Annotated in this window: 46 protein-coding genes and 3 tRNA genes (1 of these 49 running past the window's edge); 31 read left to right on the forward strand and 18 right to left on the reverse strand. The window is 56.6% G+C overall.

Annotated features, from left to right (window positions below; all coding sequences use genetic code 11):
- Nucleotides 1-162: 162 nt before the first annotated feature.
- Nucleotides 163-462, reverse strand: a complete 300-nt coding sequence (locus tag AAAX31_RS06065) for a transposase (RefSeq protein WP_229026336.1) — start codon at nucleotides 460-462, stop codon at nucleotides 163-165.
- Nucleotides 463-565: 103 nt separating this feature from the next.
- On the opposite strand from AAAX31_RS06065, the gene AAAX31_RS06070 reads away from it, so the two are divergent.
- Both AAAX31_RS06070 and AAAX31_RS06075 read left to right on the forward strand, forming a co-directional pair.
- Nucleotides 566-1,063, forward strand: coding sequence for a helix-turn-helix domain-containing protein (locus tag AAAX31_RS06070; protein WP_271743999.1), 498 nt, complete (start codon nucleotides 566-568; stop codon nucleotides 1,061-1,063).
- Between the two features lie 20 nt (nucleotides 1,064-1,083).
- Entirely contained in the window at nucleotides 1,084-1,935 is an 852-nt protein-coding gene (locus tag AAAX31_RS06075; RefSeq protein WP_349076543.1) for an IS3 family transposase, read from the forward strand.
- A 73-nt stretch (nucleotides 1,936-2,008) separates the two neighbouring features.
- Here AAAX31_RS06075 and AAAX31_RS06080 read toward each other — a convergent pair whose 3' ends face one another.
- Nucleotides 2,009-2,494: a CarD family transcriptional regulator gene (locus AAAX31_RS06080; RefSeq protein ID WP_006235480.1), complete on the reverse strand. Its 486-nt coding sequence runs from the start codon at nucleotides 2,492-2,494 to the stop codon at nucleotides 2,009-2,011.
- A 342-nt stretch (nucleotides 2,495-2,836) separates the two neighbouring features.
- Here AAAX31_RS06080 and argS point away from each other — a divergent pair, with 342 nt between their 5' ends.
- The 4 genes from argS to AAAX31_RS06100 all read left to right on the forward strand — a co-directional run bounded on the left by argS (nucleotide 2,837) and on the right by AAAX31_RS06100 (nucleotide 9,960).
- A complete protein-coding gene (gene argS, locus AAAX31_RS06085) occupies nucleotides 2,837-4,690 on the forward strand; it encodes an arginine--tRNA ligase (RefSeq protein ID WP_055286535.1) in 1,854 nt (617 codons plus the stop codon).
- A gap of 527 nt (nucleotides 4,691-5,217) precedes the next feature.
- Nucleotides 5,218-7,791, forward strand: coding sequence for a transcription termination factor Rho (gene rho, locus AAAX31_RS06090; RefSeq protein ID WP_349076546.1), 2,574 nt, complete (start codon nucleotides 5,218-5,220; stop codon nucleotides 7,789-7,791).
- A gap of 311 nt (nucleotides 7,792-8,102) precedes the next feature.
- A complete protein-coding gene (locus AAAX31_RS06095) occupies nucleotides 8,103-9,503 on the forward strand; it encodes a hypothetical protein (protein ID WP_349076547.1) in 1,401 nt (466 codons plus the stop codon).
- 7 nt (nucleotides 9,504-9,510) lie between these two features.
- Nucleotides 9,511-9,960 carry a VanZ family protein gene (locus AAAX31_RS06100; RefSeq protein WP_006235485.1) on the forward strand — a complete coding sequence of 150 codons (450 nt, stop codon included), beginning with the start codon at nucleotides 9,511-9,513 and terminating at the stop codon, nucleotides 9,958-9,960.
- 114 nt (nucleotides 9,961-10,074) lie between these two features.
- Here the strand turns inward: AAAX31_RS06100 and AAAX31_RS06105 are convergent, their stop codons facing one another.
- Nucleotides 10,075-10,965 carry an ROK family protein gene (locus tag AAAX31_RS06105; RefSeq protein WP_117746673.1) on the reverse strand — a complete coding sequence of 297 codons (891 nt, stop codon included), beginning with the start codon at nucleotides 10,963-10,965 and terminating at the stop codon, nucleotides 10,075-10,077.
- Nucleotides 10,966-11,105: 140 nt separating this feature from the next.
- Entirely contained in the window at nucleotides 11,106-12,287 is a 1,182-nt protein-coding gene (locus AAAX31_RS06110) for an aminotransferase class I/II-fold pyridoxal phosphate-dependent enzyme (RefSeq protein ID WP_349076550.1), read from the reverse strand.
- Nucleotides 12,288-12,453: 166 nt separating this feature from the next.
- Here AAAX31_RS06110 and AAAX31_RS06115 point away from each other — a divergent pair.
- The 3 genes from AAAX31_RS06115 (at nucleotide 12,454) to AAAX31_RS06125 (ending at nucleotide 12,747) form a co-directional block, all read left to right on the forward strand.
- Nucleotides 12,454-12,530 (forward strand) — tRNA-His (locus AAAX31_RS06115).
- Nucleotides 12,531-12,552: 22 nt separating this feature from the next.
- Nucleotides 12,553-12,628: transfer RNA gene (locus tag AAAX31_RS06120), tRNA-Lys, on the forward strand.
- A 43-nt stretch (nucleotides 12,629-12,671) separates the two neighbouring features.
- A tRNA-Lys gene (locus tag AAAX31_RS06125) sits at nucleotides 12,672-12,747 on the forward strand.
- A 262-nt stretch (nucleotides 12,748-13,009) separates the two neighbouring features.
- Here AAAX31_RS06125 and dinD read toward each other — a convergent pair.
- The 4 genes from dinD to AAAX31_RS06145 all read right to left on the reverse strand — a co-directional run bounded on the left by dinD (nucleotide 13,010) and on the right by AAAX31_RS06145 (nucleotide 17,571).
- Nucleotides 13,010-13,870, reverse strand: a complete 861-nt coding sequence (dinD, locus tag AAAX31_RS06130; protein WP_117806391.1) for a DNA damage-inducible protein D — start codon at nucleotides 13,868-13,870, stop codon at nucleotides 13,010-13,012.
- Nucleotides 13,871-14,030: 160 nt separating this feature from the next.
- Nucleotides 14,031-15,557, reverse strand: a complete 1,527-nt coding sequence (locus AAAX31_RS06135) for an FAD-binding protein (protein ID WP_349076551.1) — start codon at nucleotides 15,555-15,557, stop codon at nucleotides 14,031-14,033.
- Between the two features lie 256 nt (nucleotides 15,558-15,813).
- Complete coding sequence (locus AAAX31_RS06140) at nucleotides 15,814-16,818, reverse strand: GGGtGRT protein (protein ID WP_117790827.1); 1,005 nt, start codon at nucleotides 16,816-16,818, stop codon at nucleotides 15,814-15,816.
- Between the two features lie 18 nt (nucleotides 16,819-16,836).
- Nucleotides 16,837-17,571, reverse strand: coding sequence for a nitrogen-fixing protein NifU (locus AAAX31_RS06145; protein WP_006235554.1), 735 nt, complete (start codon nucleotides 17,569-17,571; stop codon nucleotides 16,837-16,839).
- Between the two features lie 403 nt (nucleotides 17,572-17,974).
- Here AAAX31_RS06145 and AAAX31_RS06150 point away from each other — a divergent pair, with 403 nt between their 5' ends.
- Nucleotides 17,975-18,784, forward strand: a complete 810-nt coding sequence (locus AAAX31_RS06150) for a transposase (RefSeq protein WP_349076553.1) — start codon at nucleotides 17,975-17,977, stop codon at nucleotides 18,782-18,784.
- Between the two features lie 66 nt (nucleotides 18,785-18,850).
- Here AAAX31_RS06150 and sufU read toward each other — a convergent pair whose 3' ends face one another.
- The 5 genes from sufU to sufC are packed head-to-tail and all read right to left on the reverse strand — an operon-like array spanning nucleotide 18,851 to nucleotide 24,096.
- Entirely contained in the window at nucleotides 18,851-19,285 is a 435-nt protein-coding gene (sufU, locus tag AAAX31_RS06155; RefSeq protein ID WP_138340649.1) for a Fe-S cluster assembly sulfur transfer protein SufU, read from the reverse strand.
- Nucleotides 19,278-20,603, reverse strand: a complete 1,326-nt coding sequence (locus AAAX31_RS06160; RefSeq protein WP_215673611.1) for a SufS family cysteine desulfurase — start codon at nucleotides 20,601-20,603, stop codon at nucleotides 19,278-19,280. The genes sufU and AAAX31_RS06160 overlap by 8 nt, the downstream gene beginning before the upstream one ends.
- Nucleotides 20,600-21,871 carry a SufD family Fe-S cluster assembly protein gene (locus AAAX31_RS06165; protein ID WP_217107916.1) on the reverse strand — a complete coding sequence of 424 codons (1,272 nt, stop codon included), beginning with the start codon at nucleotides 21,869-21,871 and terminating at the stop codon, nucleotides 20,600-20,602. The genes AAAX31_RS06160 and AAAX31_RS06165 overlap by 4 nt, the downstream gene beginning before the upstream one ends.
- The gene (sufB, locus tag AAAX31_RS06170) at nucleotides 21,871-23,283 is read right to left on the reverse strand and encodes a Fe-S cluster assembly protein SufB (RefSeq protein WP_349076554.1); all 1,413 of its coding nucleotides are present in this window, start codon (nucleotides 23,281-23,283) and stop codon (nucleotides 21,871-21,873) included. Before sufB ends, AAAX31_RS06165 begins: the two co-directional genes overlap by 1 nt.
- A 12-nt stretch (nucleotides 23,284-23,295) precedes the next feature.
- Entirely contained in the window at nucleotides 23,296-24,096 is an 801-nt protein-coding gene (gene sufC, locus AAAX31_RS06175) for a Fe-S cluster assembly ATPase SufC (RefSeq protein WP_006235561.1), read from the reverse strand.
- Nucleotides 24,097-24,320: 224 nt separating this feature from the next.
- Between sufC and AAAX31_RS06180 the strand changes: the two genes are divergently transcribed.
- The 3 genes from AAAX31_RS06180 to AAAX31_RS06190 all read left to right on the forward strand — a co-directional run bounded on the left by AAAX31_RS06180 (nucleotide 24,321) and on the right by AAAX31_RS06190 (nucleotide 28,709).
- Nucleotides 24,321-24,752, forward strand: a complete 432-nt coding sequence (locus AAAX31_RS06180) for an Rrf2 family transcriptional regulator (RefSeq protein ID WP_117772965.1) — start codon at nucleotides 24,321-24,323, stop codon at nucleotides 24,750-24,752.
- 139 nt (nucleotides 24,753-24,891) lie between these two features.
- Nucleotides 24,892-26,706 (forward strand): hypothetical protein, encoded by a 1,815-nt coding sequence (locus AAAX31_RS06185; RefSeq protein WP_156058761.1) that lies wholly within the window; start codon nucleotides 24,892-24,894, stop codon nucleotides 26,704-26,706.
- Between the two features lie 215 nt (nucleotides 26,707-26,921).
- Nucleotides 26,922-28,709 (forward strand): AAA family ATPase, encoded by a 1,788-nt coding sequence (locus tag AAAX31_RS06190; RefSeq protein WP_349076595.1) that lies wholly within the window; start codon nucleotides 26,922-26,924, stop codon nucleotides 28,707-28,709.
- A 20-nt stretch (nucleotides 28,710-28,729) separates the two neighbouring features.
- Here the strand turns inward: AAAX31_RS06190 and AAAX31_RS06195 are convergent, their stop codons facing one another.
- A complete protein-coding gene (locus AAAX31_RS06195) occupies nucleotides 28,730-29,749 on the reverse strand; it encodes a glycosyltransferase (protein ID WP_117655869.1) in 1,020 nt (339 codons plus the stop codon).
- Nucleotides 29,750-29,934: 185 nt separating this feature from the next.
- Nucleotides 29,935-31,050 (reverse strand): acyltransferase, encoded by a 1,116-nt coding sequence (locus tag AAAX31_RS06200; RefSeq protein ID WP_349076557.1) that lies wholly within the window; start codon nucleotides 31,048-31,050, stop codon nucleotides 29,935-29,937.
- 112 nt (nucleotides 31,051-31,162) lie between these two features.
- Between AAAX31_RS06200 and AAAX31_RS06205 the strand changes: the two genes are divergently transcribed.
- The 6 genes from AAAX31_RS06205 (at nucleotide 31,163) to AAAX31_RS06230 (ending at nucleotide 39,388) form a co-directional block, all read left to right on the forward strand.
- On the forward strand, nucleotides 31,163-32,266 hold the full coding sequence (locus tag AAAX31_RS06205; protein WP_117716834.1) for a glycosyltransferase: 1,104 nt from the start codon (nucleotides 31,163-31,165) through the stop codon (nucleotides 32,264-32,266).
- A gap of 6 nt (nucleotides 32,267-32,272) precedes the next feature.
- Entirely contained in the window at nucleotides 32,273-33,313 is a 1,041-nt protein-coding gene (locus AAAX31_RS06210; protein WP_349076559.1) for a glycosyltransferase, read from the forward strand.
- Nucleotides 33,314-33,387: 74 nt separating this feature from the next.
- Nucleotides 33,388-34,506, forward strand: coding sequence for a glycosyltransferase family 2 protein (locus AAAX31_RS06215; protein WP_349076561.1), 1,119 nt, complete (start codon nucleotides 33,388-33,390; stop codon nucleotides 34,504-34,506).
- Between the two features lie 12 nt (nucleotides 34,507-34,518).
- Entirely contained in the window at nucleotides 34,519-35,586 is a 1,068-nt protein-coding gene (locus tag AAAX31_RS06220) for a glycosyltransferase (RefSeq protein ID WP_349076564.1), read from the forward strand.
- Nucleotides 35,587-38,073 (forward strand): glycosyltransferase family 2 protein, encoded by a 2,487-nt coding sequence (locus AAAX31_RS06225; RefSeq protein WP_349076566.1) that lies wholly within the window; start codon nucleotides 35,587-35,589, stop codon nucleotides 38,071-38,073. It begins immediately after the preceding gene.
- 211 nt (nucleotides 38,074-38,284) lie between these two features.
- Nucleotides 38,285-39,388 (forward strand): ATP-binding protein, encoded by a 1,104-nt coding sequence (locus AAAX31_RS06230; protein ID WP_349076568.1) that lies wholly within the window; start codon nucleotides 38,285-38,287, stop codon nucleotides 39,386-39,388.
- Nucleotides 39,389-39,805: 417 nt separating this feature from the next.
- Here AAAX31_RS06230 and AAAX31_RS06235 read toward each other — a convergent pair whose 3' ends face one another.
- The gene (locus AAAX31_RS06235; RefSeq protein ID WP_349076570.1) at nucleotides 39,806-39,988 is read right to left on the reverse strand and encodes a hypothetical protein; all 183 of its coding nucleotides are present in this window, start codon (nucleotides 39,986-39,988) and stop codon (nucleotides 39,806-39,808) included.
- 577 nt (nucleotides 39,989-40,565) lie between these two features.
- Between AAAX31_RS06235 and AAAX31_RS06240 the strand changes: the two genes are divergently transcribed.
- A complete protein-coding gene (locus tag AAAX31_RS06240) occupies nucleotides 40,566-40,865 on the forward strand; it encodes a hypothetical protein (RefSeq protein WP_349076571.1) in 300 nt (99 codons plus the stop codon).
- 367 nt (nucleotides 40,866-41,232) lie between these two features.
- Here the strand turns inward: AAAX31_RS06240 and AAAX31_RS06245 are convergent, their stop codons facing one another.
- Together AAAX31_RS06245 and AAAX31_RS06250 are read right to left on the reverse strand one after the other, a co-directional pair.
- A complete protein-coding gene (locus AAAX31_RS06245; RefSeq protein WP_349076572.1) occupies nucleotides 41,233-41,430 on the reverse strand; it encodes a type II toxin-antitoxin system RelB/DinJ family antitoxin in 198 nt (65 codons plus the stop codon).
- Between the two features lie 46 nt (nucleotides 41,431-41,476).
- Nucleotides 41,477-42,496, reverse strand: a complete 1,020-nt coding sequence (locus tag AAAX31_RS06250) for a hypothetical protein (protein ID WP_349076573.1) — start codon at nucleotides 42,494-42,496, stop codon at nucleotides 41,477-41,479.
- 700 nt (nucleotides 42,497-43,196) lie between these two features.
- On the opposite strand from AAAX31_RS06250, the gene AAAX31_RS06255 reads away from it, so the two are divergent.
- From AAAX31_RS06255 to AAAX31_RS06305, 11 genes are all read left to right on the forward strand, one after another.
- Nucleotides 43,197-43,505: a S24 family peptidase gene (locus tag AAAX31_RS06255; protein ID WP_349076575.1), complete on the forward strand. Its 309-nt coding sequence runs from the start codon at nucleotides 43,197-43,199 to the stop codon at nucleotides 43,503-43,505.
- 5 nt (nucleotides 43,506-43,510) lie between these two features.
- Entirely contained in the window at nucleotides 43,511-45,142 is a 1,632-nt protein-coding gene (locus AAAX31_RS06260) for an AAA family ATPase (protein ID WP_349076576.1), read from the forward strand.
- Nucleotides 45,143-45,174: 32 nt separating this feature from the next.
- On the forward strand, nucleotides 45,175-46,017 hold the full coding sequence (locus tag AAAX31_RS06265; protein ID WP_349076578.1) for a DNA adenine methylase: 843 nt from the start codon (nucleotides 45,175-45,177) through the stop codon (nucleotides 46,015-46,017).
- A 1,535-nt stretch (nucleotides 46,018-47,552) separates the two neighbouring features.
- Nucleotides 47,553-48,683 carry an RES family NAD+ phosphorylase gene (locus AAAX31_RS06270; protein WP_349076580.1) on the forward strand — a complete coding sequence of 377 codons (1,131 nt, stop codon included), beginning with the start codon at nucleotides 47,553-47,555 and terminating at the stop codon, nucleotides 48,681-48,683.
- Between the two features lie 453 nt (nucleotides 48,684-49,136).
- On the forward strand, nucleotides 49,137-50,684 hold the full coding sequence (locus AAAX31_RS06275; RefSeq protein WP_349076581.1) for an RICIN domain-containing protein: 1,548 nt from the start codon (nucleotides 49,137-49,139) through the stop codon (nucleotides 50,682-50,684).
- A 130-nt stretch (nucleotides 50,685-50,814) separates the two neighbouring features.
- Complete coding sequence (locus AAAX31_RS06280) at nucleotides 50,815-53,838, forward strand: sugar phosphate nucleotidyltransferase (RefSeq protein WP_349076583.1); 3,024 nt, start codon at nucleotides 50,815-50,817, stop codon at nucleotides 53,836-53,838.
- 21 nt (nucleotides 53,839-53,859) lie between these two features.
- On the forward strand, nucleotides 53,860-54,561 hold the full coding sequence (locus AAAX31_RS06285; RefSeq protein ID WP_118289474.1) for a glycosyltransferase family 2 protein: 702 nt from the start codon (nucleotides 53,860-53,862) through the stop codon (nucleotides 54,559-54,561).
- 8 nt (nucleotides 54,562-54,569) lie between these two features.
- Nucleotides 54,570-54,932 carry a DUF2304 domain-containing protein gene (locus AAAX31_RS06290; protein WP_118328667.1) on the forward strand — a complete coding sequence of 121 codons (363 nt, stop codon included), beginning with the start codon at nucleotides 54,570-54,572 and terminating at the stop codon, nucleotides 54,930-54,932.
- The gene (locus tag AAAX31_RS06295; RefSeq protein ID WP_349076585.1) at nucleotides 54,916-55,995 is read left to right on the forward strand and encodes a glycosyltransferase family 1 protein; all 1,080 of its coding nucleotides are present in this window, start codon (nucleotides 54,916-54,918) and stop codon (nucleotides 55,993-55,995) included. Before AAAX31_RS06290 ends, AAAX31_RS06295 begins: the two co-directional genes overlap by 17 nt.
- Nucleotides 55,996-56,100: 105 nt before the next feature.
- The gene (locus AAAX31_RS06300; RefSeq protein ID WP_349076586.1) at nucleotides 56,101-57,261 is read left to right on the forward strand and encodes a hypothetical protein; all 1,161 of its coding nucleotides are present in this window, start codon (nucleotides 56,101-56,103) and stop codon (nucleotides 57,259-57,261) included.
- On the forward strand, nucleotides 57,251-57,671 hold the 5' portion of the coding sequence (locus tag AAAX31_RS06305; protein WP_349076588.1) for a DapH/DapD/GlmU-related protein. The gene runs 170 nt beyond the window's last position; the window shows 421 of its 591 coding nt (coding positions 1-421); it begins with the start codon at nucleotides 57,251-57,253; its stop codon lies off the right edge, out of view. Before AAAX31_RS06300 ends, AAAX31_RS06305 begins: the two co-directional genes overlap by 11 nt.

Consider the following 57,671-nt stretch of genomic DNA (forward strand, 5'->3'; position numbering starts at 1 on the left):
AGGCCTCGACGACGAAACCTTCGATCGCCTCCCGCTCTATCTGGGCGTCGGACTTCTTCCGGCCGAGATACTCGTAGAAACCGGATTTCGAGACTTTCATCAGCCCGCATGCCTTCTTGATGGGGCCAATCTCGCCCCTATGCTCTTTGAGGAACTCGAACCTCACGCATGGTCTTGACTCAAGAAGGCCCGGAAATTTTTTAGTATCTCGTTCTCGCGCTCGAGCTCCTCGACCTTCTTCTTGAGCTTCACGATCTCGTAGTCCTTGTTGATCTTCGGGGAGCCGTTTCCGGGGAACGCGCCGTCTCCCATCTCCTCGTATTCGCGGGCCCATCTTCTCAGCGTCGAATCCTTTATGCCGAGTTCCTCCGATAGGCCTTTGACCGTCATTTCCCCGGACAGGACCACCTTTGCCGCCGAGACCTTGAACTGCCTGTCGTATCGCTTTCTTCTTTGGGTCATCTTGAACACCTTTCGCTCTTAACTAGGTGTCCAATTCATCATACCCACTCCACCTTTCGCTCTTAACTAGGTGTCCAATTCATCATACCCACTCCAGTTTTCCATGAGTATAGACCTCAGGGTGAAGCACGACCTGGAGTCCAGGAGGCGGGCCGTCGAGCTCTTCGACGCCGGCGTCGGCTGCAAGCCGGCGGCCGAAGCCCTGTCCGTCCCCCGCGAGACCGTGAGAGAATGGCAGTGGGTATACCGGGCGTTCGGAAGCGAGGCGCTGCTGTCCATGGACGGGAAACAATCCAGTTACACATTCGAGCAGAGGGTCGCCGCGGCGTCGGCCGTGGTCGACGGCGGGATGGCGAAGGCCGACGCCATGGCCGAGTTCGGGATCAGGTCGAAGTCCCCGCTGGAGCGCTGGTGCAGGCTCTACCGCGAGGGCGGCGCCGAGGCGCTGCGGCCCCGCCCGAAGGGCAGGCCGAGGGGGTCGAGGTCGAAGCCCCGGGCCCGCACCCGCGAGCAGGAGCTCGAGGAGCGCTGCCGCAGGCTCGAGGCCGAGGTCGCCTACCTAAAAAAATTGCGCGCCCTGGTCGAGCGGGACGGGCTCTGACCAGGGCGGCGGCCGAGGCGGTGAGGGCGCTGCGTGCGGAGGGGCACTCCCTGCGCCACCTGCTGGAGTGCTCGGGGCTCAGGAGGTCGACCTACTACTACGCGCTGGCGCACCCGCGGAGGCCGACCAGGCCCGAGCTGCGCGACGCCGCGGCCGAGATATTCTCGCGCACCGCCAACGGCTGCGGGCACCGGCAGATAGCCATGTGCCTGCGCGCCGAGCTGGGCGCGGTCGTGGCCGACAAGACCGTGCTCAAGATGATGCGCGAGATGGGCATCCGGTGCGGGATACGCCGCCGGGGCTCCCGCCGCCGGTACAGCTCCTACAGGGGGCTCGTGGGGAGCACGTTCGAGAACGTCATCGCGAGGGACTTCGGCGCCGAGGGGCCGTGGCAGAAGCTCGGCACCGACGTCACCGAGTTCAAGGTGGCCGGCGCCAAGGCCTACTGGGCCCCGGTGCTCGACTTCTGCACGAAGGAGATCGTGGCGAGCGACATATCGACCTCGCCGGACCTCGCCCAGCAGCACAGGATGCTCGACCGGCTCCTCGAGGCCCTGCCCGACGGGGCGGCGCCGACCATGCACTCGGACATGGGCTGGCAGTACCAGCACGAGTCCTACGCCTCCAGGCTGGAGGGGGCGGGCATCACCCAGAGCATGTCGCGCAAGGGGAACTGCATCGACAACGCCGCCACCGAGCAGCTCTTCGGCCACGTGAAGGACGAGTTCTACCGCGGCAGGGAGTGGGGCAGCTTCGGGGACTTCAAGCGCGACCTGGAGGAGTACATAGCCCATTGGAACACGCGGCGCAGGCAGGTAAGATTGAAGGGCCTGACACCGGAGGAGTTCCGGGACCAGGCCCTTGCGGCGTAGTCGCTATTTATTCAGTCCAAGTTTCGGGGCGCAGTTCACTGTCCCCTTTGTGGTGGTTTTTGGCGCGGATGGGTTAGTTGAGGGCGGCTTGGGCTAGGCGGGCTTCGGCGGCCTCCTCGGTGACGCCCAAGGCCACGGCGAACTCCTCGATGGAGCGGCGCTTGGCCTCCTTGAGTACGCGCATGTAGTAGGAGCTGGGTTTTTTATCAGCTTCCTCGGCCTGGCGAATGCGGTGCATCATGGTCTTTGCCACGCGAACCGTCTCGGGCGCGCCCAGCTTGAGCTGCTGCTTAAAGTGTGTCTCCTCAAGCGAGCTGTTGCGCTCGGTAAAGGTGTCGCACTCCAGCTCGTCATAGTGGCTCAGCAGGTGCTCGGCATCTTGCTGAGAGATGGCGGCGTGCAGACGGTCGGCCTGCGCCACGGGGTACATGAGGATCGTCTGCGCATGTCCCTGCTTGGTCTCGAGCAGCAGCATGGGCTGCGGTGTGTCGTCCCTAAAACCGACGACGGTGCAGACTCCCTGGCCCGGATGAATGACGTGTTGACCGATTGAGAACATGCTACCTCCAACTTATACGAATTTACGTATGTCTAGAATAACACGCTGACGTGCGCAAACCCTTACTTTATGCAGGAAAAGCACACAACTCTGATAGGTAAGAGTATTCGATAACAGACGCAGCTCATTCACACCTTTATGCATTTTCAACGCCTGCATAATCTGCAGGCAGACCGGCATCTTTGAGTGACTCCATACAAGCTGTAGTCATTTTTGTGCATATGCAATATCTATTAGCTTTACCCTGCGACAGTGCCCGTCGCTTGTGATAGAGTGCTACAAACTCTGGCTTTTGCCCTACGAGTGATCAAGAGCTCGGGGGCTTTAACACAAGGAGGATCTATGCCCGAGAAGATTGAAGAGCTGGTACGCGCTGCGCTTGCTGCGGCCCAGGAGGCCGGCGACCTTTCCGCATTTGAACTTGACGATTGCGCTATCGAGCGACCGGCTGACACTTCTCATGGCGAGTGGACCTCTACCATGGCCCTGAAGTCCGCCAAGCTGGCCCACTGCGCCCCGCGCAAGATCGCCGAGGCCATCGTTGCCCATATGCCCGAGGACCCCGCGATCGAGAAGGTCGAGATCGCAGGCCCCGGCTTCATCAACTTCTATCTCTCCGTTGCCGTCAAGAATGCCATCTTTGGCGAGGCTCGCGAGAAAGGTATGGACTTCGCTAAGTCCAACGTCGGTGGTGGCCTGAAGACCCAGGTCGAGTTCGTTTCCGCTAACCCCGTCGGACCCATGCACATCGGCCACGGCCGCTGGGCCGCGCTGGGCGACTCGCTCTGCCGTGTTATGGACCACGCCGGTTACGACATCCAGCGTGAGTTCTACATCAACGACCACGGCTCTCAGATGAACACCTTCGGCAACTCCATCAGCACGCGCTATATGCAGCTTGCCGACATCATCGCCAAGCAGGGCGTGGATATCGACGAGGCTCACAAGCTGCTGATCGCCGACCGCGACGCCTTTGTTGCCGACGAGAACGACGAGCACCCCGAGACCCATCCGTATCAGGACAACTTTGCCGAGACTCTGGGCAAGGACTCCTACGGCGGCGACTACATCATCGACGAGGCCGCCGAGTTCTGGCGCACCGACGGCGATAAGTGGGTCAACGCCGATCCGCAGGAGCGCATGGAGAGCTTCCGCGAGCGCGGCTATGTAAAGATGGTCGACAACATGCGCGACCTCTGCCACGCCGTCAATTGCGACTTCGATCGTTGGTTCTCCGAGCGCTCGCTGTATGTGAAGGACACCGAGGGTGAGACCGCCGGCACCTCCGCCGTCGACCGCGCTTTTGAGAAGCTCGACAAGATGGGCTATCTCTACACCAAGGACGGCGCCCTGTGGTTCCGCTCCACCGACCTGGGCGATGACAAGGACCGCGTTCTGATCAAGTCCGACGGCGAGTACACCTACTTCGCCTCCGACGTTGCCTATCACTGGGATAAGTTCCAGCGCGTCGACCACGTCATCGACATCTGGGGCGCCGACCACCACGGCTACATCGAGCGCGTCCGCTGCGTCTGTGATGCCTTGGGTTACCCCGGCAAGTTTGAGGTTCTGCTGGGCCAGCTCGTCAACCTGCTGCGCAACGGCAAGCCCGTCCGTATGTCCAAGCGTAAGGGCACCATGGTGACCCTGCAGGAGCTCGTCGACGAGGTCGGCTCCGACGCTGCCCGTTACACCCTCATCTCCAAGAGCTCCAACCAGATGGTCGACTTCGATATTGAGGCCGTCAAGAAGCGCGACAACTCCAACCCGGTGTACTACGTGCAGTACGCTCACGCCCGCGTGTGCTCCATCCTGCGCCGTGCCGCTGACGTTACGCCCGAGCAGGCTGACGAGATGGGCATGAAGGCCGTCGCCGCCAAGGCCATCGGTGAGAACGTCGATTACTCGCTGCTGACCGACCCGACCGAGCTCGCCCTTTCGCGCAAGCTCAACGAGCTCACCGACCTCATCGCCAGCTGCGCTCGCGACCGCGCCCCGTTCCGTCTGACGCACTTTGCTGAGGAACTCGCCGGCGACTTCCACAGCTTCTACGCTGCCTGTCAGGTGCTGCCGAGCGAGGGCCGTCCCGTCGACCCCGAGCTTTCGCGTGCCCGTCTGGCCGCTTGCGATGCCGTCCGTGTGACGCTCGCCCTGGTGCTCACCCTCGTTGGCGTTTCCGCGCCCGAGCAGATGTAAGCTACGGGTCATTTGACCGTACAGACTTGGTTTAACTAAGCCTTGAAAGCCCGATCTCCCACGGAGGTCGGGCTTTTTGCAAACGCCGACGTATTGACGAATTTGGAACTGCTGGAAATACGAAACTATGCCGGTCTACTACGATGAAATGAGAAATTCCAACTACGCCGGCTTTTCGCAAAAAAGTGCAAGGCATCTACCTGCGGTTTTAGTTCAACAAGTTTCGGAGTGATCGCGGTTGAGCGATTCATCGTAGTAAACCGCCACAGTTTTGGCGGAGGCAGTCAGATTTGTGGGTGTTAAACCAAAGATTGTCCCTTTTGACTAGTCGTTTAAGAACGTCCTCAATGACTAAGTTGCAGGTGGTTGCGGTTGTGTTACACTAACGCTGCGTATATGACGCAAATATCTCGATACAGATCAATGATGTCCGTCGGTATTTGACGGAGCAGACTGTTTAGCCGCCCTGAAGGTTTATGCAGGGAGCATGTGATCACAGGGCTTGAAAAGAAAGTTGAGCAAACACTGTGTCTGATCAACAGCAAGAAAACGAAATAACGACGACGCAAGCCGCTCCCGCTGCACCGGTTGCGTTGGACCAGGTCGCGGCGCCCGCGCAAGCCTCGGCTCCTGAGACGCCTAAGGCTGCTTCGACGCCTACGCCTTCAGCGGCTGAGAAGGCCGTGCCTGCAACTGGTGAGGAGGCTGCTCCGGCAAAGCCCAAGCGTACGCGCCGCACGGCCAAGCCTGCTGCTGACGGCGAGGAGGTCACCAAGCCCAAGCGCCGTACCACGCGCACGACGCGCGTCAAGCGCACCGTTGCAGCTGACTCCTCGGCGCCGATTTCCGATGAGGTCGCGCAGGCACGTGCGTTGGCGCAGATTAGCGAGGCTCAGGTGGTGCGCGCCCGCCGTCGTGCTGCCGAGCGCGAGGCCGCGGCTCTGACCGAGCTTGCAGCTCCGTCTGTGCCCGAGACGCCTGCCGCCACCGAGACCCCTGTCGCCGACCAGCCGACCGAGAAGCCGGTACCGCGCACACGCCGTCGCACGGCTGCTAAGGCCGAGCAGGTTGCCGATCAGGTAACCCCCGAGCTCACTGAGGCTTCGGTCCGTTCCGCGGCAGGGGAGGGCACATCGCCTGTTGAGCCCGCTGCGCCTGTCGAGGCCAGCGAAGTTCCCGTTGTCGATCCGGCTTTGTGCCCGCACCGTCGCGGTCGCAAGCCCAAGGCCTTCGTCGAGGCAGAGAAGGCCGCAGCCGCAGCCGCAGCCGCTCGGGATGCTGCGGCGACCGCCGAGTCTGCAACCGCCGCCGACGCGCCCGTCCAGGATGCTACGACTTCCGAGGCCGCTCCCGCCGATGTCGAGCCCGCCGACGTCCGTCCTGGTCGCAGCCATCGTACTGCTGCTAAGCGCACGTCCAAGGCCAAGGCTGCCAAGAAGGGTGCGTCCGAGGATTCCGCCGAGACGACCGCCGATGCATCGATTGATGCCGCTGAGCCCCAGGACGTCGAACAGCCTGCGTCCGAAAAGCCCAAGCGTGGTCGTAAGAAGTCCGCTAAGGCCAAGGCGTCCGAGCAGCGGGCTGATGTCGAAGCGCAGGTCGATTCCGGCGCCGAGGCCAATGACGCCGCTGCGGCCAATGCCGACGCCGCCGCAACTGATGGTGCCGCGCCCGCCGAGGCCGAAGACGGCGCTCGCCCCAACCGTCGCCAGCACAAGCGTAACGACGAGCGCAACGACCGCAAGGACGAGCGCAACAACGACCGTCGCAACCGCCAGCGCGATCGCAAACAGCGCAACAAGGAGCGCAACGCCGCCCCCACCGAGCCCACGCTTTCGCGCGAGGAACTCGCGGCCATGAAGGTCGCCGAGCTGCGCGAGAAGGCCAAGGAGTTCGAGATCGAGACGACCGGCAAGAAGAAGGCCGAGCTCGTCGAGGAGATCTACACCACTGCCGCGAAGGCCGAGGGCTTCCGCGACATCAAGGGCATTCTGCAGATTCGCCCGGACAGCTCCGGCATCATCCACGCCCATGGCTACATGAAGTCCAACGACGACGCCTTCGTGCCCGCCTACCTCATCCGCTCCGCGCGTCTGCGCACGGGCGACGTCATCGAGGGCTCGCTGCGTCCTTCGCGCGGCGGCGACAAGCGCGCCGGCCTCGCCAAAATCACGACCGTCAACGGTCTGGACCCCGAGCAGATTCGCAACCGTCCTAAGTTCGGCGACCTCACCCCGGTCTATCCCAACGAGCCGCTGCGCATGGAGCACGGCAAGGACTCCATTACCGGTCGCGCCATCGACATCGTGTCGCCGATCGGCAAGGGTCAGCGTGGCCTGATCGTGTCCCCGCCCAAGGCCGGCAAGACCACGATCCTCAAGAAGATCTGCCAGTCTATCTCGATTAACAACCCCGAGGTGCACCTCATCTGCCTGCTCGTCGACGAGCGCCCCGAAGAGGTCACCGATATGCAGCGTTCCATCAAGGGCGAGGTTGTGGCGTCGACCTTCGATATGCCCGCCGACAACCACACTCGCGTGGCAGAGCTCGTCATCGAGCGCGCAAAACGCATCGTGGAGCTGGGCGGCGATGTTGTGGTGGTGCTCGACTCCATCACGCGTCTTGCCCGCGCCTACAACTTGGCGGCGCCCGCCTCAGGCCGCATCCTTTCGGGCGGCGTCGATTCGGCGGCACTGTATCCGCCCAAGCGCTTCCTGGGCGCAGCCCGCAATATCGAGAACGGCGGCTCGCTCACCATCCTGGCCTCTGCCCTCATCGACACCGGTTCCAAGATGGACGAGGTCATCTTTGAGGAGTTCAAGGGCACCGGCAACATGGAGCTCAAGCTCGACCGCGACCTGGCCGACCGCCGCATCTTCCCGGCTATCGACCCCGTTGCCTCCGGTACGCGTAACGAGGACCTGTTGGTTGACGAGCAGATGCGTCCGTTTGTCTTTGGCTTGCGTCGCATTCTTGCCGGCATGAACAACACCGAGCGCGCGGCCGCATCGTTTATCAAGGGTCTTAAGGGCACCAACACCAACCAGGAGTTCCTGGTGCGTTCGGCCAAAAAACACAGCGACTACGAGCAGACGTTCTAGGTTGTCATCTACACGCAGCGATAGTCATCAATGCAATAAAGGGTCGGGGCTTTGAGCCTCGGCCCTTTTCTATATCGCCGCTCCGCGCTTTTTTGACCATAAGACTGGCAAGCAGCAGGTTTCCCGTTTCAATCCGACATCGTCGCTTGCAATCGACAGGGCGGTTTCGCATAATAGCTTTTAAGCTTCGCGACGGAAAACGCAGATGAATCGAACCATATACCGTTGCTTTGGGGCATAGCCCCGCTTCATCTTCTCTCGCGCAGCCAACTGAATGATGCGATTTGGGTGCTGGAAGATGGGGAGAGCTCATGGCTTCTTCTGATGCAACACAACGAGCAGTCCTTGCCGGACTTTCGTGCGGGATCGGCCTTGCCGCTCCCGTGGTTATGTATGCCGCGACGCTGCCGTTTTCGTCGGTGAACGAGACGGTCGCGGCGGGTGCGGTTCCCTTCGCCGTGGGCGCGGTGGCGGGCGTGGGCATCTATGCCGCCTCGCTGGGTATCTCCGAGTATCGTGCGCAGCGTGAAGAGCGTCTGTTCCAGCCCGATGCCATGGGCGGTGCCGCCAATCTCAATCAGCATCAAAGCGAGTTCAAGACCGCCTCGATTCCAGCTCAGCAGCAGGATGCGACTCCTTACGCTGCGGCTTCTGCTTCTCAGGCTCAGGCGGAGCAGTCTACCTCGGCATTCCTTTCCGGCCTGACTGGTGCGTTCCAGCGCCGTCATGCCGATGATGGTGTCCCTACCATCGCTCGAGCCGCAGATGCTATGGACGAGGACGAGGCTTGGTCCATGATCGACAGTATGCTCGACGACGATTCGCCAGTGAGCTGCGACCCTGCACACTCGCGCGACGTCTATCAAGTCGCCATCGACGAGCTCACCAATGGCGGGCAGACCGGCTCCTTCAATCGCGACGACATCGCCGCCGCGGCACGCGCCGTGTCTGGCTCCCAGGCCGCCCCTGCGGGCAGCACGGCGGCTTTCGTGGCACTCGTCGCCAACGCGGCAGCCAATAACGCCTACAGCGCTACCTCGGCGGACGCGAACGCTTCTGCCGACAATTCGTACGTTGATGAAGCCATGGCCGCGGACGAGGAGGCCGTTGCCGCCCGCCGTGCCGCCGAAAGCTCGCTGTGGGGCGCTCCTGCCCAGCAGCAGGCGGCTGAGGCTGCGCCGTACAATGTAAACCTCGCCAGCATGCCTATCATCTCCGGTGCCGCGGATATCGATCTCGATGACCTCGATGAGCCTGCAGCCATCACCGCATCGATTGATGCCCAAGATCGCATCGACACCGGCGACCTTCCGGATGCCTCGCTCGAGGTTGATGTTCCCATGGCCGATTACTCGGGCCACGAGGACATGTGGGCCGCCGCCACCGCGATTCTGGATGAGATTGACGAGCCTGCTCCTGTTACGGCCCCCGCTCCCGTCGCTGCCCCTCAGCCTGCTGCCCCCGCCTATGTCGGCCGTCACAGTGCTGTGTTCCCCGAGGATACTGCCCGTATCTCGCGCGAGAGCATCGAGCGAGCCGAGGCTATTGCCGCCGGCATTATGGAAAATCGTCGTCACGAGCGCGTCAATCAGATCCTCGAGGAAGAGATCGAGCGCCTGCAGTCCTCTACCGCCAAGCGTACGGGCCGTGCCTATCTGAGCGTTATCGAGGGCGGTACCGCCAGCTTTGCGCCGCTCCGCGCGGAGGCATAACTTCTGCATGGTTAAGATCAATCGAAAATGGGCGGTCGTGACCTGCCTGATGGCGCTCTTGATCTGGGGCAATTCGCTGGTTCCCGGCTCGGGGTCGGGCTCACTGAGTCTAACGGTCATGGAAGCTATCCGCGGTTTCCTGCACGGCGTGGGACTTCCATATGAATGGGTGACCAACTTTGTTGTTCGCAAGTGCGCGCATTTTACCGAGTATATGGTGCTCGGCATCCTGGCAACGCACGCCTTTGATTTTGAGGGCCGGCGCACCTTTGACGTGCTGCTGCCCACGGCGGTGTTCCTGCTGCTGATTCCTTCGATCGACGAGACGATTCAGCTCTTTGTGCCGGGACGCGCTGGAATGATCACCGATGTGATGATCGACTGCTGTGGAGCGGCAACGGGCGTTGTGCTCCGATATCTCTTACGGTCGCTGATGTGCGCCAAAAAGGCCGCCTAGGACGTATTGTTTGGTCCTAGGCGGCCTTTTTTATTTGAGGGCCTATATGAGGCGTGGTGGCGTCGTTCCGTAGGTCGGATTTGCCGGGCGTGCCACGCCCCGTGGGTGCGTCTGCTACTGAAGCGCCTGTGCGCCCAGGGCCAGGCAGCCCATGATGCCCTGCTTGCCCTCGAGGCTGTTGTTGACGATGTAGTTATCGATGTCGTTGACCTCGGGCGTGACGATATAGCCGTTGAGCATCTCGGCGCACTTCTTGCGCGCGAGCGGCACGATGGGGGTGTGGTCGGCCACGCCGCCGCCGATGATGATCTTTTGCGGCGCGTAGCACAGCGTGTAGGTCATGAGCGCCTGTGCCAGATAGCCGGCGAGCAGGTCCATGGCCTCCGGGTCATCGGCCATGTCTCCGGCGCTCTTGCCATCCCAGCGCTTTTTAACGCCGGGGCCGGCGATGAGGCCCTCGAGGCAGTTGTCGTGGAAGGGGCAGGCGCTATGCTCGCCGATGGTGTCGCGCGGGTCGCGCGTGACCAGGATGTGGCCGGCCTCGGGATGCATCATGCCGTGCACGAGCTTACCGCCCGAGAGCACGCCGGCGCCCACGCCGGTGCCGATGGTCAGGTAGACCACATCGGTAAGGCCCTTGGCGCAACCAAACGTGACCTCGCCTAGGCAGGCGACGTTGACGTCGGTATCGTAGCCGCAGGGGATATTGAGCTCGTTTTGGATAGTGCCCAGCAGGTCAAAGTAGCGCCATGCCGTTTTGGGCGTCTCCAGGATCTTGCCGTATTGGGGCGAGGCGGGGTTGACTGCGGTAGGGCCAAAGGCGCCAATGCCCAGCGCGGCGATGCCCTTGTCGGCAAACCACGCGTTGACGGCCTCGACGGTCTCCTGCGGGGTCGTGGTCGCAATCTGCTCACGCTCCAGGACCGTGCCGTCTGCATAGCCCGTGGCGCAGACCATCTTGGTGCCGCCGGCCTCGAGCGCTCCGATAAGCTGCTGCTCTGCCATAATATTCCTCTCTCTGGGACGAGTTGCTCCGTGACTAAAGTATAGAGTTCAAACCATTTAAGAAAGCGCTATAGAAAGAAGCCTCGCAACGCGGCGGGCGGTGCGAGGCTTCTTTGGTTGCTTTAGTTGCCGGGCCGTCCTTACCCGCGCGGCTTGATTTTATCACGTAGCGACTTGAGGTTCTCCAGTGCCGCGTTAAGCGTCTCGTCTCGCTTGGCAAAGTGGAAACGAATCAGATGGTTGACGGGCTCGCGGAAGAAGCTCGAGCCGGGCACTGCGCCCACGCCCACTTTAGACGCGAGGTCCTCACAGAATTCGAGGTCGCTGTCATAGCCAAACTCTGAGATGTCCATCATGACGTAGTAGGCGCCCTGCGGCACGTTATGCTCAAGACCGATACTGTCGAGTCCCTGGCAGAACAGGTCGCGTTTGGCGGTATAGAGGTCAAGGACCTCATCGTAATAGCTGTCGTCGAAGTTGAGGGCGGTGACGACAGCTTCCTGCAGGGGAGCGGCGGCGCCCACGGTGAGGAAGTCGTGGACCTTCTTGATGCGCTCGGTGATCTCGGCAGGGGCGATGGTGTAGCCCAGGCGCCAGCCGGTGATGGAGTAGGTCTTGGACAGCGAGCTGCAGCTGATGGTTCGCTCAAACATGCCGGGCAGCGTGGCCATATAGACGTGCTCGTGGGGCGCGTAGACGATGTGCTCGTAGACCTCGTCGGTGATGCAGTAGGTGTCGTACTTTTTGCAGAGGTCAGCGATAAAGGTGAGCTCCTCGCGCGTGAAGACCTTGCCGCAGGGGTTGGAAGGGTTGCACAGGACGATTGCCTTGGGGTCGTTGTCGCGGAAGGCCGCCTCGAGTGTCTCGCGGTCAAAGTCGAATGTGGGCGGGTTGAGCGGCACATAGATGGGCTCGGCACCCGAAAGGATCGTGTCGGCGCCGTAGTTCTCGTAGAACGGCGAGAAGATGACGACCTTGTCGCCGGGGTTCGTGACCGTCATCATGGCGGCCATCATGGCCTCGGTGGAGCCGCAGGTGACCACGATATTCTGGTTGGGGTCGACCGGCATGCCCATAAAGTGCTCCTGTTTGGCGGCGAGTGCCTCGCGCATGGCCTGGGAGCCCCAGGTTATGGAGTACTGGTGATAGAGCGGCTTGGGATCGGCGGCGATGGCGCTGAGGCTATCGAGCAGCTGCGCCGGGGGATCGAAGTCGGGGAAGCCCTGCGACAGGTTGACGGCGCCGTACTTATTGGAGATGCGCGTCATGCGGCGGATGACGGAATCGGTAAATGTTGCCGTGCGGTTGGAGAGTTCTTTCATGCCGGTCCTTTCGAGCATTTGCAGTGGGGCAAGTTTACTCCTATGAAACCGGTGGGAAATGCTCAAAACGGGCTCGAAAAACTCTTTTCAAAATTCTTGAAAATTGGGGCTTGCATCGTGTGGCGTTCCTTGCAATAATAGTCGAGCGCGAAGCGCACAGGACACGGTGGGTGTAGCTCAGTTGGCTAGAGCGACGGGTTGTGGTCCCGTAGGTCGAGGGTTCGAGTCCCTTTACCCACCCCAGTTCTTGCTTCGTGTTGATATCGGGTCGTTAGCTCAGTTGGTAGAGCAGGGGACTCTTAATCCCAAGGTCCAGGGTTCGACCCCCTGACGGCCCACCACACGATATCTCCTCTAAAGTCCGCCACAACGGACTTTAGCTTTGGGTCGTTAGCTCAGTTGGTAGAGCAGGGGACTCTTAATCCCAAGGTCCAGGGTTCGACCCCCTGACGGCCCACCAAAGCAAGTTAAGACGGTCAACTTCGGTTGGCCGTCTTTTTTTGTTGACCTTTCATGGGGTCGAACCCGAAAGGGCGCGGAGCTGAGGAAATGCGTAAGCATTTACCAGCGCAGCGCGCAAGGCGCCTTGGCGCCGCAGCGGCCGCCTGCGCAGCAGGCTGACCCCCTGACGGCCCACCCAAAGATCGTTAAAGCGACTGGCTCAGGCTGGTCGCTTTTTTGTTGACCTCGCATGGGGTCGAACCCGTAAGGGCACAGACGCTTTACAAGTCGAGCCTGCCCTGGGGGTCGGTGAATCCGTCTGTACCCTCCTTGAGCTTTTTCTCGTCTGCTTTCACGCGACGTTCGAGCTTCTTTGTATCTTCGGCAGGCGGTAGGTTCTCGGGTACAATTCCGCGGTCGATGAGGCTGCCACGCACGCTTGTGTTGTTCTCGACGTGCTCTTGCTTGATCTGGTCCAGACCGTACAGGTCGTGTTCCTCGGCGTTGAAGGCCGTCATCGAGTTCGTAAGGTCCTTTGCTTTGATGAGAACATCGGCTAGCCTGTCCGCCAATGCCGAGCTCTTGGATACGCCGAGCTGTTGCTTCATTTCCGCCGTGCTTCTGCCGCCGAATAACGCTTCATCGCCCTTCGACTTGATGATCGCGAATCCTTTGGAGTCCACGCCGCGTTTGAACGCAATACCCGAGAGCTGTTTCTCTGAATCAGATAGCGAGTGGCGCGCCTGCAAGCGCTGAATCTCTGCGAAGCGCTGCTCTATGAGCTCTTGGCGGCGCGTCTGCACGGCGAAGTACGCCTGTGCGAGCGCGATTTCTTGCTTGTTTGAATCTCCGTTCTGGGCGATTAAATAGCATGCATAGCGCGTAAGTTTGTAGTCTTTAACCGCGCGAGCGGCGACACCGGCAGTTACCATTTTCGTGGTGTCACGAAAATGGGAATCAACTGGAGTTTTGTTTGTTTCGCACGAGACTTTTGCCCTCTTAACAACTTCGGCAAAGTTCTCCCATCGAGTGTACCCCATAGGTTCCATTAAATCGCGTGCGAGCCAATACTCAACGCCGTCTTCCACATTGGCGTAGCTATCAAGTTTGACACGCCACTTCTCGATATCTCTACTGTCCATATCTCCTCCTCGCTGGCCTATTGTCTATGCGGGCTTTGCCCGCTCTGTATTCAGAATTAGGATACGCTGCCGTGCGGACACGAATGGGCCCCGTGCTCTTCGAGTTCACGGGGCCCATAGATATCGATTAGTTGTGTTTTGCTTTAGATAGGTGTCCAGTTTAATTCGCTCGATAGTGCGATCCGAGGCTTTCGGTTCGCTTGCGCATGGCTTTGACCATTTTCTGTGCTAGCTGAATCTGCGACTGTATGCGGGCGAGCGCAGCGATTTCGCTGTCGTTGGCATGCGGCTTATTTAGAGCTGTGACATCATCTTGAATGTTTTCAAGCTCTTGCAGCGCCTTGGAAAGGCCAACTTCGGTCCTGTTGATCATGCAATAGGTGCTCATCGTGTGCTTAAGGCTGTGTGTCAGGCGTTCGGCATCTGTTGTGGCAATGCCGTACTGGGGGAGGGCGATATCCGCCTTCAGGGCTGCCTCAGGTGCATTCTGTGCTGCCTGGGCTGCCGATGCGCCCGCGATGCGCCCGAATACGATGCCGTTGGCACTCGACAAGCCGCCAATGCGGTCGGCGCCGTGCATGCCGCCTGTTGCCTCGCCACAGGCGTAGAGGCCCTCAACGCCCGTATATGCGGTCTTGTCGATCTTGATACCGCCGTTAGCGGCGTGGGCATACATCGCCACGCGCATCTTGTCGGTCGGCGCGATGCCGTGCTCGTCTTGCAGCCAGGTGGCAAAGGTCTGCACAAACTCTGGGACATTCTCGCGGGGGAAGTCGTAGTGGAGCGCCAGGCCTTCGGCGCCTGCTTGATCGATGGCAAGATCGATAGCGCGGGAGGCCAAGCGTGACGTGAAAGGACCATATCCAGAGCGCTGCTCGAGCAGATCGTCCAGCTTGTCGTCGGCAATATCTGCCGGCTGGTCTACATGTACGTAGCGCCAGGTTTTTTCGTTGAAGACTAGGTTGCGCTTGGGCTCGATGAAGCCGGGCATCATCTGCATGAACTCTATATTAGTAAGCGATGCGCCGTGCGCCAGCGCGATGGCCTGCGAGGAGCTGAGCACATCAGCCGACGTAAGGCTGCGCTCGAACAGGCCGCCTGTGCCACCGGCTGCGATGATCGTGGCCTTGGCAGCAAAGGGCACGATTCGATTTTCGGTAAGGTCGTAGAGCACGGTTCCGGTTATTCTGCCGTTCGTGTCTTCAACAAGGTCGATAAGCTCATGGTGGGGGAGCAGGCGAATACCGAGCGACTCGATCCGGGTCGTCAGAGCGTCCTCAAGGGGCTTGCGGGTGAGGCCGCGCCACATGCGCGTCTTGTGGTCAAAGCAGGGGATAAACTGCTTTTGTTGAGCGCTCTCGGCACTTTGCGGACGCTGGAGCTCAACACCTAGATCCTGCTCGAGCCATTGGATGGCTTGAGGAATACCGTGGACGAACGTCTGGACGAGCTCGGGGTCGGCGACACCGCCGCCGACGGTCTGGATGGTGTCGATGAGGTCTTGTTCGTCGTCTTCGTTAACGGGTCCGATAAGCCCTAAGCCCCAGGTTCCGGGGAAGAAGCTCGATCCACTCATAATCTTGCCGGCGCTTGCCACAGTGACGGTTGCACCCGTGCGTGCCGCTTCGATGGCGGCGCAAAGGCCCGCAATGCCAGATCCAATTACCAGTACATCAGTCGATTCCATCGGATTCCTTTCTCGTCCGGCGCATTGTCGCACGGGTGATCGGCAATGGGGCCGCAAAGACTCGGCAAATCGGTAAAGGGCAATTATGGCAGGTGGGCGTCATGGGCATTCTGGCGTTCCATCTCATCACATCTCGTATTTCGCCCCAACTGATATATCGGCATTAGCTACCCTGCGGCAGCGCAAACAAAAAGAGCCGCCACCTCGAAAGGTGGCGGCTCTAAAGCTCAACTATATGAGCATCGCGCGGGCGCGATTAGGCCTTGAGGGCCTCCTCGACGGCGACAGCGCAGGCGACGGTGGCACCGACCATGGGGTTGTTGCCCATGCCGATGAGACCCATCATGTCGACGTGCGCAGGCACGGAGGAAGAACCGGCGAACTGGGCGTCGGAGTGCATGCGGCCCATGGTGTCGGTCATGCCGTAAGAGGCAGGGCCGGCGCCCATGTTGTCCGGGTGCAGGGTACGGCCAGTGCCGCCACCAGAAGCGACGGAGAAGTACTTCTTGCCAGCCTCGATGCGCTCCTTCTTGTAGGTGCCAGCGACGGGGTGCTGGAAGCGCGTGGGGTTGGTGGAGTTACCGGTGATCGAGATGTCGACGTTCTCGTGCCACATGATGGCAACGCCCTCGCGGACGTCGTCGGAGCCGTAGCAGTTAACGGCAGCGCGGGGACCATCGGAGTAGGGGATGGTCTCGACGACCTTGAGCTCGCCCGTGTAGTAGTCGAACTGGGTCTTCACATAGGTGAAGCCGTTGATGCGGGCGATGATCTGGGCGGCGTCCTTGCCCAGACCGTTGAGGATAACGCGCAGCGGCTTCTTACGAGCCTTGTTGGCGTTCAGAGCCAGGCCGATGGCGCCCTCAGCGGCAGCAAAGGACTCGTGGCCAGCCAGGAAGGCGAAGCACTCGGTGTCGTCGGAGAGCAGCATAGCGCCCAGGTTGCCGTGGCCCAGACCGACCTTGCGGTCCTCGGCGACGGAGCCGGGAACGGTGAAGGCCTGGATGCCCTCGCCGATGATGGCGGCAGCCTCAGAAGCGGTCTTGGCGCCACGCTTGACAGCGAGAGCGCAACCGAGGGTGTAGGCCCACTCGGCGTTCTGGAAGGCGATGGACTGGGTGTTGTTGACGATCTCACGCGGGTTGAAGCCCTTGTCGGTGCAGATCTGCAGAGCTTCCTCGAGGGAGGCGATGCCGTTGTCGGCGAGGCACTTGTTGATCTTGTCAGCGCGGCGCTCGTAACCTTCGAACGTAACAGTCATAGTTATTTCCCTCCCTTTCTACTCGTGAACCGGGAACACGCTGGCGACGGAGTGAGTCTCCTCGTCGGTGCGCGGGTCGATGTACTTGGCAGCGTTCTCCCACTGACCATAGTGGCCCATAGCGCCAGCGATGGCCTCCTCGGGGGTCTTGCCGGCCTTGACGGCGTCGGTGAACTTGCCGAGGTTCAGGAACTCGAATGCGATGATCTCGTTCTTGTCGTTGAGAGCCATGCGGGTGACGTAGCCCTGAGCGAGCTCGAGGTAACGAGCGCCCTTGGCCTTGGTGCCGAACATGGTGCCGACCTGAGAGCGAAGGCCCTTGCCGAGGTCGTCGAGGGAGGCGCCCACGGGCAGGCCGCCCTCGGAGAACGCGGTCTGGCTGCGGCCGTAAACGATCTGCAGGAAGATCTCGCGCATAGCAACGTTGATGGCGTCGCAGACGAGGTCGGTGTTGAGGGCCTCGAGGATGGTCTTACCGGGAAGGATCTCGGAAGCCATGGCGGCAGAGTGGGTCATGCCCGAGCAGCCGATGGTCTCAACGAGGGCCTCCTCGATGATGCCGTCCTTGACGTTCAGCGTGAGCTTGCAGGCGCCCTGCTGAGGTGCGCACCAACCCACACCGTGCGTAAGACCGGAGATGTCGGAAATCTCCTTAGCCTGGACCCACTTGCCCTCCTCGGGGATGGGTGCGGGGCCGTGGTATGCACCCTTGGCAACGGGGCACATGTTCTCCACTTCCTGTGAGTACTGCATGCCTCTCCTCTCTATCGTGTTGGCGTCCCGTCTGGGGGTCGTGGCTGGCGATTGCCGGGCGACCCTTCGAAAGGGACATGACATGCAGCCCCTATAATACCGCGAAATGCACGGAATATTCGGCGAACGGCTCAGTTTTCGTAGCGAGAAGTCCGGAAGTTTAAATTGAAACGGTTTAACTCTATGTTCTGTGGTCGCGAACTTCCGTAGAGGGGGTTCGTCTTGGGCAAGCTTTTGGTCAGCTCTTGTAAGCGTTGCAGGGGCTGACCTGTTGCAACGGTGCCGTTCGCCGCCTATTTACTGCCTTTGGCCGCGCGAGTCTATTGTTTTGCGTGGATGTTTTGATGGCACGCTTCAATCGTGCTGTATTGGATGGCAAGCAGATCCCGGCGAAGGGAGCGCCATGCAGCGCGTTTGGAGAACGGTTACCGGCTTTTACCATGTCTGTGCCCGCGGTACGGGCAAGCAGCTCATCTTTGAGGGCGATGAAGACCGGTGGGAGTTTTTGGAGTTGATGCGCGACTGCTGCCGGGAGGCAGGCGTCACGGTTATCGCTTGGTGTCTTATGGGCAATCACGTGCATCTGGTGCTGGCAGATTACGAGGACGCGATGAGCGCGGCGATGCACCGGCTGCTTTTGACGTACGCGCGGCGGTTCAATAAACGCACGGGGCGCACAGGTCATCTGTTCCAGAACCGTTTTGACCGGCGCTCGCTCGATACCGACTGGCAGGTGATGGAGGCTATTCGCTCCGTACACGCCGATCCACAGGAGGCGGGCGTTGGCCTAATCGAGCGTTATCCCTGGAGCAGCTTTGCGGAGCATTTGCGCGCTTACGACGGTGACGCGGCTGATGTCGCGAGGGGATTTTCTGATCCTTCTTGCGTGCTTGAGCTCTTTGGTTCTGCCGAGGGCTTTATTGCCTATTCACTTTCGACGCCCGACGGCGGCGAGCCAGCGCTGGGCGATATGAAAGAGACGGAGTGGGAACGCCACGCCTTTGCCGGCAAGATGGCTAAGGAACTCGGGGTTCCGCTTCGCGGGGTTAAAGCCGCACCGCCGGCGCAGCGCGATACCGTTATTTTTGGATTGCACGATGCCGGTTTCACGGTGCGCCAGATTGAGCGCTATACCGGGATTGGCAAAAGTACCGTCTCTCGTATTGTGCGCGCTTATGCGCGGGTGAAGGCACAGGCCGAGCTCTCGGAATAGAAAATGGCCGAACCACTCTTAGTCAAGCGATTCGGCCAACAAAATTCTTAAGATTTGGGACAAATACTACTGATTATTTTGTCCCGTGAGCATGCCGTCGAGGGTGCGCCAGGCGAGCTCGGCGCATTTGACGCGGGCGGGCATGTGCGAGATGTCCTGGAGCTGGGCGGCTTCGTCCAGGTCTTCCAGATCTTCCTCGGAGAGCTGCTCGCCGCGGATCATGGCGAGGAAGAGCTCTGCCAGGCGGTGAGCTTCCTCGACGGTCTCGCCGGTGATGAGGTCGGCCATGATGTCGGCGCTGGCCTGGCTGATGGCGCAGCCATGACCGGTAAAGGAGGCCTCCTCGATCACACCGTTCTCGACGCGCAGCTGCAAGGTGAGCTCGTCGCCACAGCTGGGGTTGATGCCGTCGTGCTCGTGCGTGGGGGCATCCATCTCGTACTTGTAGTCGGGGTGCGAGTTGTGCTCCATAAACGTGGTGGAGGTGTACAGATTACCCATTGAACGTGCTCCAAACGTGATGCAGGCCGGCGATGAACTTATCGATGTCGGCCTTGTCGTTGTAGAAGGCCACGCTGGCGCGGCAGCAGGCGAGGTTCTCGACGCCCAGCCAGGTAAGCAGCGGCTGCGCGCAGTGGTGACCGGCACGGATGCACACGCCGTCCATGTCCATGATGCTCGCGACGTCGTGCGGGTGGATACCCTTGACGTTAAAGCTGACGACGCCGTGATGGTTGTCCCAGTAGATGGAGCCGATGATCTGGACAAAGTCGAGCTGCATGAGTTCGCCCATCAGGTAGTGGACGAGTGCCTGCTCGCGTGCCTGGATGTTTTCGTAGCCAACCGTGTTGACGAGGTAGTCGAGTGCCGCACCCGTGGCGAATATGCCGGCGGCGTCCTGCGTGCCGGCCTCGAACTTCTCGGGGACGGGCGCCCAGACGGCGTCCTGCTCGGTGACCGAATCGATCATCTCGCCGCCGGTGAGCATGGGCGGCATGGCGTTGAGCAGGTCCATCTTGCCCCACAGCACGCCGATGCCCATGGGGCCCATGGCCTTGTGCGCGCTAAAGGCAAAGAAGTCGGCGCCCAGGTCGGCCACATCGACCGGCATGTGCGGCAGCGACTGCGCACCGTCGACGACCAGGTAGCCGCCGTACTTGTGCACGAGTTTGCCGAGGTTCTTGACCGGGTTCTCGACGCCCAGCACGTTAGAAACCTGACCCACGGCCAGAATTTTGGTCTTGGGACCCACCTTGGCAAGAACCTCCTCGGTGGTGAGCTGGCCGGTCTTGGTGGGGTAGAGGTAGACGAGCTTGGCGCCGGTCTCGCGGCAGACCTGCTGCCACGGAATCAGGTTGGAGTGGTGCTCCATGATGGTGATGACGACCTCGTCGCCCGGTTTGAGCACTGTGGGCGCAAAGCTCTTGGCGACCAGGTTGAGCGACTCGCTCGTGTTGCGGGTGAAGACGACCTCGTTGGCCTGTGAGGCGCCGATGAGGTCGGCGATCTGCTGGCGGACCTTCGCGATGGCGTCGGTTGCCTCGACGGACAGCGAGTACAGGCCGCGCAGGGGGTTGGCGTTCATGCGCTGGTAGAAGTCGCGTTCGGCGTCAAGCACGCAGGCGGGGCGCTGCGCGGTGGCGGCGCTATCGAGGAAGGCGATCTCGGGGTGCTGCTGGAAAAGCGGGAATTGCGCCTTGTAGGGATTGGTCTCGATGTCGACGGTAGGCCAGCCGCGCGAGGCCTCGTCGCTGGCGTCGAGCTCCATAGGCTCCGGTGCGGTACAGGTGTCGCATTTAACGTGCTCGGTGTCGATCATGCGAGCTCCTCTTCAAAGTTGTCGATCAGGTTGTTGCCCAGGCGGACGATGCCGGCGCGGGTGCGCTCGTCGGTGGCGGAAAGCGCGGCGTCCTCCAGCTTGGCGCGGATGAACAGGTCCTCGGCGGCGTTTTGGTCAAGACCGCGGCAGGCGAGGTAGAACAGCTGCTCGTCGCGGACGTGACCGATGGTGGCGCCGTGGTTGCCGGCGACGTCGTCCTCGTCGCAGAGAATGACGGGAATAGTCTTGTTGTCGACGCCCTTGTTGGCCAAAAGCACCGTCTCGCGCTCGGTGCCGGTTGCACCCTTGCAGCCGTGCACGAGGTCGATGGTGCCACGGTAGACCTTCTTGGACGTGCCGGTCAGCACGCCGTTGGCGTCGATCTCGCACTCGGTCTTGCGACCGCGGTGGCGCAGCTCGTAGTTAAAGTCGCGCACCTGCTCACGGGCGCCAAGGTAGTCAGTATCGATGGTGACCTTGGCGGTATCGCCCAGCAGGTCGCCGGCAAGGCCGGTGGCGCTGGCGCCGGCACCCAGGACGGTGTGTTGCACGTTGACGCGCGCGCCCTCGTCCAGGAACAGGCCGGTATCGTCGAGTGCGATCCAGCTATCGTCGAGCGTCTGCGTGCAGGCCACGTTGACGGTGGCGTACTCGTGGGCGCACACGCGCAGCACGGATCCCACGACGCCCTCGCCGGCAACGGGGGAGTCCAGGGTGATCTGCAGGTCGAGCGTCGACTGGGGACGGACGACGACGTCGATGGCGGCGATGGCCGCGGCGGCATCGACACCGCTCACACGCACGGTAACCGTGGCGTGCTTGTATGCGGGCACATCGATGACGACGCGCTTGGTGGCGTGGTCGGCCAGGTAGGTGTAGGCAGCCTCGCCCATGCCAGTCTCGAAGGCCTCAGCGGGGGAGAGCTCCTCCTCCAGCTTAATGGCACCGGCCTGGTAGACGGAGGTGGCGGGCACGTCGAGCTCGGTCTCGGGCGTGATGCGGGCGCGGTCGGCGGCATCGCCGGGCGCGGAGGCGCGGCGCTCGGGGAAGCGCTCGGCCATGGCGTCCATGGCGGCGTCGAACGCGTCTGCCACGCCAGCAAATTGCTCGTCCAAGCCCTCAACCTTAACGGTCTCGGCGGGAGCGGCGGCAAGCTCGTCAGAGAGCTCGAGCTTGGTCTGGTTCATCTTCAGCCAGCCCCATGTGGCAGCCGGCATCGCATTGACCTGCTCAAGGGTGGTAGCAGCGGTGTTCGTGGTCTGTTTCATTATCCGATCGCTCCTTCCATCTCGAGCTTGATCAGGTTGTTCATCTCGACGGCGTACTCCAGCGGTAGCTCCTTGGAGACCGGGTTGGCAAAGCCGTTGACGATCATGGTACGGGCTTCTTCCTCCGAGATACCGCGGCTCATCAGGTAGAACACCTTATCGTCGCCGATACGGCCGATGGTGGCCTCGTGGCCGATGTCGACATTCTTGGCGCGGATGTCCATGGCGGGGATGGTGTCGGAGCGGCTCTGGTCGTCGAGCATGAGCGACTGGCAGCTCACGGTTGCCTTGGAACCCTCGGCCTTGGGCGTGGCCACGATGGAGCTGCGGAAGGTCTGGATGCCGCCGCTCTTGGAGATGCCCTTGGTCTCGACGGTTGCCGAAGTATCGGGCGCGTTGAGCACGACCTTGCAGCCGGTATCCAGGTTCTGGCCGGCGCCGGCAAAGGTAATGCCGGTAAAGCTCGAGCGGGCGCGGCGTCCGCTGAGCACGCTCATGGGGTAGAGGTAGCCCACGTGGCTACCGAAGGAGCCGCTGATCCACTCGATGTCGCCGTCCTCGTCCACGCGCGCACGCTTGGTGTTGAGGTTGTACATGTTCTTGGACCAATTCTCGATGGTAGAGTAGCGCAGGTGCGCACGCTTGCCCACAAAGAGCTCGACGGCGCCGGCGTGGAGGTTGGCCACGTTGTACTTGGGCGCGGAGCAACCCTCAATGAAGTGCAGGTCGGCATCGTCCTCGACGATGATGAGCGTGTGCTCAAACTGGCCGGCGCCCTTGGCGTTAAGGCGGAAGTAACTCTGCAGCGGGAAGTCGAGCTTGGTGCCCTTGGGCACGTAGACAAACGAGCCGCCCGACCATACGGCGCCGTGCAGGGCCGCAAACTTGTGGTCGGTGGGCGGGATGAGCGTCATAAACTTCTCGTGGATGAGCGGTTCCCACTGCGGGTCGTGCAGGGCCTCCTCGATGCCGGAGTAGACGATGCCCATCTTAGACGCCGTGTCCTGCATGTTGTGGTAGACGAGCTCGGAGTCGTACTGCGCGCCGACGCCTGCCAGATAGCTGCGCTCGGCCTCGGGGATGCCCAGGCGCTCAAAGGTGCTCTTGATGTCGTCGGGCACCGACTCCCAGTCGTGCTTTTGGTCGGTGTTGGGCTTGACATAGGTGACGATGTTATCCATGTCCAGGCCCTCGATGGAGGGGCCCCACGTCGGGTCGGGAAAACGATTAAAGATATCGAGGGACTTTAAGCGCAGGTCGAGCATCCACTGCGGCTCGTCCTTCTTGGCGCTGATCTCGCGCACGATGTCGGGCGTGATGCCGGCGTCGAGGCGCTCAAATCCCTCCTCGCCATAGGTGAAGTCGTAGAGGCTGCGGTCGATGTCCGCGACCTCGGTGCGGTTCTTGGTCATTGCGTCGCCCCTTTACGCCTGCTGCTCGGCAGCGGCGGCCTCGGCCTGGGCGCGCTGCTCGGCGGCCTCGCGCTCGAAGGTCTCAAAGCCGTTCTTGTCGATCCAGGGGATCAGCGAGGCATCGTCCTCGCGCACGATGTGGCCCTTGACCATAACGTGGACGCGGTCGACATCCAGGTGCTCCAGGATGCGCGTGTTGTGCGTGATGATGAGCATGGAGCCGTCGCAGCTCTTGCGGTAGGCGTCCATACCGTGGCTGACGGTGGACAGGGCGTCGACGTCCAGGCCGGAGTCGGTCTCGTCCAAGATGGCGAGCTTGGGCTGCAGCAGCAGAAGCTGGAGCATCTCGACCTTCTTTTTCTCGCCGCCCGAGAAGCCCACGCCCAGCTCACGGTTGAGGTAGGCGGTATCCATGTTAAGCTCGGCCGCGAGCTCCTTGACGCGACGACGGAATTCCTTGCCCTTCATCTCCAGGCCGGGGCGGCCGGCGATACTGGCGCGCAAAAAGCTCGACAGTGGCACGCCGGGGATCTCGACAGGGGCCTGGAAGCTCAGGAACAGGCCGGCGCGCGAGCGCTTGTCGGTGGTGAGCTCGGTGATGTCCTGGCCGTCAAAGACGATGCGGCCGTCGTTGACCGTGTAGACGGGGTCGCCCATGACCAGGTGGCCGAGGGTAGACTTGCCGGCGCCGTTGGGGCCCATCAGCACGTGGGTCTCGCCGGCGGCGACGTTGAGGTTGACATTGTGGAGGATGGTCTTCTCGTCCACGGAGGCGGTGAGACCTTCGATGGAAAGCAGCGGATTTGCGCTCATGCTGTCCCTCTCTGTATATGGTGTACTCATAGGTGTACTAAACCCTAGGAATCTTCTCGGAATAAAGTTACTATGGGTTCGGCGTTAGTCAAGGGAAAACCCGACTAATCCACTCGACTTTTCAAATTCTGGGACAAAATAACCTGTTGTGTTTGTCCCACTTACTTAAGATTTGGGACAAACAAACCTGGTTATGTTGTTCCAGATGCGACGGGAGGGTAGGTATGCTCATTTCTTCTAAGGGCCGCTATGCCCTCCGGTTAATGATCTATATCGCGGCGCTGGGTGACGCCGAGGGCAAGATTGCTTTGCGCGAGGTTGCCGACCGTGAACATATCTCGCAAAAGTATTTGGAGCAGCTGGTTCGTCCGCTCATGAAGGCGGGCCTGCTTAAGAGCGTGCGCGGCAAAGGCGGTGGCTACATGATGGCCAAGGACCCCGCCGAGGTGCGTGCTGGCGACATCCTGCGCGCTGTCGAGGGCAGCACGGCGCCCGTGGCGTGCGACGGCATCGACAACAGCTGCACCCGCAGCGATTTGTGCTCAACCGTCAAGTTCTGGCGCGGCCTGGACGACGTGATCGAAAAGTACGTCGACGGCGTGACGTTGGCCGACCTGGCCGCCGTCCCCGAAGTCAACTTCAACATCAAGCTGTAGGTTTAGCGCAATTCCTTAAGATTTCGCGGAGGGTTGTTGCCGTTTACCGAGGGGTTGTTGTGCAACAACGGGTGAGCTGCAATACTTAATTCTATCTTTGCAAACTGCACTTTAACTACACCAATGCAGGGAGGATCTTATGCAGCGCAAGCATTCTGCTATTGTCGCGGGCCTGACGCTGGCGCTTTCGTTTGGCGCCGTTTCCGTGCCGGCACCCGCCGCTGCCGAGGAGCCCACGCCGGGCGTTGCCTCGGATGCGACCGATATCGATAAGGGTCTCTATACCCAGCAGTCCTTCTCGGGCGTGCTGAGGTCGGTCCAGGGCGTTTCGTTTGTTAACGTGACCCCCGAGATGAAGTACTTTACCAAGTACGAGAGCCATGGCAACTATAACCAGGGCTTTTCGTATGGCGACGGCTATAACGCGCTGGGTTATTACCAGTTCGACCGTCGATGGTCGCTCATTCCGTTTATGAAGCAGGCCTACAACTACAACCCCGAAAAATACAGCATGCTCAAGGATGCGATTGATCGCGGCAGCGAGATTTCCAACACGAGCAATGCCATGTACGAGAACGGCCAGCTCACCGAGTTGGGCCGTATTGCGCAGGAGGCTTTCCAAGGTGCTTATAACACCGACCCTGTTGAGTTCTCGGCTCTGCAGGATGCGTATGCGTACAACTCGTACTATGCGGTGACCGAGGCGTGGCTCAAGAGCGGCCTGGGCATTGATATTTCGGGCCGTGCCGATTGCGTTAAGGGCATGGTGTGGAGCATCACCAACATGTGCGGCACCGGTGGTTGCAGGGACTTCTTCCGTTGGGCAAACCTTTCTAACAGTATGACTGATCGCGAGTTTGTGACGGCGCTTTCCAACAGTGTGGTCAATAACGTGGCGACCAAGTATTCGAGCCAGCCCCAGTATCATGAGGGCTGGAAGAACCGCTACCGCAACGAGCTGAAGGACTGTTTGGTTTATATCGCCGAGGACGAGGCCGCTGCCGCTGCGACGCCCGTGCAGCCCGAACCTACGCCGGCGCCCTCGCCGACGCCTGATTCGAATGACGACTCGAGCGACGATGCCAACGATGACAGGATGGATGCGCCCTCGACCGGTGCTGACGGTGATGGCTCTGCTGATGGCACTACCAACAACGGCTCCACCTCGAACGGCTCCGATTCAAACGGCTCTGCTGCGGGCGATTCGTCTTCAAGCTCTGCCGGCAATACGGACAGCGACGCTTCTGGTTCGACCGGCGCTGGCACCTCTAACCCATCCACCGGCTCGATCGATTCGTCCGTTGGCACCGGCTCTAACAACGGCTCCGGCTCTGACGCAAACCCTGGTTCCGATGCTTCCAAGGATGACTCGAATAAGGCGCCGGACGTTCCCGTTGCTTCGCCGGACAAGAAGCCTTCTTTCTCCGAGCAGCTTGGTTCTACGCTGGGCTCTTCGCTGATGGCTGGCGTCAATAACGGCTCGACCCAGAACAAGGGCAACTCTGATCAGGTTTCCACGGAAAAGATCGAAGCCGCAAAGGGCGACTCCAAGGACAAGGCTTCCGAGAAGACCGAATCCGATAAGGGTTCTAGCTCTGAGGAGAAGAGCGACAAGTCCGAACAGAAGAAGGACGAGGATAAGAAGTCTGAATCTGAGGAGAAGGACAAGAGCAAGGCCGAGGGCGAAAAGAAACAGTCCGAAGACGACGACAAGAGCGGTGCTGACAACCAGGTCCAAGAGCAAAATGACTCCAAAACGGTGACCACCACGACCACGACGACTACAACTACCAAGTCCTCGGGCGGCAACATGCCCAAGACGGGCGATCTGATTGTGATGGCGAGCCTTGCCAGTGCAAGCTTGGCCACACTGGGCGCTACGTCTATCGTAAGTGGTAAGCATAAGCTCGATCAGCAGAAGAAGGCTTCTGGGGAGGACGGCTTGGAGGAGTAATCTTCCAGATCGTTTTCTATAAGAGTTTGGGACGGGGTCCGGTGCGGCGGCATCGGCCCCCCCTTTTTTTGTTGTGCAACGATTTGTTATGCCCCCTCGGGGGGCTGTTGCTACCGCTGCCCGAAACGTTTGCATGTCGATATTGTTGCGCTCTACCCGCTCGCTACAATGGGCATCGTGCTGCGTTAGAAGGAGAGTTTACGGTGTCTGAACAGGTGAATTGTGGTTTTACTCATGCGTTTGGTGCACGGTTGCTCAATCATGCGGATAGCGCAGCTCTACCGGTTGATGCACACGACTTTTCCGATGCAATCAATCGGTGTTTACTCGTCGATAAGACTATGTTTATTGCCGATATATTGGACAGTGAAGCACCTGTTGCGCTTTGCTGTCGGCCCAAGGGTTTTGGCAAGAGCATGAATTTATCGATGCTCAAGTGCTATTTGGAACGACCTGATCGCCGGCTGCCGGATCGAAGCCTGTTCGCTGGTACCCAGATTTGGCAGGCGGGCGGCGGTCGCTATCGTGATGAGTACGCGAGTTATCCGGTCATCATGCTCGACTTTACAGCTGCCGCTTCGAGGCATGGCGCTGGTGCTGCGGCAGCAATTCGCGGGGCTGTCGTGCGCGAGTGCGCCCGATTACTGCCGCTGCTTGCCGCGCCTGATCTGTCAAGACGTGAGGTTCGTCTTATCGAGAGGGCGGCGCGTGGGGTGGCCAGCGATAAGGAGATCGATGCGGCGCTTGGCGTGCTTATTAAACTGCTCCAGGCAGCTTTCGATGAGCAGGTTGTTCTTCTGATAGACGACTACGACGCGGTATGTCCAAAGCGTTTGGACGCTAAGGACGACGGTAGCGTGGATTCCCTAGAGTCGCTCAGCCGAATGTTGTTCGACACCATTGCCGATGCCGGCGACTCGTTGCGATTGACGTGTCTGATGTGCGAACGCCCCGGTCATGCCGAGTTTGCGTTGTCCCAACGTGGGGTTTCCTATCGGTCGGCGACAGCGTTGTCGAGTTGGTGTGATCGATGGTTCGGTTTTTCGGACGACGAAGTCCAAGTGCTGTTGGATTGCATCGGTCGCAACGGCTGTCTGGATGACGCGCGTGAGTGGCTCGAGGGCTATCTGCTTGGTGGTTTTTATTGCTCGAGCCCGGAGCGCGTGGTGGACTACGCACATCGCGGTTGCGTCGCGCCCGTTCGGGCAGATCTGTATGGTTACGCCGACCGTCTGAGCGCATGCGTCGGCGACTGGAATCTCATGCGCCTGTCCGCATTGTTCGATTTACTTGAGGCGCATGGGTTTATTGAGGTGCCAGTGCATGTGCATGCCGAGGAGGCCGATGCCGCCAAGCCCGAAGATATCTGGACAGCGCTGTATCTGTCTGGATTTCTTACGACGGACATGACGGGGCATTCGGAAAACGGCGCGTGCCTTCGTTCCCTGCGTCTGCCTAATAACGAAGTGCGTCAGGCGCTCCGTCTTGTAATTCTGGAATGGTTTGAGTGCGCCGTTGAGGACGTTGGAGTTATCGACTCGTTCCATGACGGGCTGTGTCGAGGAGACGAGGACACTGTAAAGCAAGCTTTGAGCTGTGCTATCAGCGATCTGGGCATCGATGTGGGCCAATCAGATATGCCGACAGCCTATCATCTGGCGCTTCAGGGGCTCTGCTTTGGACTGCCCGGCTATTGCAATCCCAGCTCCAAGCGAAGTGGCGTCTCGGATCGCTGGGATATCCAGGTGATTCCCACCGGTCGGGTGTTTGACGTGGCCGACACGCTCGGCATGCTCGATGAGCGACCGCTCATTACGGTCAACATGTTGTACGACCCTGGCGTCGATGCCCTGGGCCTGGAACTGTTGGCGGTTCAGGCGCTGCTCGACATAGAGCGCGACGGCATCGATGATATCCGCGTGCCGCGCCCCGCCGTCGGGCGCATGCGTTGGGGCTTTGGCTTTGACGGTCAGCGTGTGTCCGTGGTGTGTCAACGACTGTAGCGGCGGGCGAAAGCCCTTTACTACTCGGCGTCCTTCAGGGGCGGCATGGGCTTCCAGTTGGGATCCTTAACGATCTTGCGGGCGTCCTTCATGCCGCGGCGCAGCGCCGGAATGCCGGTCTTAAAGCATTTGTCGACTGCTGCCAGACGAATGAACTCCTTGCAGAAGGTCGCGGCATTGCCCAGACGGAACAGCATGGGGTGGTAGTCACCGTAGATCTGCATATAGCGAGCGAGGAAGCCTCGGTTGCGCATGATGTAGTAGCGGTTGGTGTCGCTCGTGGAGTTGAGCTGTCGTTTGCCGGCGATATCCCAGTTGGAGACGGCGCGGGCGCGCTTGAGCACCACGTCGGCAACCACGGCGGCGGGGAAGTGCTGGCTGGCCACGTAGCCGTAGCAGGCATCGTCGCCGTAGATAAAGAAGCGCGCGTCGGGCAGGCCAATCTTGTCGACCACGCGGCGCGAGAACATGCCGCCCTCAAAGCACAGTTGGTTCATGGTGCGGTAGCCCTCGGGCCCCAAGTCCCACTTGGCGATGGGGTTAGGGATGCCGAGCGAAAGGATGAGCTGGTACTGCCAAAAGAAAGCGCCGCCGTCAAAGTCCAGGCGCGAACCCTGGATGACATCGTAGCGGTCGGTCCACTTGGCAAGACGCTCGATGCCTTCGGGGATGACGAGCACGTCGTCGTCCATCACCCAGAACCACTGGGCCCCCAGATCGTAGGCGCATTTAGTGCCAGCGGAGAAGCCGCCCGCACCGCCGCCGTTTTCGAGCTGCGGGGCGTAGATGACACGGTCGGTGCCGCCCTGCGCGTCGGGCTGCTCGGTGTCGATGCCCCACAGGCTGGCCAGGCGCTCGTTGAATGCGGTGCACATGGCCTCGGTCTCGCGCGAATTCTCGTTATCGACAATCACGATGCGCCAGGGCGTTGCCGTGAGCTCGGTCATGGAGTCGAACAGGTTGGCCAGGAGTTCCTGGCGCTTGTACGTAACGACAACGATGGCGAGCTTATCGATGGGAGCGGGAAGGGTTGAAGGCATGGGGCAATATATCCTTTCACGCGCGGCGGGCGAGCGCTGCGCGGAAGCTATCGAATACGTCCTTGGGACTGTTCTATTGTAAAGGCTCACCGCACCTTGTCGGCAAGCTTTGAATAAAACGCAGGAACCTGCCACGGGTGTAGCGGCTTTGGCGTCTGACGGCAGCGTGTCTATTGCCGCTTGAGCTAGCGAGCGATAAGGCTTCTAGCTGCATCGATGATGAGAAGCGCCAGAGCAAAGACGATGCTAATGACGGTACCCGTGACGATACATATAGCTGCCGGGCTGTTTTGGCTGACCAGTATGTTTGCGAGCAGGGTGTTGAAGACGGGACGCCACAGGCTACTGGTGAGCGACTGCATCACATAGAAACCGAGCGTGGCGGTCGATAAGGTGACGATGACACCTGCATTCCGCGGATTGCCTAAGGCCCTGCGTCGGGTAGCCGCAAAGAGCAAGGAGGCGGCAGCGAGGGCAAACGAGATCAACGAGGTCGATTTGTAGGAGAGGACTGCCATCGCCGTGAGGTTGCCGGTGAAGGAGAGTGCTCCTTCCAGGATGGTGGCGAGCGCCAAAATCGCAGCGAGCGACCGCATGCCCAAGGCGCCCGCCCTGTCCGAATCCATGACATCGGTAACGTCGCGGAGCAGACCGCCGATCAAAAACGCGATTACGTACGTGGCAGCGCTCATGAGCTTCTGGAGCCAAGAAAACTCGCCGGTGCTTGTCGTACTCATGGCGGCTATATACCCGTTAACAACAAATGCGAGGATGCCAACGGCGATGACCGTCGTCGTGTAGCTCTTCTGGGAGAGTCGACTCTTAGCCAGTCCAAACCATGGCGCCATGAAGACCGTGGCGGCATAGACCCAGATAAACTCAAGGCCTAGCGTGTACCAGTAGTGCGTGCTGAGGGTAACATCGGGAATGGGAGAGACGACCGTGGACCACGCGAGCGCCACGACGCAATAAAACGCAGTGGGCATAACGACCTTGCCCAGACGCTGCGCCGTCCGTTGCATTTGCGACTTCCACGTTGTTCCACCGTCCCAAGCACGCGCGGCTGAGGCGATGAGAAAATAGCCCGAGATCATAAAGAAGGCCTCGTTGGCCCAGCAGCCTAGCAAGTTAATAAAACCAAGCACGCCGGAATGGGGGAAGGCGGCAAGCGGCGCGTATTCCGGCAAGCCGACGCAGGTCGCTTGGAAGGTCCACTGAAAGGTGTGAAACACCGCGATACCGGCGACTGCGACCAAGCGCAAGGCCTCGATGGATATGTTGCGTGCGGCTTTGGGCTGCATGACGTCCTTTCGTATCAGTTTGCCTCTGCGAGCTCCATAGATTATATAAACGCCCGCTGGCGCGCTGACCCTTTGATACCATGAAACGACAGGTATTTCCTAAGGAGCACATTTGTCTACTAACGTCTCTGGCAGCCCTGTTCTGTCGCTGCTTATTCCCATTTACAATGTTCAGCGCTACCTGCGCGAGTGTCTCGATTCCGCCCTGGCACAGACGCTCAAGGATATTGAGATCATCTGCATTAACGACGGGTCGACCGACAACTCGCCGGCGATTATTCGCGAGTATATGGAGCACGATAGGCGCGTCAAGATGATCGACAAGGCCAACAGCGGCTACGGCGACTCGATGAACCACGGTCTGGAGATGGCGCGCGGCAAGTACGTGGGCATCTTGGAGTCCGATGACTTTATGGCGTCCGACGCACTCGAAAAGCTTGTCTCGGCCGCCGATAGCAATAATGCCGACTTCGCGAAGGCGAACTTTGATTTCTACTGGTCTAAGCCCGAGGAGCGCCGTTCGCTGCACGAGATGTTTAAAGCCAAGGACTGTGGCAAGCCGGTGCACCCGAGCGATACGACGCAGTTCTTTAAGCAAAAGCCGTCGATTTGGTCGGCCGTGTACCGTCGCGATTTTCTTGAGCGCAACGGCATTAAGTTCCTGCCGACTCCGGGGGCATCCTTTCAGGACACGTCATTCGCCTTTAAGGTGATCGCGTGCGCCGATAAGGCTGTTTACCTTCATGATGCCGTGTTGTCTTATCGCCAGGACAACGAGAATTCCTCGGTCAATTCTTCGGCTAAGGTCTTTTGCGTCAATACCGAGTATGCCGAGATTGAGCGTTGGATTCGAGAGGATTATGCCCGTGACCACGCAAGTGATGACGTCGCGCGCATGCTCAAGTTCAATCAGCTCATTAAGTACGATTCGTACATGTGGAACTACGTGCGTCTAGCGCCTAAGTTCTATAAGGAGTTCCTGGTTCAGATGGCCAAGGAGTTCCAAGCGGCCTTGGACGCGGGGGAGTTTTCGCTTGACGATCTCAAGCCGTGGAAGCGCGCAAATCTCGCTGCCATCCTCAAAGATCCTGAGGGCTGGGTTGACGAGCATCCGAGTTTTGCGACGGATGGTGCCTTGGGGCGTGCTAAGTATTACGCCTCGGTTGGAGGCCCAGGCGTGGTCGCCGCCTTCCTCATCGAATCGCTGAGGGGGTAGGTCGGCATGGGAGAGGCCTCGTGTCCTAAAGCTACCATTGTCGTCCCCGTTTACAACTCTGCGCGCTCCATTCAGCGATGCGTCGATTCGCTGTTGGCCCAGTCCGAGCGCTCGATTCAGGTTGTCTGCGTCAACGACGGTTCGACTGATGATTCGTTGAACGTGTTGCGCCAGATCGCGCAGGCCGACGATCGCGTACTGGTGATTGACCAGGAAAACGCGGGCGTCTCGTGTGCTCGAAATGCCGGAATCGATGCCGCCGAGGGCGAGACCGTCTTTTTTGTGGACGCCGACGATTACATTGATGCCCAGACGGTCGAGCGCGTGCTGCATGCCATGGAGTCTGCAGATGCCGAGGCCACCGTTTTTGGCGGCGTCTGTGAACCTGCCGATGCTGCCCCCAAACGCGTCCAGCAACTCATGAGCTCCAAAGCCGGTACCTTCGGCGCCCGTGATCCCCAACTGCTGTTCCATTCGAATGCGCAGCCCTATGCCTGTCGTGCGGCTTTTTCGCGCGAGCTGCTCAATCGCGAAGGCATTCGCTTCGCCCCCGGTTTGGCTTTGGGCGAGGACGTCGTCTTCCAATTTGCGGCTTATGCGCTTGCCCGCAAGATCGTCGTCATGCCGGACAAGTTCTACCACTACGTGATGGAGAGCGAATCGGCGACGCACGAGTTCAACAGTGCCGAGGCTCGCGCCAAAAAGCTTGACGCCCACATGAGGATGCTCGAGGAGGTCTTGGAGGACTGGGCAGCCTACGGTCTTTTGGACCTGTGTCCCGGCGAGCTGATAACTTGGTTTTTGGACCTCATTGTGTTCGACCTGGCGCGCTTGGATGCCGATGACTTCCATCGCGTGGCGGCTCGCGTCAACATGGACCTCACCACGTTTTTGGGAACGGAGTGGGCGGATATGCCTGCTAAGGGCGCCGTTCGCCGTGTTGCCCACAAGCTCGTTGCGGCGACCTCGGGCGTTTCGATGGTAGACGCCACGCTGTTCTATCTTTCGACTCGCGGTCTCAAAGCCTGCCTGGAGCGCTTTCTCTAATTCCAAGCGCTGCCGCCCGCCGCAACTCGGCTGCTAAAATAACCCTGTTACACGCTATTCAACAGGAGGTTCTCTTGCAGAACTCTGATACCCCTAAAGTTTCGTTGCTCGTCCCCATTTGCAATGTCGAGCGCTATCTGTGCGAGTGCCTCGATTCTGCCGTGGCGCAGACGCTCAGGGACATCGAGATCATCTGTATCAACGACGGCTCCACCGATAGCTCGCCGGATATCATCCGCGAGTACATGGAGCGCGACCCCCGTGTAAAGATGATCGATAAGGCCAACAGCGGCTATGGCGACTCGATGAACCGCGGCCTGGAGATGGCGCGCGGCGAGTACGTGGGCATCCTTGAGTCCGATGACTTTATGTTTGAGGATTCGCTCCAAAAGCTGGTCGCCAAGGCCGATGCTGAACATGCCGATGTGGTAAAGGGCGACTTTTACCTGTATTGGTCCACGCCCAGCGAGCGCCGTGAGCTGTTTGGGATTGTCGACGAGCATATGACGGGCGCCGCGTATCGCCCCGTCGATCGCCCGGGCATCTTCTACCGCAAACCTTCCATTTGGTCGGCTATCTATCGGCGCGAGTTCCTCAACGACAATCAGATTCGGTTCCTTCCCACGCCGGGTGCCTCGTATCAGGATGCGGGTTTTAACTTTAAGGTCTGGGCATGCGCCGAGCGTGCCGCGTTTATCGCGGACCCCATTTTGTGCTATCGCCAGGATAACGAGAAGAGCTCCGTTAATTCGCCCAACAAGGTGTTTTGCGTTTGCGATGAATATGCCGAGATGCAACGTTTTTTGGACGAGCGTCCCGAGCTCAAGGCTCAGCTCCAGGGCATTTTAATGCGCATGAAGGTCGATACGTACCGTTGGAATGATGAGCGCCTGGTCGATGAGTTGCGCGAGCAGTTTTGGGAGAAGGCCTCTCCCGAGCTCAAGTCCGATTGGGATGCCGGTCGCTTTGACCTGTCGCTGTTTGATCCGCGTGGCGAGACCGACTTGCGCCTGATGGTCAAATCGCCCCGCGCCTATATCGATTCGCGCTTTGACTTTAAGAAGCCGGGCAAGATCAATACGTTTAAGCACTACTTTAAGATCGGCGGCCTGCCGCTGGTCTGGCGCGTGCTGACGTATCAGCGCACCTACGGTGATAATCCGCACCCCGATGACGTTCCGGTCGCACAGTAGGAGCACTTGACTATGGCTACCCCCAAGATTTCCGTTGTCGTTCCCATCTATAACGTGGAGGAGTACCTGGCCTGGTGCCTGGACTCCCTGCTTGCGCAGGACATGCCCGATTGGGAAGGCGTGCTGGTCAACGACGGCTCGCCGGACGGTTCGCGCGATATTGCGGCTGCCTATTGCGAAAAGGACGCGCGCTTTACGCTGGTCGATAAGGAGAACGGCGGCCTGTCGAGCGCCCGCAATGCGGGTATCGCTGCGTCCACGTCGCCTATCGTTGCGTTCTTGGATTCCGACGACCGCTTTACGCCCGATGCATGCCGCGTGATCGTCGATGCCTTTGAGCGCGAGGACTGCGTTGTTTTGACCTTTGGTGCGAATCCGTATCCGCTGGAGGCGGGGTATCCGTGGCTTAACTATGTGCTGAGCCCGCGCGATGTGTCGTTTGAAGGCTATAGCTCTGACCTGCTGTTTAAGGAAGCGTCTCGCCCCTTTGCATGGCGCACCGCCTGCAAGCGTGAGTTTTTGCTGGGTAACGGGATCGTGTTCGACGAAACCGTCAAGTATGGCGAGGACCAGGTCTTCGATTTTGCCGTGTACGGTCGTTCGCGTAAGACCGCGCTTATCTCGAACAAGCTGTATGACTACCGTGTCGCGCGCAAGGGCTCGCTTATGGACACTATGCGCTATGACGACGAGACGCGCCTGCTGGAGCACGTGAAGATTTACTCCGCGGTGATGGCTGACTGGCAGCGCGACGGCCTCGATGTACAGCATGCCGAGGACCTGGCGTACTTCCTCTGCGATCTGGTGCTGTACGATGCGCTCAGGTTGCTGGGTTCGGACTGCGGCAAGGTGTTTGCCGCCGTTGCCACGGCGCTTGCCGGTTCTGCCGTGGGCAGCGATGCTGCGCTCGCACAATGCGCTCCTTCTGTTGCCGCTATGGTGCGTGCGGCGCTTACCAGCAAGGCCCCCAATGCCCGTGAGTGCAAAAAGCTCATGTTCGATTACGACGTCTTGAGGTTTGGGCGTCTGGGTGCCTGCAAGCGCATGGCAGCGAACGCCCTGGGAAAGCGAGAAGTGTAGATGAGTATCAAGCGTTTGGCACTTTGCCGCAGTCAGGGCCGTCTGTTTGTGCTGCTTCGTTTTGCCGGTCAGGATGTCGCCGCGCTTATTGAGCGGGAGGGTTCTCAAGCGTTTGCCCATGCGACGACGAGCGGTTCTTGTGTGCCGTCGCTGGTGCTCCCGGTCGACCATGGCCGTGTGCTGGCGCTTTGCCCTTCCGTTTCTGATTACGAGCGCGAGCTCGCCGTCTTGGTGCTTCCGTTTTTGGATGGCTCGTCGATGGATGTCGTTTTTGCATCCGGTGACCAAAGGTTGGGCTCCATTCGCCTTGATAGCCGCGTGGCCAAGCTGGAATCCAAGATTAACTACAAAGCTAAGCCTGCGCTGTGTGCGCTTATCCGCGATGCGCAGCGTGGCGAACACTGCGGCCTCTACGAGATCGATGCCATTCGCTATTTGCCGGCAGACGCCGGCGCGGTGTGGCGCTATGAGGTTACCTGGGCGGGAGACCCCCAGTGCGCACCTGAGCTCCTGATCTTCGATACGCATATGAACGCCATCGATGCCACCGTGCATGTGTTTGAGTCGCAGGTCGATGTGCCGCAGCAGGACGGATGCCGCGTCAATAAAACGTATCTGAGTGTTGAGATGCCTCAGGATATACGAGATTTTGTCGCGATTGTGAGCGATCCCACGGAGCAGATCCAGAGCGGGTTTTGCGCCATGGATGGCCGCCTGTACAACGGCATGGTCGACGACAGCTGGAATCGCATGAAGGACGCGCGTGCAGACGATGCAGCTTATCGACGTTGGTTTGAGCAGCATCGCGCAAAGCCGGCCGATTTGGCGTGCCAGCGTGTCGCTTCGGCGGCCTTTGCCTATAGACCGCTCGTGAGCATTGTGGTGCCGTGCTACAAGACTGATCGGGTCTACCTGCGCGAGCTGCTGGACTCGGTGCTAGTCCAGAGCTATGACAACTGGGAACTGCTCCTTATGGACGCCTCGCCCGAATGGGACGCGGTGGCCACCCTTGCGGCAGGCGCCCACGACGAGCGCATCCGTCGCATCGATCTTCCCTGCAACGGCGGCATTGTGGTCAACACCAACGCTGGTATTGAGCAAGCGACGGGCGACTACATCGCGTTCTTGGACCATGACGACATTCTGGAACCGGACGCATTATTCCACTATGTTGCCGCGCTGAACAAGGCTGCCGAGGGCGAACGTCCCCAGGTCCTGTTCTGCGATGAAGACATGTTCCAGAAAACGGGGGAGTGGGGCCAGCCGGTCTTTAAGACGCGGCTCAACTTCGACCTGCTCTATAGCCATAACTGCGTGACGCATTTCCTGATGGTGGAGAAGGCGCTCATTGATCGTGTTGGCATGTCGCCGGAAGACGTCGCGGGCGCCCAGGATTACGATTTGACGCTCCGCTGCTTGGCGGCGGGTGCGAGGTTTGAGCATGTTGCACATGTGCTGTATCACTGGCGCGTGCATCCCGGTTCAACTGCCGATGGCTCTGCCGATAGCAAGCCGTACGCCATTGAGGCCGGCCGCCTTGCGTTGCAGCGCCACTTTAACGCGCTGGGCATTTGCGGAACGGTCGAGGAGACCGAGACGCCGTTTGTCTACCGCATGCGCTATGCGCTGCCGGAGCCTGCGCCGCTGGTGAGTATTGTGATTCCCACCAAGGACCACGTTGAGACGCTCGACGCCTGTGTGATGTCGATCGCCCAGAAGGCAACGTATACCAACTACGAGATCGTCTTGGTGGAGAACAACAGTGTAGCCCCGGAGACGTTTGCGTATTATGAAACCCTGCCAGAGCGCGTGGCTGCAGCATCCGAAGGCAAGGGCATCGCGCGCGTTGTGTACTGGCCGGGCGAGTTCAATTACTCCAAGATCATTAACTTTGGCGTGGAGCACGCCAAGGGCGACTACCTGCTGCTGCTGAACAACGATACCGAGGTCATAAGCTCCGATTTTATCGAAGAGATGATGGGCTATCTGCAACGTCCCGATGCGGGCGTGGTGGGCGCCAAACTTTACTTTGCCGATCATCTGGTGCAGCACGCTGGTATTGTGGTTGGCGTGCGTGGCGCACTTGCCCATGCCAACCAGGACTTCTCGGCAAAGCGCGAGGGCTATCTTGCCCGCGCTGTGCGCCCCGGTAACTTCAGTGCCGTGACGGGTGCCTGCCAGATGGTGCGACGCGACGTTTTTGAGCAGGTCGGAGGCTATAACGAGGAATTCGCCGTCGGCTTTAACGACGCAGACTTTTGCCTGCGCGTATGGGAGGCAGGCTACCGTACCATCTTTACGCCCTATGCCGAGCTGTATCACTACGAGTTCACCTCGCGCGGCAGGGAAGAGGCCAACGAGGAAAAGATGTGTCGCTGGAAGCGCGAGCAAGCACTGTTCATGCAACGCTGGCCTGAGTTTTTCTTGACGGGCGATCCGTGGTTGGGGCCGAACTTATCCGCTGAGAGTGAGTACTTCTCGCTTTAGAAAATGGATTCTAGGAAGTCCTCAACTTACTTTCGATATGAGCTGAGAAGATAGCAACGTCTAGGTGATTTGCTGCAATACTTCACGATAGCTCGATACTTCCGCGATACGTTTATACAGACTTATACAACTCGATATAATTCGATATAGTCTACGATAAACTTATAAAGCTAAGATTGACCGATAATCGATTGTCTTGAGAGGCAAACAAGTGAGCGCCACAGCATTCCATAACCCGTTTCGTCCCACTGCCGGCGCTGAGCCTCCGCGCATAATTGGTCGTGATGATATTGCCCTTGAGTTTACCGAGAGTTTGAATGCGGGAATTGGTGCACCTGCGAGGCTCATGCGCATCGCAGGACCGAGGGGCTCCGGAAAAACTGTTTTGCTCTGTGATCTTAGGGATCGTGCTCGAGAGCTTGGATGGAAGACCGCTATTGTCTCTGCTGGCCCTAACCTATTGCTGGACTTGAGGGATCAGGTTGCTGATTCTTCCCTTGCGACTAATGCTTCGGTCGGCGTAAACGCCGGCTTTGTTTCCGCGAAAGTCGACGTTGCGCCCAAAGAGTCGAGCCTTAGAAAGTTGCTGAGTTCGGCAGCGAAGTCATCCAAGGGCCTTTTTATTGCCATCGATGAAGTTCAGGACGCCCCGATTGACGATATGCGTGCCATTGCGTCTACGGTTCAGCTTTTGATAGGGGAAAAAGTAGATATTGCACTTGCCTTTGCCGGCTTACCCGCCGGCGTTATGGATCTTATTAACGGCAAGGCGCTTACGTTCTTACGTCGCGCCCTCCCCGAAGACCTGGCGCCTATCAACCAGGTGGAGGTAGCGCTCTCTATGGGCGACAGCTTTGTCGCGACTGGTTTGACCATTGAGGACAATCTTCTGTCGAGAGCCGCTAAGGCCACTAAGGGCTATGCCTATCTGGTGCAACTGGTTGGTTACTCCATTTGGCAGCGCGCCAACTTGCATCGTGCCAAAAGTGCCATCGTGAGCGAGCGCGACGTCACCGAAGGCATTGCGCTGGCAGAGGCTCGTTTTCACGATGTTGTTCACGAGCCCGCGATTTCTGGACTGGGGCCTAACGATATCAAATACCTTTTGGCGATGTGCGAGGACAAACAACAGTCCAAATCAGCCGAGATCGCTAAGCGCATGGGTAAAAAGACCAATGAGATCAGTTCTATTAGGGCTAAATTGCTACAAAGAGAGGTTATTCAGGCGCCACAGAGAGGCTACGTGCAGTTTGCCGTGCCGGACCTAGATATCTATCTGCGAGAGAATGCCGAGGAGATTCTCGAACGCTTCTAGGTCGAGGTGTTATTAGGCTTTGATTTTACTTGGGGGCATTATGGTAAAAATACGAGATTCCCGTATCGAATTACTTCGCATTGTCCTCATGTGGACGGTAATGGCTCATCTTTTTGTTGTTCACAACGCTGATTCTGTTTCCGTATTTCCTGGTTCGTTTACTAGGTTTTTCTACAATATCTTTTTCTATCCAATTGGAAGAACTGCGGTTCGGCCGTTTTGCATTCCAATGCTGTCAAGCTTCTTTCTTAAATTGTGCGAACTGTTTTCTCCTGTCCGGTTCTAGTTCGCTGCTTGTTTGGGGGCCGCGGATACTATGGTGGGTCATTCGATTGTTCGGACGGGAGTTCGCGTGCATACCAGGGAAGTGGTTAAGTTCCTCGTGGCGATAGATGAGGGGATGGGGTGGATTCAGATTTACTCGAGCGTCGGCCTTGCCCTCCTTTGGGGTATCGTCGCGGCGGGTGTCATGTCCTCTATGTCGGCGTACTTCGCCACGGTGTTGCGGCTCAGGTGAAGTGCCCGGGCTATCTTGAACCCCGGGCGCCCGGCCGCCTCCGTCGACCGTATATCATTCACTGTGTCCAGGGGCACGGTCATTCCCCCATCCTTCCCGGGCGGCCTCTCCAAAGTGCCCGCCCGGGGAAACCGTATGGCGAGGGCCGCGCTCCCGGTTCCCGGGGTACGGCCCTCCTGCTCAAACTGCTCAGTTTCAGTGCTCACGGTGCTCGATTGCCGGCGATCACGCGGAGCTCTTTTTAGTGATCATTAACACCCGTCGACATGCTCGACCTGACGCCGGGGCTCATAGAGCCTGCGCGCGCCGAGATGGGCGATACCCCGCTGGCCTAGCCTTAAGGTAAAACGGAATAGGCGGACCGAACGTCCGACTGGGTCTGGGAAGCGGTGTCAGGCGGAGGGCGAAGCATGGCCTCCGAACCCTTCGAAACACATCTCCACCGTTCCTCCAACTGGGAAAACGCCGCCCCCGGGGCCCGCGGGGTCCGCGGGGGCGTTCGGATAACTGCCGGAACGGCCTATCGGTTCAATGCGATCGGCTAAGATCGGAAATCAACCGATGTTTAGCGTTTGTGTATGATTTTCAACCGGATAAATGTTATCGAAACTCTTTTCCTCTCTATTTTGGGGTATCAAAAGTAGAAAGGGAGGTGATTTTATGAATCATAATCAGGCTATTGAATTGGAGAGAATAGTTAGAACTGTATATGACTGCGACAGGGCCGGTATGGGTGGCTATATTGATGCTGATAATTTTTCCTCCAATCCTTTTGATGCGGCGTTGATTGCACTTGCTCCACTGTGGAAGAATGACTCAGATCGACAGGTTGAAAATTTCCTGTATAAATGGGATCACATTATTCGAGCAGAAGTCTCGCCATCGGATGATTCGGTTGAGTCCTACATTGTCGAGTTGGAGCGGATAGTACATGACTTGGGCGGCGCTTCTCTCTGCTAGTCTAAGATTGACTCAACTTGGTCTCAGCGTCTAAGTCAACTGTGCAAACAATGGGGTCGCTTCGAAAGCATCGCTTCTCGAAGCGACCCCATTGTTTGTCTCTACTTGTGTGCCCCGAAGGGGTTCGTTCTTTCCATATCTATCTGTCCCATCTGGCCGAACGCCCTGTTCCCGAATCATTACCCGTTATCTATACTGTTGGATTGATTTGGCTCTGTTAGACCATGATTGACATTCTTCCCCAATCATCTTTTTGAAATTGCAAGATAATCGCCCCCTTGCCGGGTTTGAATCCGGCAAGGGGGCGATGTGCTCAAGATCTGTCGGGTTAATGTGAGGGCTCCATCGCCCCAAGTCGATTTGCCGGCTATCTCGCCGTCTTCCCGTCGGGCGCCGGCGCCTTGACCCTCATCTCGAACGGCATCCCGCCCTCCCGGACGGGCGCCCTGAGGAACGCGTTGACGGCGGTGGACATGGACAGGCCGAGCTCGTCCAGGATGGCCGTGGCCTCCTTTTTGGCCTCCGGGTCGATCCGGATCGTCGTGGCCGATATGTTCGACGGCATGGCTGCACCTTTCCTCGTATATCGCGATGCGACCATTCTACCGTCTCTATGCGGCGGCTTCGGCCCAGTAGTCCATGTAGGGCGGCAGGACGTTGAACATATCACGGATGCGGCTCCTGCACACGCCGTTGGTGAGCTGTCGCGCAACCGTGCACTCGGCGGTGCCGGAATCGGTCGCCATGAAGGTCCGGCACCACCTGAACCAGGCGAGGTAGGCATCGAGGTGCTTCGTCGACACGCCTTTAAACGGCTCCATGAAGGCGCCGAGAAGCGAATGGACGGTGTTGACCCGGTTGATGGTCCCCTCGGAGCGGTCCTTGGGGTCGTAGGCCGCGTGCGCGGCGACCTCGAGCTCGGCGAGGACTCCGACGTAGGCGGCCGCCCTGTCGGTCGCGACGACCGAGCCGTGGCGGACGACCACGCTCTTCATGTTGTCGGTGAGCACGGTCGCGGGCACGCCCAGCGCCGAGAACGCGTGCAGCATCCCGATGAGGAGGTTCTCCTGGCGCGCGTTCGGGAAGAACTCGACGTGGGCGCTCCCGCAATGGTGGCAGACCATGGCGAAGCAGGCGATCCGCGCCCGCTCGCCGCCGGGGCGCTCGACCGCGACGAAGCCCCAGTCCATCTGGTATGCCTCCCCGGGCGCCGTCCTGAAGCGCTGCCCGCGGCCGCCCTGCGGGGCCGCCCGCCGCCTCCTCGCGGGCACGAGGTCCCGGTGCGCCGCGATGTAGGTCTTCACCGTGGTGAGGCCGCCGGCGTAGCCCTGGCCGAGCAGCCGCTCGAATATCACCTGCGAGTTGGTGACGCCCCTCCGCAGGAGGTCGTCCACCAGGCCGGTGTGCCCGGCGAGCACGCCCGGCGCGGCCCTCCTCCCGCTGTTCCCGTGGGGCAGGGCCCTGAACCCGTGGGCCCTGACCGTCCTCGCCCGGGAGCGGGTGAGCCCCGTCCTCCTGCAGAACTCCGCGAGGTTGCATGCCTGCGGGTCGAACCCGTCGCCCTCCTCCGCGGCCATCTCCCGGAGCGCCGCGTCTATAATCTCCTGTAGGTCATCGTGTCTCTCGTTCACCTCAATGGTCCTCCTAACGCCGGCGTGTTGGCACCACCAGCGTAGTGGCGGCGGGGAGGCGCGGTGGCCATTATTCGGTGACCGGGATTGGTCAAAATCGTTTGACTATTAGCGGCTAAAATCGCCCGGCGCTAACACAGGTAAGTGACCTTAGAAAGGTTGCAAACAATGGTAGCTTCCTCACCAGCGACCTTTGATGTGCGCCGGGTGCGTTAATCATGCTGTCTCATTCATTAGTCTTCTTTGGTTGGTCTAGATCTATTAATCATTCAGTTAAACGTAATAAGTCTTTTGGAAAACCAACTTAGTCGATTGTATAATTCAGTTTAGATGGAACGGAGGTAAGATGGGAAACCTCGAGAATATAGATGCTCTGCTGGTTAAGTTCGGTATCACTCAGGAGACCCTGGCGAGGATTGCCGGAGTCGCTTCCTCTTCGGTGAATGGCCGGAGAAACGGAGCGGTGCCAAGAAGGAACGCTATTGAGCGGATGTGCGAATCGTTGAAGATTCTGAGGGACGACATTATGTCTGACTAGTATGGCTTTGCCGCAAAGGAGTACGGGGGTTACGCCGTGCCCCCCGGCGCCATGCTTTCCTCTGAGTCCCGTTCCGTCTACGTGCCACTGTTCAGGCGCGTCCATGCGGGTGATGTCTGCGAACCCGATATCATCGATGACCGTATTCTCATACCCTGAGAGGTGTGCGGGCTCACCCACGCGGCACTTCCTGAAGGTCGAGGGCGGCTGCATGAGCCGGGTCTTCCCGAAGGGTGTCACATTTTCATTGATTCCGCTCAGCATCAGCTCAATGGTTCGGTGGCGGTGGTCTCTATTGACGGTGCGGACTACATGATGTGCCGTCTGTACAATACGGGGCGTACGGTCGTGCTGCCCCCGGATTCGTGGGACGATTGTTACGAGGATATCGTCATGACGAGGGAGGACGAGCACGCGGTGAAATATGTCGGCACCGTGGTCTGTTTTCAGCCAGCCGAGGAGATGAAGTAGGGAATATGCCGGGAAAGACCAAAGGAAAACAAAAGCGAGATTTTGGCATTGACTCAATTGAGATTGAGAAGTTTCGCAATTTCAAGCCGATGACCATAAACCTAGGTCGGTACATCACGGTGGTTTCGGGTCAGAATGGGACGGGGAAGTCAACGCTGCTCGGAATGCTTGGACAGCCATTTGGATTGGTCGATAAGAAGGACGTCTTCGGGCGCAGCATGCGTGCGAAGTTTACGGACATGTTTAAACTGTCGCCAGAGCATGACGCGCCGGGGGAGCATATCTATTACGTGAACCTTCGCGACCAAGATTTATATCAGAGCGGTGCGCACGTACAGGTCAAGTCGTACAAGAGAGATGGCTACAAGCTGCCGATTCGCCTCGTTACCGGTGCGAGGCGCGGAAAAGGAGACGGCAATATCGATTATCCCGTCATCTACTTGGGCTTGCGTAGAACTTATCCGGTGGGTGAGATACCGAACGCGGCCTCGACGGCACCGTTGCTCACCGTAAAAGAGGTGAAACAGCTCAACAAGTGGTATAACGCGGTCTTCCTTTCGTGGCGCCAAGACGATTTGGAGCCAGTCAAGTTGACGGCATCAACGGCCAAGAAGGCGACGATACTTGTCAACACCCAAAGCTATGATTATCTGGCAAACTCGGCTGGTCAGGACAATCTAGGCCAGATCTTGGCCGCGCTTCTTTCGTTCGGTAGGGTGAAGGATGAGCTTGGAGACGCGTACCGCGGCGGCCTGCTCCTTATTGACGAGCTCGATGCGACTCTGTTCCCCGCATCTCAGGAGGCTCTGTTCAGTTTGCTGCTTTCGGCTGCGATTGACCTTGAGATCCAAGTGGTGTTCACGACGCACTCATTCCAACTAATCGAGCAGGCTATTGCCAAACGTGGGAAATTGAATGACGTTCAAGTCGCCTACTTTAGGAGAAGGGACGATGGAATTGAGCTCGTCGATAGCCCTGATATGATTGATGTTCTTGCCGATTTGACCGTTAAGATGCCCGATAGGCCCAAGAAGACCAAGGTCGAAGTTCTGTGTGAGGACGATGAAGCTAAATGGTTTCTCAAAATGATCCTTCCACGAGCGGTCTATTCGAAATGCAACGTGATATCCGCTGGGCTTGGGTGTGGTGAACTTGGTGAGCTGTCCATTCGCGAAATTCCGTCTTTGTCCAATAGCCTGTTCGTTGTTGACGGAGATGCAGTAAAAAACGCTTGCGCTAAGGTAAAGAATAGCTCGCGCTTATGCATTCTGCCAACTGGAGTAAAGAATCCAGAAACGGCAATCTACGACACTTTGGCCGAGTTGCCGGATAATGGCGAGTTTTGGACTTCGATGGAATTGGGCTTCCATTACAGCAGGCAGATGTTCATCCGATCGTATGAAGAGTCCCATGGGGCGTACTTCCCGGATGACAAGGCAAAAAGAAGGGCCGATAAAAGTTGGTTCAAATCGGAAAAGTCGAGGGGCGGGCTAGGCGAGAACGGCAAAGAGGCGTTCAGGCAATGGAAGTCCATGAATCAAGAGGAATGCGATAGATTTGTATCTGCCTTCTCTGATAAAGTCGACCGGACAATTAGAAGGGTCGAGGCTATGGTCAAGATGGGCAAGAGCCTGTAGCATCTTGCAGTTGACGACGAGGAGGTGCGCCCATGCCCATTACGTACACGCCTATCAGATACCCCGGTGGTAAGTCGAAGATATATCCGCTGATAGACTCTATCATTGAGGAGAACGGCCTCGAGCGCTGCACCTACGCTGAGGCCTACTGCGGTGGAGCGGGCCTGGCCATAAAGCTGTTGTTGCTCGGGCGTGTCTCCAGGGTTGTGCTCAACGACATCGATCCGGCGGTGTACAGCATGTGGGACGCGGTGGTAAACCGCCCGGACGAGCTTTGCTCCTTCGTAGAGGACGTTGAACTTACCATCGATGAGTGGAAATCGCAGCGCGAGGTGTACGCGTCCAGCAATGCCCCGTCGCTGGAGTTGGGGAAGGCGGCGTTTTACCTGAATCGCACCAACAGGTCTGGCATCCTGCGCGGTGGCCCAATCGGCGGTATGTCGCAATCTGGCAAGTACGGGCTCGATGCGCGCTTCAACCGCGATGTGTTGTGCCGTAAAATCAGGTCCATCGCCGCGAGATCCGATGCGATTGAGCTGTATAACATGGACGCCTGCGGCTTCATCGATTCTGTGCTCTCCGGTATTGACGGGCTGTTCGCCAACTTCGACCCGCCGTACGTGGTCAAGGGGCCGGGGCTCTACGAGAACTCGTATACCGAGGACGACCATAGGGAGGTCGCGAAGAAGATAACCGAATGTGAGTTCCCATGGATCGTCACGTACGACGACGCGCCGCTGATATCGGAGCTGTACAGTGGCTTCGATCGATATCGCATCAGGATCGGATATAGCGCGGCGAGCGCTAAGATGGGGACCGAGGTGCTGATAGCTGGAAGGGGAATAGTGGTTCCGGATGGCATCGAGAAGTACTGATGCAGGTAAAAAAGGTCCTGCACATACGGGCGGCAACCCTGCGCGATACCGTGTGAAACGTCAGCAGGATAGCCAGAGCGCATGGTGGTCGTACACCGTGGTGGTACGGTGGCTTAAAAGTAGAAAGTTGGTCGCCGACGTCATGGCCGGTGTCAGGTGAGGCGCGTTAGCGACAGGCGTGCCGAGACGTACCGGGCCAAGGGACAAGTTAGCAAGACGGCGCCTGTTCATGGAGAAGGAACGTCTGCGCGACTGCGTCGCGGCGCACATCACGTTCGCGGAATTCGTGGACGAGGTCTATTGGCCCCAGATGGTGGGTCCGTGCGCGAACACGAAACGGGGCTACGAGTGCGACCTAGGACTACGCATCCTGATCGCGCTGGATAACATGGAGATCGAGCAGATATACAAGCTGAATATAGATGGCATGGTCTTTGCTTGCCCTGCGCAAGACGCTGTTCTCGCGTGTTGGGCTACGCCGGCGAGATGGGCGTGCTACCAGTTAACCCTGCCTCGTTCCGCTGCACCTACTCTGGGGGGGTGACGGGGCCGAGCTGGAGCGCGGTGTCGTTTGCGCCGTTATCGCCGAGCGCAATCGCCTGGGGGCACCTATCGAGCCGCTGCCCGGTTCCTGCATCAAGCGCATTTGCGGCTCGGCTCTGTGAGGGCCTGTGCAAGGACGAGGTGCCGGCCCTTGCGCCTTGAGGACATTGACCTCGGGCGGCGAGAGCTCACGATGAGAGTTCCCCTCGTGCCTCGTGAGTTTTCCGTACGACCTTCCGGACGGCTTCTGCCCGGACATGCTTGCCTCACTCCATCACGGGCCGGGCGATTCGCCCCTCTCGGAATGCCTACCTGGATTCGCGTCTCATGACTCAGCGCGACGCGTCGCGCTGAGTCATGAGACTGCTGCGATAGCGATGAGAATTAAGGGGTCGAACAACAATTTAATTAGAATGTTTCAAATAGAGGATCGATTTTTATTAAATAGATTCTAGTACCGTAATTGCTTGTTAGTATGCCTATCGCAATGGTCAAGCCCATTTTTTATTGTATTTGCATTAAAAATCACCAAGATGGAAGCGCTATGTCCATAATCCAAATGATTACTGTTACGTCGTTATTCTCGATACCGATAATCTCTGTGTGTTTGCGAAGGCTGCGGCACTTATATTTTGTTAAATCTGTCGCTGGGCCACTGTTAACGTAACTCGTATGATGGAGATGATTCCGGCGGGGGAGGTTGGATTCCCTCTGATGCATCTGCCGGCGCTCTTCTTGTTGGCTGGGTTAAACATCAACTATCGGATTGAGTATGGAGGGCGTGATTCTCAAGATCGATAAAGTATGCTCCGAGTTCGGATTTCGCAAGGTGGTTGGGTAGTGGTCGAATCAAAGGGCCAGGGCGCATAGATTAGATTCGTCTTGCAGATATCGCAACCACGGGAACTGGCTTGGCTTAAACCCTAATGATGTCAACAGCGTTATGCTTTCTTTGCCTACCCGTTAGCACATTGTTTAAAGGAAGATGAAAAATGACATGTGGTTGGATTGTAGAGGCTTTTCATTGTGTAGAGTTTTCGACTCCATTTGTTATTGATAAAGACATCAGTTACTACCCTGATTTGTCAAATAAATACAGAATGCTCTTGAAGCGAGCTTCTGATGCCGGTGCAGATAAGGAAAGTCTCGCTATCATCGAGAATTATTCTAAAAAAGTTCTGGATAGCATTCGAAGATATTACAGAGCTGATATATCTGGATCAAATGCCGTAATTAAGAATTTGATTGCAGGATTGGATGATTGCCCTTTAGCTTCTTCAAGACTTTATAATTCTCCTGTGTTTCCGGGGAAACTTGGTCGTGAGCTTCAGTTGTTCCGAAGCAGAACGGGAAATGCCTCATTGATGTATAGCGCAAAGGAAATGCTTCCGCTTCCGCGTTCGCTTAGATCAAAATCAGGTAACTATAGATTCAGTATCCCAGGTAATCCCTGCTATTATTTATCAAACTCTTCTTATGGCTGTTGGATTGAAACGGGATTTCCTCCTGAAGCGGATTTTAATGTTTCACCTGTATTGCTGGACGGAAAACAAAAAATCCTAAATCTCGCTGTCTCTTCACGTAATTTTTCTCTTTTGAATAATTTCGGAAACGACGAAGTGCACTGCTGGCTTAAGTTGATTATTCTAATGTTTGCGACTTCATATCGCGTTAAAGAGCCTGGAAGGTCATTTAACTCCGAGTATATTGTTTCGCAGTCACTCATGTTGGGTGCCAAGAAGCTTGGTTTTGATGGAGTCGCCTATTATTCAAAGCGGGTTAGAAACGATGCTTTTAGCTTATGCGCAATAAACCTAGCGTTGTTTATGAACTATCGAAAGCAAGATAACTATCCCGATCTGGTTGATCACATTAAACTTGATGATTCGTTTAATTTCTCTGTTTTCAAACAATTGTTGCCCTGTGCGAGAGCTGGTCAATATGAATTACGATCGGTTAAGAACCCGTACATCGTGAATATCTCCACGAATAACGAAGATAGACAGTTTTCCTTTCGTGATACAGAGTTCTATGAGTTCGACTGCTTCTTGTTTGACTCCTGGACTAAAAAGAGGGGCGGACGCGATAAAGATAGCCTTTCGTGGGGGCATGCCAATGTATAGACTCTGCCATTGGCGAATCTCGTTGTTACCCTTTTCCTGGTTGATCTGGTTTGTCGTAATGGATGGCGTTTGTCCCTGCATGTTATGAAAGTTGGCAATTTCTGTCTCTCAATGTTGGTCTCTTATCAAATCTGTTATTAAGCAGATGCGTTGTCTGCGTCAATGTGCATTCGCTAAAATGCACTTTTGATTAACTTTGGCTTGTTACGAGAATTTGGAATAGCTATGGGTCAGTTTAAAAGGGCGTTCGTCTTTATCATTGCGATGGTGGTGTCGTTGGTTGTTGTCGCGACACCGTCTTTTGCTGACGAATCTTCAAGAGTTCTTGTTGAAAATTCTTGGCGCTTTCAAGATGGTCAGTCAATTACTTCTGAAGAAGACTCCGAAGATGCTGGAATTTCAGCGTATTCGCTCAGCAGGCTACCTGATGGTGTTACTGCTCAGGGTATCGATGTGAGCGAGCACCAGGGCAATATCAATTGGGATGCCGTTAAGGCGAGCGGTGTTGATTTTGCGATTCTTCGAGTTGGCTTTGGTGCTCCGTCTTTCGGGGGAAGAACTGATTATCAGTTCCAGCGTAATATCTCTGAGTGTGAGCGCTTGGGGATTCCGTACGGTATCTATCTTTACTCGTATGCGTGGGATGATGGACAGGCGGCAGATGAAGCGGCATTCGTTATTAGCAACATTGCGGGCCACAGCCCACAACTGCCTATCTACTACGATCTTGAGGATAATTCGATTATTGCTGACGGTCGCCAAGGAGGTATCGCCTCAAGGGCTTCAGTTTTTTGCAATCGGATTATAAATGCTGGCTATAAGGTTGGCATTTATGCCAACTTAAATTGGTTTAACAATATCCTGACCGACCCCGTGTTTAATTCGCCGTCATGGGACCATTGGATCGCACAATATAATTATCAGTGTGATTACGCGGGCAAGTACAGTTTTTGGCAGTATGCGAGTGATGGTAGCGTTGATGGAATCAGCGGTTCCGTCGATATGAACTATGCCTACATCACAATCGAATCGAATGAGGATAAATGGGCTCGCGCCGACGAGCTCGCCGCCGCCCATTCCTCCGACCTTCCCGACGGGACCTACACCGTCGCCAGCCTCGTCTCGGGCTCGACCGTCTTCGATGCCGGGATGGGGGGCAGGTCGAACGGCTGCCCGCTCCAGGCGTACGGGCCCAACGGGACCGACGCCCAGGCCTGGCAGGTCACCCACGACGGGGACTACGTCGTGCTGAGGTGCGCCCGCTCCGGCCTGGCCGTGGACTGCCCCTCGTCGTCGACGGCCAACGGCACGCCCCTGCAGCTCTACTCGTACAACGGGACTCGGGCCCAGAAGTGGATCGCCGTCAAGGGCGCGGACGGCTCCTACTCGTTGCTGTCCGCCAACGACCCCTCGGTCTGCATCGACCTGCCCGGCTCGAGGACGAACGACGGCAACCGGCTCCAACTCTATGCCGGCAACGGTACCGCCGCGCAGTCCTGGTCCTTCTCCGCATACCGCTCGCCCCAGTCTCGCGCCGACGAGCTCGCCGCCGCCCATTCCTCCGACCTTCCCGACGGGACCTACACCGTCGCCAGCCTCGTCTCGGGCTCGACCGTCTTCGATGCCGGGATGGGGGGCAGGTCGAACGGCTGCCCGCTCCAGGCGTACGGGCCCAACGGGACCGACGCCCAGGCCTGGCAGGTCACCCACGACGGGGACTACGTCGTGCTGAGGTGCGCCCGCTCCGGCCTGGCCGTGGACTGCCCCTCGTCGTCGACGGCCAACGGCACGCCCCTGCAGCTCTACTCGTACAACGGGACTCGGGCCCAGAAGTGGATCGCCGTCAAGGGCGCGGACGGCTCCTACTCGTTGCTGTCCGCCAACGACCCCTCGGTCTGCATCGACCTGCCCGGCTCGAGGACGAACGACGGCAACCGGCTCCAACTCTATGCCGGCAACGGTACCGCCGCGCAGTCCTGGAGTTTCAAATCGAAGCATTAGCTCTTGTCTAGTTGTTTTTAGATCTCTTTTAGACCCCTCAAGTCATCGTCTATTTGGTTGTAAAATAGGGCATTCTTCTAATAACTGAGGATGCCCTCATTTTGTAAATCTGTATTTCAAGGAGCTGGAATTGAATCGCACCCTTAACGATTGGTTGGTCGAGCTCGAAGGTAGTCTTGAAGACTGGGAGATTTCCGCCCTTAACGACAGGTCGTATCTCGACGACTGTTTTGCATGCAATTTGTCATTCGGCACGGGCGGTATTCGCGGTTTGATGGGCGTTGGCCCTAACAGGATGAATGCGGTTACCATTGGAAGGGCGACGCAGGGGGTTGCATCTTATCTAAATCATGCTTCAAAGTCGAATCGCTCATCTGTAGCGATTGCCTATGACACGAGAATCCATAGCCATGATTTTGCGGTTAAAACCGCATGCGTCTTGGCAGGTAATAACATTGAGTGCCATTTGTTTAAGACATATCAACCAACTCCTCTGCTGAGCTATGCTGTGAGAAAGTTGGGGTGCGATGCAGGCATCTGTATTACCGCATCGCATAATCCTATGGAATACAATGGTTATAAGGTTTATGGCCACACCGGAGATCAGGCAACCGATTCTCTTGCTAAAAGTATCCAGTCTCAAATTGAGCTTGTTGACCCGTTTGATGATGTGCATGAGATTTCATTCGATGCTGCTTTGAAGTCCGGAATCGTTCGCTGGATCCCAAATTCGCTAATTGAATCATACTGGGGCGATGTCTTAGATGAGATTGCGCTCCGTGACTGCTCTAATCTTAGCGTCGCCTATTCGCCTCTCGGCGGAGCGGGCCTCCGTCATGCAATTAAAATGTTTGATTATCTTGGCATCGATTACCATCTTGTTGAATCGCAGCTTATAGATGACGGTACCTTCCCTGGAATTCCGAAGCCTAATCCAGAAAATGCTTCTGCTATGGAGGAAGGCATCGCGCTTGCCCAAGATTGTGGTGCAGATCTGTTTCTTGCGACGGACCCGGATGCCGATCGCCTCGGCGTCGCTGCAAGAGAAGCTGGATCTGTGAAGTTGCTTTCCGGCAATGAGCTTGGATTACTTCTGTTAGATTATTTGGCGGCTAATAATAGCCTAAATAATCCTTTAGCCGTTACATCTATTGTCTCTGATCCTCTCGCAGATTCAATTGCGCTGAACTATGGAATTGAACTCCGTAGAACTCTCACTGGTTTTAAATATGTCGGTGAGCAAATCGACTCTCTCGAGGCGAAGGGCAAAGCCAATCGGTTTATGTTTGGCTTTGAAGAGAGCTGTGGATACCTTAAGGGCTCTTATGTTCGAGATAAAGATGGCATTAATGCGGTTGCACTGACCTGCGAAATGGCTTCTTTTTATAAGCGTAAGGGCATGACCTTGTTTGATGCTCTCGAAGATCTATATGCTCGCTTTGGATACTCTCTTAACAAGCAGATTAATTGGACGCTGGAAGGAACCAAAGGTAATAACATAATTAACTATGTGGTTAATAGTTTTAGGAATTCTGCCCTCACCAGCATAGGTGGTTTTAAGGTGGAGCACATTAATGACTATAGCCATGGTATTTCTGGTCCATCTATTCGCAATGGGCACAGATGTTTGAGCGATGAAACACTCCCGCCATCTAATGTAATTGAATTATGTCTAGAGGGAGAAGCAAAGGTGATACTTCGTCCTTCTGGAACTGAGCCGAAGCTCAAAGTATATGTCTTTGCAAGGGGAGATTCGGAAAAAGATTGCCGTAATTCATTGGATGAGCTCGTAAGTAACGTATCTGCACTTGTTGACGATAGGATTAAACAAGTGAGTGAAAAGAATATTCATGTAATTCTGCTTTCTGGCGGATCGGGGACTCGTCTTTGGCCCCTATCGAACTCTGCAAGGTCGAAACAGTTTTTAAAGGTTCTGAGAGATCAGAATGGCAACCATATCTCCATGGTTCAACGCGTCTATTCGCAGATTTGCAAAGTCGATGCCACGATCGATATTACTATTGCTACAAGCTCGGTGCAGGCTGATAGTCTATCGATGCAAATTCCGAGCCAGTATTCGCTGGTTACTGAGCCTGAAAGACGAGATACCGCACCTGCCATCATGCTTGCTTGCGCAAATTTGTTGTTAGAACAAGGGGCTTCCGATGATGACCCTGTTGTCGTAATGCCAATTGACACTTTTGCCGACCAAGCTTATTACGACAAAATTCCTCAGTTAGCCAAGGCGATTATCGCCTCCAATAAAGATCTTATTTTGCTTGGAGTGGAACCAACCTATCCTTCTGAGAAATACGGTTATATCCTTCCGGCAGAATCAGAGAAAGATGGCGTGAAGGACGTTCTGTCCTTTAGGGAAAAGCCTGACGAGAAAACGGCAAAGGAATATATATCCGCAAATGCTCTCTGGAACTGTGGCGTATTTGGTTTTAAGCTCAGGTTTCTTCATGAAACAATTGAAAAATATTATGTTCCTTCTAATTATGAAGACATGCTGTCCCACTATGGACTCTTTCCGAAAACCAGTTTTGACTATGAGATTGTCGAAAAAGCCAAGAGGATTGGCGTAATTTCTTATTCCGGTACTTGGAAAGACTTGGGAACATGGAATACGCTCACGGATGAAATGGACGCTGCTGTTTCGGGGGAAGCATCCGTCGATTGGAATACGTGTAACAATGTTCATGTTATCAATGAGACAAGCCTGCCGATGGTTATTGCTGGACTTAGTGATTCTGTTGTAGTTGCTACCCAGGATGGCATTCTTGTTTCAGGTAAGGAGGAGAGTGCCCATATAAAGGAGCTTGTCTCGTCGGCTGCCCGTGACTGTCCAATGGTTGAATCGTCATCGTGGGGGCGTTATAGCGTTTTGGATTCCCATCAATCGGCCGGTCAATCAAAGGGCGAAATTAAAAGAATCCAGGTAAAACAATCGGAATCAATTGACTGCGCTTCTCTGACTAACGTCTATTCGTGTTTAGTCGTGGCTGACGGAACTGGATATTTAGAGACGGACAATCGAGAGATTGAACTGCATCCTGGCGTTTCCTTTGTTTACGACCACGATGCTAGTTATAAGATCAATGCAATTTCCGATTTGGATTTAGTTTGCGTTGAGATTAAACAGACCGTTTAAATTAGTAAAGGGCATCGATTGATGAACTCAAAAGTTCTAGTAATAATTCCTGCATACAATGAGTCGACTAATATTGTTAAGACCGTCCAATCGGTTTCCGATTGCGGTTACGACTACGTTGTTATCAATGACGGGTCAACCGATAATACCTTTGATGTTTGTTTGGAGCATCATATAAATGTTATCGATCTACCACAGAATTTAGGTATTGGTGGTGCGGTGCAGGCTGGCCATAAATACGCTCTTAAATACGGGTATGATATTGACGTTCAAGTTGATGGTGACGGCCAGCATGACCCGGCATATATCCATGACCTAATTGAAGAAATGGAAATGTCCAATAGTGATCTTGTTATAGGCTCTCGCTTCAAGGTTAAAACCGACGGCTTCCAATCGACTCTTATGAGGAGAATTGGAATAATGTGGTTTACTTTCTTTTTAAAGCTGCTTACAGGGAAAACTGTCACAGATCCAACATCAGGTTTTCGTGCTTCCGGCAAGAAGGCCATCAAGTTATTCTCTCAGCACTATCCCATTGACTATCCTGAGCCAGAGTCTATTGCGTACGCGTTGTCAAACGGGTTATCGGTAGGCGAGGTCTCTGTGATAATGAAAGAGAGACAAGGTGGTGTTTCATCCATCGGTGGCTTCTCGAGCGTTTACTACATGATAAAAGTTACCCTATCGGTGGCTATTTCTTGGTTTTCATCTCATTCAAAGTAGGATTTCTTATGACGACAAGATTGCTAGCAATTATCACCGTTCTCGTACTTGCTTTCTACGTGCTCATGTTGATTCGTAAAGAGAAGCTTGAGTTGAAGTATGCGTTGCTATGGTTTGTCCTTTCTATTATTTTGATTCTGTTTGCTTGCTTTCCTTCTGTGCTAACGTTTCTTTCTTTCAGCCTTGGCTTCGAGCTCACTTCTAATTTTCTATTCTTTATTGCTATCTTTTTTCTTCTTTTACAGGTTCTCTCTTTGAGCTCTACAGTTAGCAAACAACAACAGGCGATCAAGAACCTATCTCAAGCTCTTGCCTTGCTTAAGCATCAGCTTGATAACGGAAATGGTGGATGTAATGATGACGAGCTATAAGATTCCTCTGTATTTGGATAATTTGGTCTTTAGTTTACAGAAGACCGGCGGAGGATCCATTTATTGGGAAAGCATCGTCAAGGCTGCGCTTCTAGATACATCGTTCGATGTCACCATCTTTGAACGTAAAGACTCTCGACAAAATGAAGTTAGAAATAAAATGTCGCTTGAGGGCGCGAAGCGTATTATTCAAAGCGAATCGCCTCTTCGCATTGATGAGTTTAAAAAACTAGATATTCCCGAAGATGGCTTGTTGCACTCATCGTATTTTCGTGTTCCAAAATCGTCAAACATTAAAAACGTTTGTACGGTTCATGATTTTATTTGCATGAATCAGTATCAAGGTCTTCTTAAAGCCGTTTCCTTTTATCAGATAAAGAAGGCGGCGTTAAAAGCTAGCGGAATTATTTGCATCTCGGAGAGCACACGTCGAGATTTGCTCAACTATATACCCGAAGCGAATTCGAAGCAGATCGAGATCATTCATCAGGGCTATGATGATTCTTCCTATAACTATGACCCTAATCTGAAAAGAGATAATGCCGTTTGTTTTATCGGCAATCGTAAGTCTGCATATAAGAATTTCGAGTTAGCCGTTAAGGCAGTCGCAAGGGTTCCGCAAATAGAGTTACGAATTATTGGTGCTTCGCTAAATGATGACGAGCGCAATTTGCTTGATGAGATGATACCGGGTAGATTTACAAACTACGTTTATCCTTCAGCCTCTGAGGTTTCAAATATCTTTAATCGTTCAATCGCACTTCTTTATTTGTCGGAGTATGAGGGATTTGGAATTCCAGTTCTTGAGTCCATGGCTTCCGGGCTGCCTGTAATTGGGCTGAATATCAGCTCAATTCCTGAAGTTGCGGGCGATGCAGCCTTACTGCTTAAGGAATCAAATGTTGATGACGTCGTTGACTCGATAAACTCGCTCTTAAGTGAATCATGTCTGTTCGAGCAGAAAGTTAGTCAAGGATTGAAGCGGGTCTTAGATTTCTCTTGGAGTAAAACCGCCGCAAAGACTCTTGATTATTACAAATATATCTATGGTTCGAATTATTAATAGTGGGAATTATTGGTGTTTAGAACAAACTTGACCTTATCAACAAAACAAAATATGCTCTGGAATTCAATAGGCTGTCTAATTTATCAAGCCTGTATGTGGGCTATGACGATTGCGGTCGTTATCTTTTCAAATGATTACGAGAATTCCGGTCGACTTGCATTTGCTATGGCTCTTGGAAATATTTATTATCCCCTTGCTACGTATAACATGAGGACTATTCAAGTTTCTGACTTAACAAACGAGTATTCTTCTGGTCAATATATCGCCTTTAGGTTTTTCACAGTATTTGCTGGTGTGATTCCTGTTTTGATATATCTCTTTTTAACATCGCCGATAACTTCTTTTTCCACCTGTTTGGCATGGTTGTTGTTTAAAGCGGATGAAGCCTTCTGCTCTGTATTTTACGCAATAGAACAGCGCGCATTGAGAATGGACTACATAGGGATTTCACAAGGGGTTCGTGGTGTGATCTGCATTGGCCTCTTTATTGTGTTGTTGTCCTTTGGGCTTACGCTGCCCCTTGCCTTAATTGGAATCTCTATTTGTTGTATTTTAATTACTTGGCTATTTGACTTTAGGGCTGCCAGTCAGTTCGAATCAGTTATTCCAACAATTAACTTATCGACAATTGGTGAACTTGCTGTAAAGTTCTTTCCGGCGGTTGTGACGCTAGTCTGCTACGGATCAGTTGTTTCAATTATCAGGCAAAAATTTGGAATTGCCTATGGCGATGCTGAGCTTGGAAAATATGCCGCAATTGCAACTCCAACAGTTTTGGTTCAGGTTGCTGCGTCATACCTATATAATCCTCTTCTCGTAAATGCTGCAAAATGTTGGTCCGAGCGTGACTATCGTAAGTTTCAGCAGTTTGTAATTAGAACTCTACTCGCAATTTGCTTCATCGGCGCTGTCGCCATTTTGATGAGTGAATTAATCGGTAAGTCAGTTTTACTGCTTGTGTATGGTTCCTCAATTGAGTCCAGCGTTTACCTGCTTTCCCCGGCGTTATTCGCAACCGTAGTTACAACTTTATTTGCCTTTTCTTTTGATATATTGACTGTCATGCGTCATTTAAACATTGCCCTCATTGCTAATGTTTGCTCATTGTTGGTCGCCTTCGTAGGCTGTGGGATTCTGTTTGTGATATATGGCGCCAACGGTATCAATATTGCAGTTGTTGTTTCTTTTGGTATTGGCTTATTAATTTGTCTTATTGATTTGTCCGTTACATTCCATAAAGTTAAAAGGACTAATGGTGAATAGTATCTTTAACGACCTTAAACATTATTCGCTTTCAGATATCGTCAGGATGGCGTGGTCCTTTTTCTTTACTCTAGTCTGCTTTCCTGGTGCCAAGCTTGTTCGACGACCTATTTCAATTAGGGGAAAGTCTTCTTTTCACTTTGGCAAGGGACTGTCTACTGGAAGAAACTGTCGAATAGAGGTATTTGAACAAGGTCTTATTACCATGGGCAATAATTGCCAAATTGGCGATAATGTGCACCTTGTATCTTCAAGCTGTGTTGAAATTGGCAATGACTGCCTGTTCGCTTCAAAAGTCTTTATTAGCGATACGAGCCATGGAGCATATGGATCGGATACGCCTTTATCCGTTCCGGCAGAAAGGAAGCTTAGCGCTGAGGGCGTTCGTATTGGTGATCGCGTATGGCTAG

Origin of the sequence: Collinsella sp. CLA-ER-H5 (assembly GCF_040092375.1) — a bacterium.
Classification (GTDB): Bacteria; Actinomycetota; Coriobacteriia; order Coriobacteriales; family Coriobacteriaceae; genus Collinsella.

Coding starts and splice junctions, on each gene's coding strand:
- AAAX31_RS06180 (WP_117772965.1), top strand. CDS start 24,321: ATGCTCATTTCTTCTAAGGGCCGCTATGCCCTCCGGTTAATGATCTAT.
- AAAX31_RS06145 (WP_006235554.1), bottom strand. CDS start 17,571: ATGCAGTACTCACAGGAAGTGGAGAACATGTGCCCCGTTGCCAAGGGT.
- AAAX31_RS06295 (WP_349076585.1), top strand. CDS start 54,916: ATGATGACGAGCTATAAGATTCCTCTGTATTTGGATAATTTGGTCTTT.
- AAAX31_RS06185 (WP_156058761.1), top strand. CDS start 24,892: ATGCAGCGCAAGCATTCTGCTATTGTCGCGGGCCTGACGCTGGCGCTT.
- AAAX31_RS06290 (WP_118328667.1), top strand. CDS start 54,570: ATGACGACAAGATTGCTAGCAATTATCACCGTTCTCGTACTTGCTTTC.
- sufC (WP_006235561.1), bottom strand. CDS start 24,096: ATGAGCGCAAATCCGCTGCTTTCCATCGAAGGTCTCACCGCCTCCGTG.
- AAAX31_RS06235 (WP_349076570.1), bottom strand. CDS start 39,988: ATGACCGTGCCCCTGGACACAGTGAATGATATACGGTCGACGGAGGCG.
- AAAX31_RS06285 (WP_118289474.1), top strand. CDS start 53,860: ATGAACTCAAAAGTTCTAGTAATAATTCCTGCATACAATGAGTCGACT.
- AAAX31_RS06080 (WP_006235480.1), bottom strand. CDS start 2,494: ATGTTCTCAATCGGTCAACACGTCATTCATCCGGGCCAGGGAGTCTGC.
- AAAX31_RS06140 (WP_117790827.1), bottom strand. CDS start 16,818: ATGACTGTTACGTTCGAAGGTTACGAGCGCCGCGCTGACAAGATCAAC.
- sufB (WP_349076554.1), bottom strand. CDS start 23,283: ATGACCAAGAACCGCACCGAGGTCGCGGACATCGACCGCAGCCTCTAC.
- AAAX31_RS06160 (WP_215673611.1), bottom strand. CDS start 20,603: ATGATCGACACCGAGCACGTTAAATGCGACACCTGTACCGCACCGGAG.
- AAAX31_RS06245 (WP_349076572.1), bottom strand. CDS start 41,430: ATGCCGTCGAACATATCGGCCACGACGATCCGGATCGACCCGGAGGCC.
- sufU (WP_138340649.1), bottom strand. CDS start 19,285: ATGGGTAATCTGTACACCTCCACCACGTTTATGGAGCACAACTCGCAC.
- AAAX31_RS06100 (WP_006235485.1), top strand. CDS start 9,511: ATGGTTAAGATCAATCGAAAATGGGCGGTCGTGACCTGCCTGATGGCG.
- AAAX31_RS06300 (WP_349076586.1), top strand. CDS start 56,101: ATGACGATTGCGGTCGTTATCTTTTCAAATGATTACGAGAATTCCGGT.
- AAAX31_RS06210 (WP_349076559.1), top strand. CDS start 32,273: ATGGGAGAGGCCTCGTGTCCTAAAGCTACCATTGTCGTCCCCGTTTAC.
- AAAX31_RS06265 (WP_349076578.1), top strand. CDS start 45,175: ATGCCCATTACGTACACGCCTATCAGATACCCCGGTGGTAAGTCGAAG.
- AAAX31_RS06225 (WP_349076566.1), top strand. CDS start 35,587: ATGAGTATCAAGCGTTTGGCACTTTGCCGCAGTCAGGGCCGTCTGTTT.
- AAAX31_RS06105 (WP_117746673.1), bottom strand. CDS start 10,965: ATGGCAGAGCAGCAGCTTATCGGAGCGCTCGAGGCCGGCGGCACCAAG.
- AAAX31_RS06070 (WP_271743999.1), top strand. CDS start 566: ATGAGTATAGACCTCAGGGTGAAGCACGACCTGGAGTCCAGGAGGCGG.
- argS (WP_055286535.1), top strand. CDS start 2,837: ATGCCCGAGAAGATTGAAGAGCTGGTACGCGCTGCGCTTGCTGCGGCC.
- AAAX31_RS06240 (WP_349076571.1), top strand. CDS start 40,566: ATGAATCATAATCAGGCTATTGAATTGGAGAGAATAGTTAGAACTGTA.
- AAAX31_RS06220 (WP_349076564.1), top strand. CDS start 34,519: ATGGCTACCCCCAAGATTTCCGTTGTCGTTCCCATCTATAACGTGGAG.
- AAAX31_RS06065 (WP_229026336.1), bottom strand. CDS start 462: ATGACCCAAAGAAGAAAGCGATACGACAGGCAGTTCAAGGTCTCGGCG.
- AAAX31_RS06095 (WP_349076547.1), top strand. CDS start 8,103: ATGGCTTCTTCTGATGCAACACAACGAGCAGTCCTTGCCGGACTTTCG.
- AAAX31_RS06270 (WP_349076580.1), top strand. CDS start 47,553: ATGACATGTGGTTGGATTGTAGAGGCTTTTCATTGTGTAGAGTTTTCG.
- dinD (WP_117806391.1), bottom strand. CDS start 13,870: ATGGACAGTAGAGATATCGAGAAGTGGCGTGTCAAACTTGATAGCTAC.
- AAAX31_RS06260 (WP_349076576.1), top strand. CDS start 43,511: ATGCCGGGAAAGACCAAAGGAAAACAAAAGCGAGATTTTGGCATTGAC.
- AAAX31_RS06150 (WP_349076553.1), top strand. CDS start 17,975: ATGCAGCGCGTTTGGAGAACGGTTACCGGCTTTTACCATGTCTGTGCC.
- AAAX31_RS06135 (WP_349076551.1), bottom strand. CDS start 15,557: ATGGAATCGACTGATGTACTGGTAATTGGATCTGGCATTGCGGGCCTT.
- AAAX31_RS06110 (WP_349076550.1), bottom strand. CDS start 12,287: ATGAAAGAACTCTCCAACCGCACGGCAACATTTACCGATTCCGTCATC.
- AAAX31_RS06195 (WP_117655869.1), bottom strand. CDS start 29,749: ATGCCTTCAACCCTTCCCGCTCCCATCGATAAGCTCGCCATCGTTGTC.
- AAAX31_RS06165 (WP_217107916.1), bottom strand. CDS start 21,871: ATGAAACAGACCACGAACACCGCTGCTACCACCCTTGAGCAGGTCAAT.
- AAAX31_RS06200 (WP_349076557.1), bottom strand. CDS start 31,050: ATGCAGCCCAAAGCCGCACGCAACATATCCATCGAGGCCTTGCGCTTG.